The organism is Streptomyces endophyticus, assembly GCF_035798155.1.
Taxonomy (GTDB): Bacteria; Actinomycetota; Actinomycetes; order Streptomycetales; family Streptomycetaceae; genus Streptomyces; species Streptomyces endophyticus.
The window spans coordinates 1-52,706 of sequence record NZ_JAOZYC010000172.1 but is presented as its reverse complement, the minus strand read 5'-3'; the positions used below and the strand labels follow the sequence as shown (position 1 = coordinate 52,706).

The window sequence follows — 52,706 nt, the reverse complement described above, 5'->3', positions numbered from 1 at the left end:
CGACGGCGGCCAGTTCGGGCAGCACCGGGAGCCCCGGCTCGGGCAGCGGCGGGCCGTAGCGCACGGGCCCGCGGCCTTCGGGGGCCCGGGCCCGCGCGGCGCCGGGTCCTGAAGTCCTGGCCGTGGGTTCCGGTTGCCGCATGCTGCCTCCGTGCCGTCCGCTCGCCTGCCTCCAGCGTCACACCTCACCGGGTGTCCGCGCGCGGCGTGGCCCACGTGTCGCCCGCCTGCCCCTGTGCGTACCCGAGCGGGCAGCGGGGCAGGCGGGTCGGAGCGGGGCCGCTGGGCCGGCCGGGTGACCGGGCGGTGCGGACGGTCAGTCCGCCACGGTGCTGAACTCGCGCTCCAGGCCTCGTCCGCGCCGCTCGACGACGGCGGAGGCGACATCCGTCAGCTTGCGGTTCGTCGTCTGCGATATTCGGCGCAGCACGGTGAACGCGTCGTCCGGTGCGCACCCCAGTACATGCATGACGATGCCGCAGGCCTGGTCCACCACGGGCCGTGAGCGCAGCGCCGAGCCCAGCTGGTCGACCTCGGTGAGCGCCTCCTGGTAGGAGCGGTCGCGCACCAGACAGCTCGCGGCCAGATCGCCTAGCGCGCGGATCGGGCCGTGCGGCGCGGCCTCCAGGGAGCCGGCCCGGAAGCTGTACAGGCTGAGCGTGACCGTGAGATCGCCGCTGCGGAACGGAATGGTCATGCTGGAGCGCACCCCGGCGTCCAGGGCGAGCGCCCGGTAGTCGGGCCAGCGCCGGTCGTTCAGCAGGTCACTGGCGTCGACCGGGTCACCGCCCTCCTCGGCCGCCGGTATGGGCCCGATGCCGAAGCGGTCCTGCACGGAGACCAGCGCGGCGAGATCGGGGTGGGTCGCCGCGCTCGGCCGCTCGTCGGTGCCGTCGCTCGCCGTGGCGACGGCGCCGCAGCACTCCGCGGTGCACCGGAGCGCCCCCTCGGCGAGCTCGGAGAGCCGCCGGGCCGGAAGTCCCGATTCCGGTGCTCCCGTGGCGCGTTGGCCGAGCGCCGCCGGAATCCTTCCGACGTGGGCCGCGTCGTCGTCCTGATCGGCCTGGACGTTCTGTCGCATCGGGTTCAAGCCTCCTTGTCGGTCGGTTGCCCGTCCCGGACTCCCGAAAACGCGGGACGGGATACGTTCTCAGCATGTCGCAGGCGGAGGAATTCGATGAAGAGCTGGCGGACTTCGTGCGCCGTGTGGCGGAGCTGAAGACGGCACGCTCGGTGTCGACGGCGGAACTGCCCGCCGTCCTCGACGCGGCACTCTTCGAACTCGACCATGTAGCAGCGAAGTTGTGGAAGCAGCCGCAGCAGGGCGAGCCCACGGGCCCGAGCCGCAACGCGGTGGCCGAGCGGCACGAACAGCAGCTGCTGCGCGCCGTCTTCCAGCGCCTTCCGCTGCCGGTGGCGCTCGTGGACCGCGAGGCGGTGGTGCGCCGCCTCAACTTCGCGGCGACGACCTTCACGGGCGTACGCGCCGGATACGCGACGGGCCGCCCGATGACCGGGTTCCTGGCGCACGCCGACCGGGCCGCGTTCCGCTCGCAGGTCGCGGCGGTGGCCCGCGGCGAGGGGGACCGCGGCCTGACCGTGCATCTGCAGCAGAACCCGCACGCCGCCGTCCGCACGGTCCTCACGGGGCTGCGTCCGGGCACCGAGCGGCGCACCACGGTCCTCGCGATCCTGCAGCCCGCGGACGACGCCACCGTCGGGCCCGCGTCGGCCCGGCCCACCGCGCCGGTCCCCGACCTCGCGGAGACGACCCGGCACGCCGCGCTCACCGACCTGCTCGACGCGATGGCGCGGGAGCTGATCGGCGGCCCCGCGGGCGACCCCTCCGAACTCCTGCGGCGCGCCGCCCATGTGCTGCACGGCCGGTTCGCCGACTGGGTGGTGGCCGACAAGGGGGCCGCACACCTGGAGCGTACGGAGGTGCTCGGCGCGGACGACGATGCCGTTCGGGACATCGCCGCGCAGGACCCGGCGGCCAGCCCGCTCGTCGTCGAGGCCGCGCGCGGTGGCGCCCCGACGCTGCTCGTGCGCCCGGAGGACCTGCGGGCCCTGGGCGACGACGCGTCGGGGGCGCCGGTGCTCGTCCGTGCCGATGTCACCTCGCTGCTGTGCGTCCCGCTGATTCCCGCGCCCGGCGAACCGGTCCAGGGCGTGCTCACCCTGTTCCGGTCCGCCGGCCGCCTCGCCTTTTCGATGGCGGAGGCGAAGACGCTCGACATGATGGCCCGTCACATCGCGTTGGCGATGCGGAAATAGGGCCGGCCTGCGGCGCACGCCCTACGCGGCGTCCGAGAGCACCTGAGTGCGCAGACGGTCGCAGCAGCGGCTGATCAGCCGGGACACGTGCATCTGGGAGATGCCGAGCCGCTCGGCGATCCGGCTCTGCGTCATGTCGCCGAAGAACCGCATGTAGAGGATCTCCCGCTCGCGCTCCGGCAGTTCCGCTATCCGCGGCTTGACGGCCTCGCGGTCGACGACGACGTCGAGCGCGGGGTCGGCCTCGCCGAGCGCGTCGGACAGTGAGTAGCCGTCCTCACTGCCGGGCAGCTCCGCGTCGAGGGAGAGCGCGGTGAAGCTCTCCAGTGCCTCCAGACCGGAACGGGCCTCGTCCTCGGTCATGTTGGCGTGCTCGGCGATCTCCGCGAGGGTCGGGGCGCGCCCCGAGATGCTCGCGGAGAGTTCCTGCTGCGCGAACCGGACCCTGTTGCGCAGGTCCTGGACGCGGCGCGGCACGTGCAGTGTCCACATGTGGTCGCGGAAGTGCCGCTTGATCTCGCCGGTCACGGTGGGCACGGCGTAGCTCTCGAAGGCGTTGCCGCGCTCCGGGTCGTATCGGTCCACGGCCTTGACCAGGCCGAGAGCGGCTACCTGCCGCAGGTCTTCGTAGGCCTCGCCGCGGTTGCGGAAGCGTCCCGCGAGGCGGTCGGCCATCGGCAGCCAGGCCTCCACGACGCCCTGGCGCAGTTCCTGGCGCTCGGGCCCGTCGGGCATGTCGGACAGCTGGGCGAATGCCTCGGCGGTGTCGGGGGCGTCGTCGTGCGGGTGGCGTCCACCGGGCTTCACCGGGTTCTGGGGTGAGCTGGTACGCGTGCGCATCTGGATCGCAACTCCCTGAAGGGTGCCTTGGGTTCGGTGGTCACCGTGGGAGTCGCGCCCGCAAGACGATTCGGACACACCCGGGGCGATCCTGCGGATCCACCGGATACGACGCGGTCGTATCCCTCCCACGGACGTGCCTCCTGTCCGAAGCACTGTTATTCGCCTGCCCCTGGGGCATGGCCGCAAACACCGCGACCTCTCCAGCGTGCGCTCAACGGGCCGGACCCGCATGTTCGCCCGGGGGTGTCACCGCGTAGCGGTCGGGTACGCGAATAGCTCGGAGCCGGTCGGGTACCTGGGCCGGGATCACGCGCACCCGAGGATGCAGAAGGGCCGGATGGCGATGGCCGATGTGGTGAGGGAAGTCATGACGCCCGGCGTGGTCGCGGTACGCCCCGACGCCTCGCTGGTCGAGGCCGCCCAACTGATGCGGGCGCAGGACATCGGGGATGTACTGGTGGCGGACGAGGCGCAGGTCGTGGGCGTGCTCACGGACCGCGACATCGCGCTGCGGGCCGTGGCCGACGGGGCCGATCCGCTCACGGTGAGCGCCGAGGCGGTGTGCACTCCGCACCCGGTGGCGGTCGGCCCGGACGACGAGGTGTCCACCGCGGTGGCGCTGATGCGCGAGTACGCCGTGCGCCGCCTGCCGGTGGTGCAGGACGGGCACGCGGTCGGGATGGTCAGCCTCGGTGATCTGGCGCTGACCCAGGACCCGGCGTCCGCGCTCGCCGACATCAGCGGCGCCGGTCCGGACGGCCGGGCGGGCGGCACGCCGGCCTGACCCCGGCGCCCGAGAGCACTGGACAGCACTGAACAGCACTGCACAGCAAGGGAGTTGAGTCACGATGCGAATCGCGTTCCTGGTGGCGCCCGAGGGGACCGAGCAGATAGAGCTGACCGACCCCTGGCAGGCGGTGCGGGACGCGGGCGGCGAACCCGTGCTCGTATCGACGAAGCAGGGGGAGATCCAGGCCTTCGACCACCTCGACAGGGCCGACAAGTTCCCGGTCGACAAGACGGTGGCGTCCCTCGGATCGTCGGCCGACGGCTTCGACGCGCTGGTGCTGCCGGGCGGCGTGGCCAACCCGGACCAGTTGCGCACGGACCCCGAAGCGGTCGCGTTCGTACGGGACTTCTTCGACCGGGGCCTGCCCGTCGCGGCGATCTGCCACGCGGCGTGGACGCTGGTGGAGGCCGACGTGGTGCGTGACCGCACCCTGACCTCGTACCCGAGCCTGGCCACCGACATCCGCAACGCGGGCGGCACCTGGGTCGACGAGCAGGTGAACGTCTGCACGGCCGGACCGAACGTGCTGGTCACCAGCCGCCGCCCGGACGACCTCAAGGCCTTCGACGCGGCGCTCCTGAAGCAGGTCAGCGGCACGTGAGGTTACGGTCCCGGGGCTCCGCCCCGGACCCCGCTGCTCAATCGCCGCAGGGGCTTGATAGATCAAGCCCCTGCGGCGATTGAGCAGATCCAGCCCCGCCGGCGTTTGAGGCGCGGGGTCCGGGGCGGAGCCCCGTGGCCGCGACGCCGGGAGGCCGCGACGATTACCTCGCGCGCTCCACTCGCCGCTCGTCCCAGACCGGCTCCGACGTCTCCCGGACCTTTCCGTCCGAGCCGAAGACCAGGTAGCGGTCGAAGGCGCGGGCGAACCAGCGGTCGTGCGTCACCGCGAGGACCGTGCCGTCGAAGGACTCCAGGCCCTCCTGGAGGGCCTCCGCCGACTCCAGGTCGAGGTTGTCCGTGGGCTCGTCCAGCAGCAGCGCGGTCGCGCCCTCCAGCTCCAGCAGCAGGATCTGGAAGCGGGCCTGCTGGCCACCCGAAAGCCGCTCGAACTTCTGCTCCGCCTGCGCGGTCAGCTCGTAGCGCCGCAGCAGGGACATCGCCGCTCCCTTGTCCTTCGCGTGGTCGCGCCACAGGATGTCGAGGAGCGGCCGGCCCTGGAGCTCGGGGTGGGCGTGGGTCTGGGCGAAGTGCCCCGGCACCACGCGCGCGCCGAGCTTCCACGCGCCCGTGTGCCCCACGGACCCGTCACCCGCGAGCAGCCGCAGGAAGTGCGACTTCCCCGAGCCGTTCGAGCCGAGGACCGCGACGCGCTCGCCGTAGAAGACCTCCAGCGAGAAGGGCTTCATGAGTCCGGTCAGTTCAAGGTTCTCGCAGGTCACGGCCCGGATGCCGGTGCGGCCGCCCTTCAGGCGCATCGTGATGTCCTGCTCGCGCGGCGGCTCCGGCGGCGGGCCCGCCTCCTCGAACTTGCGCAGCCGCGTCTGCGCCGCGGCGTACCGGGACGCCATTTCATGGCTGACGGAGGCCGCCTGCCGCAGGTTGACCACGAGCTTCTTCAGCTGCGCGTGCTTCTCGTCCCAGCGGCGGCGCAGCTCCTCGAAGCGGGCGAAACGCTCACGGCGCGCGTCGTGGTACGTGGCGAAGCCGCCGCCGTGCACCCATGCGTCGGCCCCACCGGGGCTCGGTTCGACGCTGACGATCTTCTCCGCGGAGCGGGCGAGCAGCTCCCGGTCGTGGGAGACGAACAGGACCGTCTTGCGGGTCTCGCGGAGCTTCTCCTCCAGCCAGCGCTTGCCGGGGACGTCCAGGTAGTTGTCCGGCTCGTCGAGGAGGAGGACCTCGTCCGTGCCGCGCAGCAGCGCCTCCAGGACGAGGCGCTTCTGCTCGCCGCCTGAGAGGGTGCTCACCTCGCGGAACTGGGCCTTGTCGTACGGCATGCCCAGCGCCGCCGTCGTGCACATGTCCCAGAGGGTCTCCGCCTCGTAGCCCTGCGCCTCGGCCCAGTCGGAGAGGGCCTGCGCGTACGTCATCTGCGCGGCCTCGTCGTCGACGGTCATGATCAGGTGCTCGGCCTCGTCGACGGCTTTCGCCGCCTCCCGGATGCGCGGCGTGGACACCGATACGAGGAGGTCGCGGACGGTCGTCTCGTCACGGACCGACCCCACGAACTGGCGCATCACGCCGAGGCCGCCGCCGACGGTGACCGAGCCGCCGTGCGGCCGCAGCTCGCCGGAGATCAGTCGCAGGAGGGTCGTCTTGCCCGCTCCGTTCGGCCCGACGAGCGCGACGACCGCGCCCTCGCCGACCCGGAACGAGACATCGCCCAGCAGCACCCTCCCGTCGGGGAGGTAGTACTCAAGATGTGCCGCTTCCAGATGTCCCATGATCCCGCATTCTGGACGCCCGTGCGGGTGACGGGCAAACGAATTGGCCGGAGGGGGCCGGGTGCGGGCCCCTGACCGGGGTACCAGTCACCCATGTCGCCCCTGAAGTCGCTCAATTCGCTGAACTCGCTGAAGCCGTTCTCCTCGCGTCCGAACCTTGGTTCGACGCCGCCCGTGCCGCCTACGCTGCGCTCCCGACTCGCCGCGCTCGATCTGCGCGTCTTCGAGTTCGCCGCGGAGGCGCGCTGGCCGGGCGCCGAGCGGATCCTGCCGCGCCTGAGCCGGTCCGCGAACCACGGTGTGCTGTGGTTCGCCGTGGGCGGGGCGCTCGCCGTGACCGGATCACCGCGCGCCCGCCGCGCCGCCGTGCGCGGAGTGGCCTCCCTCGCGCTCGCCTCGGCCACCATCAACACCCTCGGGAAGCGCTCGGTGCGCCGGGCGCGGCCCACGCTCGACCCGGTGCCGCTGGTGCGCCGGCTGAAGCGGCAGCCGTTCACGACCTCGTTCCCCTCCGGGCACTCGGCCTCCGCCGCGGCCTTCGCGACGGGCGTCGCCCTGGAGTCCCGGGGCCTCGGCGCGCTCGTCGCCCCCGTGGCGTTCTCGGTGGCCGCCTCCCGCGTCTACACCGGCGCCCACTTCCCCGCCGACGTCCTCGCGGGCGCCGCCCTCGGCGCGGGCGCGGCCTTCGCGGTGCGCGGTCTGGTGCCGACCCGCGACCAGATGCCGGCGCCGGGCCGTCCCCTGGTGGACGACGTGCCGGCGCTGCCGGGCGGCGAGGGCCTGGTGATGATCGTGAACAACGGGGCGGGCACCCCGGAGCGGGCGCGGGCCCTGCGGGACGCGCTGCCCCACGCCGAGTTCATCGAGTGCGCCGGCGACGAACTCGAGCAGCAGCTGGACAAGGCGGCGCCGCGCGCCCGCGCGCTCGGCATCTCGGGCGGCGACGGCTCCGTGAACACGGCCGCGCGGGTGGCGCTCCGGCACGACCTGCCGCTCGCGGTGCTGCCCGGCGGCACCCTCAACCACTTCGCGTACGACCTCGGCATCGAGGACACCGGCGATCTGGTGAGCGCCGTCGAGGGCGGTCACGCGGTCGCCGTGGACGTGGGCCGCTTCTCGTCCGAGCAAGGATCCGGGATCTTCCTCAACACCCTCAGCCTGGGCGCCTATCCGGAGCTGGTGCGGGAGCGGCAGCGCTGGTCGGGGCGGGTCGGCGGGCGGCTCGCGGACGTCGTGGCCGCGCTGTACGTACTGCGCCGCGACCATCCGCTGAGCGTCCAACTGCACGGCAAGCAGCGGCCGTTGTGGCTGCTGTTCGCCGGGAACTGCACGTACCGGCGGATGGGCCTGACGGCGGGCCGGCGCGCGAACCTGGCCGACGGGCTGCTCGACGTGCGCACGGTGGACGGCGGCCGGCTGCCCGGCGTGCGGCTTCTCGCGGCGGCCCTCTCGGGGCCGCTGTCCCGCTCGCCGTTCCACGCGGCCACCCGCCTGACGCGGCTGCGCGTGGACGGCGTGGCCTCCGGCACACCGCTCGCCTTCGACGGCGAAGTCACCGAGTGCGGTGGGGAGTTGTGGGTGGACAAGGAGCACGAGGGACTGCGCGTCTACCGGCCGCACTCACTGCTCTGACCCGACCCCGATGTCCACCATTCAAGACGGGGATCTCACAATGCGGCTGGCGGGCGTACGGTGATCAAACCGTCGGGGGCAGGCGCCTCCGACGGTCCGCCGTACGCGAAGGGATCGAGTCATGCCGCAGGAGACCGCCGTTTACACCCACGGCCACCACGAGTCCGTGCTCCGCTCGCACACCTGGCGCACCGCCGCCAACTCGGCGGCCTACCTGCTCGATTCGCTCAAGCCGCACATGAAGATCCTGGACATCGGATGCGGCCCCGGCACCATCACCGCCGACCTGGCCGCACTGGTCCCCGACGGACACGTCACCGGCGCCGACCACGCCGAGGGCATCCTGGACCAGGCGCGCGCCACGGCCGCCGAACGGGGCCTGACCAACGTCGACTTCACGACGGCGGACGTGCACGCGCTCGACTGGCCGGACGACACGTTCTGCGTCGTACACGCGCATCAGGTGCTGCAGCACGTCGGCGACCCGGTGCAGGCGCTGCGCGAGATGCGCCGGGTCACGAAGCCGGGCGGGTTCATCGCCGTACGGGAGTCCGACTACGCGGCGTTCTCCTGGTTCCCGCGGCTGCCCGCCATGGACGACTGGCGGGACCTGTACGAGCGCGTCACCCGCGACAACGGCGGCGAGCCGGACGCCGGGCGCTTCCTCAAGTCATGGGCCCTGAAGGCCGGTTTCGCACGGGAGGACGTCACGTGCTCCGCCGGTACGTGGTGCTACTCGACGCCCGAGGAGATCGCCTGGTGGAGCGGGCTGTGGGCGGACCGCACGCTGGCCTCCGCGTACGCCGAGCGGGCGACGGGCGGCGGGCACGCGACACCCGAGCAGCTGACCGCCGTGTCGCAGGCGTGGCGGGAGTGGGGCACGCACGAGGACGCGTGGTTCGGCGTCATGCACGGGGAGATCCTCTGTCGCAAGCCCCGCTGACCGCACGGTGGTTCAGCCGCGGGGCAGCAGCGGGCCCAGCGGTCCGAGGTCGATGTTCAGGTCCTCGGGCCGCAGCCCGTAGCGTTCGCGCAGCTCCTCCATGCGGTCCTCCAGGAGCATCAGGGTGAGACCGACCCGCTCCTCCTGGTCCTCCGTCAGATCACCGGTGTCGAAGCGGCGGATCGCCTGCCGCTCCATGAGCTGGCGCAGCAGCTCGACGAGGGTGAGGACGAGCTTCATCAGGTCGCGCTCGACCGTGTCGGGTTCCAGTTCGATGCGGCGGCGTTCACTCATCGTTCGTCACCTCCGGCCAGGGCGAGGGCACTTGCTCGTTCACCGAGCTGATCAGGGCGTTGAGATCGATGCGCACCAGGTCGACATCGGCGATGCGCAGGGTGACATCGCCTGCGAGGACGACGCCGCCCGCGAGCAGCCGGTCGAGGAGGTCGACCAGGGCGATCTCGCGCCGTTCGACGACGGTCACGTCTCTCCCTCCTCGTCGTCGGCCGTGAACGAGTAGCCCGCCCACGGCCCGGTCAGCTCGACCCGCAGGTCCGGCTCGCGGTCCTTCGTCGCGTCGACCCGCTCCACGAACTCCTCGGCGCCCGAACGCTCCACGAGATAGGCCGCGTTGAGCACGTTCATGCCGCTGGCGCGGGAGAGTTCCGGGTTCTGCGGCGGGTGGACGCGGGTGTGCGCGGCGTGCCGGGACAGCTCGTCGTGCAGCTCCTGCGCGAAGCGTTCGGCGCGCCGCCAGGTGTCGTCGCGCGTGGTGCGCTCGGCGCGACGGCGGCGCAGGTAGTCACGGCCCGACGAGGGCGCGACGGCCGGCGCGGGGTCCCGCGCCGGGGTCTCGGGTTCCTCGACGTACACCTTCACGCCCCACTCCACGCGCCCCGCGAGGCGGTCGAGGCCGGCACGGAAGCGCCGCTCCTCCTGCTCCATCATGAGCCGTACGCCGCTGTCGTCACGGAAGACCGTGGCGAGGCGCAGCGGGAGCGGGCTGGTGACGGTGGTGAGCGCGGCGATCACGTTCTGGTGGGCGCGGGCCGTCTCGGTGAGCCAGTCCAGGTCCTCCAGGTGGGCGCGGAGCGACTCCTCCGCGAAGTCCCGTTCGGGCACGGAGCCGACGACCGCGACGAGGCCCCGGTGCTCCAGCTGCCGGGGCGGGGCGCCCGTCACGCCGGTGAGTTCGGCCTGGAGCGGGGCGCCGAGCGGGTGGCACACGGCGTACACATAGCGCAGCTCGCGCGGTTCGTCGGTGGTCAAGCCGACCCCTTCCGGTCTTCGGCCCGGTCTTCGGCCCGGCCTTCGGTCCGGTCTTCGGTCCGGCCTTCGGTGAGTTCGCCGAGTGCGGCGAGGCGCTCCTTCAACTCGGCGTTTTCCCTTGCGAGTTCCTTGCGGCGGGCGCCCGAGGAGAGGGCCGGGTCGTCCTCCCACCAGTCGATGCCCATCTCCTTGGCCTTGTCGACCGAGGCGACGATCAGGCGCAGTTTGATGGTGAGCAGTTCGATGTCGAGCAGGTTGATCCGGATGTCGCCCGCGATGACGATGCCCTTGTCGAGGACGCGCTCCAGGATGTCGGCGAGGTTGGCCCCGCCGTCACCCCGGTACGACTCCGGGAGGCGGCTCGCCGTCGTCATCGGCGGGCCCCGCTCCCGGCGTGCTCACGCTCCCGCGCGGGCTCCTCCTCGTCCGCCTCTTCGTCCACCTCTTCCTCGTCCGTCTCCTCTTCGGCGGGCTCGGAGTCCTCCTCGTCCTCGTACTCCTCGCCCTCCTCGTCCGGTTCCTCGTCGACCTCGCCCTCGTACTCCTCGGGCTCCTGCTCCTCGGGCTCCTGCTCCTCCTCGGCGAGCGCGTCCTCGTGCGTGCGCACGACCTCGCCCTCCTCGATCTCGCCGCGCCATCCCTCGGGCGACTCGCCGCGCAGCGTCACGTACCGCGCGAAGTGCTTGAGGTCGAGGCGGGCCCTGCGGCCCTGGGCGCGCCAGATGTTGCCGGTCTTCTCGAACAGACCCTTCGGGTAGTACTCGATGAGCAGCAGCACCCGGGTGAGCCGGTCGGCCAGCGGGTGGAAGGAGACGACGCCCTTCGTGGTGCCCTTGGCGCCCTCCGAGGTCCAGGCGATCCGGTCGTCCGGATGCTGGTCGGTGGTGTGTGCCTTCCAACTCCGGTTGGACCAGAAGACCTTGAGCTGCCAGTCGGAGGTGACGTCGTCGGCGCGGTTCGCGTTCTTGACGCCCTTCGCGAAGGTGCTGAAGTCCTGGTACTGCGTCCACTGGTCGTAGGCGGTGCGCAGGTCGACGCCGACATCGATGAACTCCATGATGACGGTGGGCTTCTTGCCCGCGCCGCCCTTGCGCTTGCCCTTGCCGCCGGCGAGGTTCTTGAACGCGCCGACGACGTTGTCCTTCAGGCGGCCCGCGCCGAGTTCGACGGCGCTGCGCACCGGGCCCTTGCCCTCGGCGAGCTTGCGGCCGCCGTCGAGCGCGAGCTTGGCGAAGCCGGGGCTGTTGCCCTCGGCGATGTCGTTCAGCTTCACGGTGGTCTCGCCGAGCCTGCGGCCGGCGCCCATGAGCAGCCGCTGGGCCTGGGCGGCGAGGTACTCCTGCAGTTCCGACTTGAGATGGTCGGCCGCCTCACTCTTGGCGAGGCCACCGAGCGCTTCGCTCGTACGGTCAGCCACGGCTCCGGCCTCCCTTCGCGGCGGTCTTCTTGGCGGCGGTCGTCTTCTTCGCCGCGGTCTTCCTGGGCCCCTGCGGCCTCGCGGGGCGCTTCTTCGCGGGCGCCTTCTTGGCGGCCGACTGCTTCGCGGCGCCGGCCTCGGCGGGGCGGCGGTCCTCGTCGGTCTCCTCCTGGGTCTCCTCCTCGCCCTCGGACTCCTGCGCGGCCTCGGCCTCGGCCTCGTCCTCGTAGCCGGCGTACTCCTCGTCCTCGTACTCCTCTTCGTCGCTCCCGCTGTCGCGGTCACGGCCACGGCCCGTCGCGACTCCGGTGACCCGCTCCCCCGCGTCCCGTACGTCGTCCACGTCCGGGGCGACGCCCTCGATCTGGTCGCGGACGCCCTGCGTACGGCTGTGCAGGCGCCCCGCGAGGCCCTCGATCTGGCGCTCCACGAGCGCGCCCGAGGCCGCCTTGCCCACGCCGCGCAGATCCTCGCGCAACTGGTCGCCGATCTCCTTGAACTGCGGATTGTTCGCCAACTGCGTGCTCACCATGTCGGCGAGCGCACGCGGGCTCAGGTTCAGTCGCTTGCCCGCGACCATCGTGCCGACGGCGATCGCCAGCTTCATCTTCTTCGTACGTCCGAGGACGTAACCGGCCCCTATCGCGAGGCCGAGCGCTGTTCGGTTCAAGGTCCCTCCAGACGGTCGAGGAGCTCGTCCTCGACGCGGTCGAACGTGTCCTGGTCGATCTCGCCCGAGACCAACTGCTCTTCCAGGCGAGCGAGTTCGGCACGTACGGCCGCCGGGTCGTAGTACTGCCGCTCAGCTTCGGTGAGCACCTGCTCCACCGCCCACAGGGACCCGCGGACCGGAGCGAGCGGCAGCAACAACAGCTCCGAGATCAGGCCCATGGGCTCACTCCGTCGTGACCGCGGGCTCCGAAGGGCCCGGCTCGACGAAGCTGTACGGGGGCAGCGGCCCGTGGACCGTGAGCTCAAGATGCGGGTGGCTGCGGCGCAGGTCCTCGACTGCGGCGAGGAAGTGCTCGGCCGCCTTCTTCTCGACGAGGAACGATTCGTTGGCCAGCCAGCCCGTGCTCTCGGGCCCCGACGCCACCGCGGAGGCCGCGGGTTCGAGCAGGTGCTGGAGCTCGATCGCGTCCTTGGACTCGCGGGCCTGCACGGCGGCCACGACCAGCTCACCGAGTCGCAGCCGGTCCTCGTAACTGCCGCCGCCCGTCCGCCTGTTGGCCTCGGTGAGGTTGCGGACCTCGGGGTTGTCGACCATCACCAGGTGCAGCACCGCTTCCTCGTCGTGCTGCGCCTTGACGTTGTACTCGACCTTGCCGTCGAGCTCCCGCAGCCGTTCCTGGTAGTGGTCCGCGCGTTCGGCGAGCACCGCCGAGACCGACGCGTCGTCGGGGGCGAGGGAACCGAACCGCATCGGCAGCACCGGTCCCCCGGCGCCCGCCTCGGAGAGCACGCTCTGGTGGGCGAGCAGATCGCGGCGCTTGGGCCGCAGGCCTTCGGGGGCCTCGCTGACGAGCGCCGCGAGGCTGCCCTCCTTGACGACGCGCACCTCGCGCGCCGGTTCGCCGATGCCACCCATGCCGGCGGGCAGGGCGGGGTGTTCCGAGCTCGCGATGGCGTAGATGTACGTACTGCTGCTCACTCCTGCTCCTCCTTACGGCGGCTCGTGGCGGGTTTGCGGCTGCCGGAACCCGAGCGCCTCGGTTCCGCCTGGCCCTCGTCGCGGGCCTGGTTGAAGGCGTCGGAGACGGTCTGCGCGGCGCCCGAGAGCGCACCCTTGGTCTTGCCGCGGGCGCCGGACTCGGTCATGTCGCCGACCAGGTCGGGCAGTCCGGGGTTGCGCTTGGGGCCCGCTTCGAGGTCGAGCCTGTTGCAGGCCTCGGCGAAGCGGAGGTAGGTGTCGACGCTGGCGACGACGACCCTGACGTCGATCTTCAGGATCTCGATGCCGACCAGCGAGACGCGGACGAACGCGTCGATGACGAGGCCACGGTCCAGGACGAGTTCGAGCACGTCGTACAGGCCGCTGGTGCCGCCACCGCCACCGCTCTGTTGTGCGGGGACAACGGTCATGGAGGCAGGTCCTCCCTGTCTGTGTGTAAGTGCGCGGTTCGAGGCGGGGTACGGCGACCTAGTGGCCGCCCGCCCGGTGTGCCGGCTCGGAGCGTCCGCGCTCGTAGCGGCGCAGGCGCCGGTAGCCGGTCAGGACGCCTTGCGGGTCCAGGCTCACCTGGTAGCTCGCCAGCAGGCTCATGGTGTCGGGGACCCGGGTCAGTTCAAGGACCTCGATCTCCAACTCCCAGCCGTCCTCCGTGCGTTCGAAGGACGAAACGGTCTCGGCCGCCATGCCGGTGAGCTCCGCCAGCTGGGCGCGCGCTTCGCGCAGCACCTCCATGGGGCCCGGTGCGCCGTCCGCCTCGGTGGTTTTGTCATCGTCGGGCTCGCGCTCCGACGACGCTTGCGTCTTCTTTGTGTTTGTCATGGCAGCCTCGGTCACCGAGTCTCCACAGATGCGGGACACAAACCTCAACTCCCTTGCTGGTGCCGGGACTTGTTGCGCGGCACCGGCGTTACGGCCTCGGGGCTCCGCCCCGGACCCCGCTGCTCAATCGCCGCAGGGGCTTGAGGCGGGGGGTCAGGGCGTCACGGCGTGCTCGACCAGTAGGCCGACCGCGGCCACGATCCCGGCCGCGTCGATCCCGGCCGCGGCCAACTGCTCGGACGGCGTCGCAGACCCCGGCACCGTACGGACACCCAACCGGGCCATCCGCGGAGCCGGTTCCGCGGTGGAGAAGGCCTCGGCCACCGCGTCCCCGATGCCACCCTGCTCCCGGTGGTCCTCCACCGTGAGCAGACACCCGGTGGCCCGCGCCGCGTCCCGCAGGGTGCGCCGGTCGACCGGCTTCACCGAGTACAGGTCGATCACCCGGACCGGGATTCCGGCCGCCGCCAGCTCGTCCGCCGCCTTCAGCGCCTCGTGGACCGTGACGCCCGCCGCGACGACCGTCACCCGGTCACCGTCCCCGGAGCGCAGCACCTTGCTGCCGCCCACCGGGAACTCCTCGTGCGGCGGATAGATCACCGGCGCCGCGCCGCGCGAGGTGCGCAGATAGCGGATGCCGGTCAAGTCGGCCGTCTGCGCGAGGAGTTGGGCGGTCTGGTTGGCGTCGCAGGGGTAGAGGACGGTGGTGTCGTGGATGGCGCGGAACATCGCCAGGTCCTCAAGGCCCATCTGGGACGGGCCGTCCTGCCCGATCGCGACGCCCGCGTGCGAGCCGACGAGGTTGATGTCGGCCCCGCTGATGGACGCCATGCGGATGAAGTCGTGGGCGCGGGTCAGGAACGCCGCGAAGGTCCCCGCGTACGGCAGCCACCCACGGGCGCTCAACCCCACCGCCGTGGCGACGAGTTGCTGTTCGGCGATGTAGCACTCGGCGTACCGCTCGGGGTGTTCCTTCGCGAACATCTCCGTGCGCGTGGAGTCGCCGACCTCGCCGTCGAGTGCGACGACGTCGCCGCGCGCGGAGCCGAGGGCGACGAGCGCCTGGCCGTAGGCGTCGCGGGTGGCGACCTCGTCGCCGACGTCGAAGCGGGGCAGGTCGAGGCGGCCGCTGCGCACCGCGTGCAGGACGCGCGCGGCGGGCGGCTCCTGCACCGAGACGCGGACGCCGCGGTCGCCGCCGAGCTCCTCGACGGCTGCCGCGGCGTCCGACAGCGGTTTGCCGTGCGCGCCCTCGCGGTCCTCCACGGCCAGGGCGCCCTTGCCTTTGAGGGTGCGGGCGAGGATCGCCGTGGGCCGGCCTACGGTCGACGCGGCCTCCGCGTACGCGCGGTCGATGTCCGCCACGTCGTGTCCGTCGACGACGATGGTGTGCCAGTCGAAGGCCTTGAAGCGGCGGGCGTAGGCGTCGAGGTCGTGGCCGTGCCGGGTGGGGCCGCGCTGGCCGAGCCGGTTGACGTCGACGATCGCGGTGAGGTTGTCGAGCTGCTCGTACCCGGCGTACTCGGCGGCCTCCCACACGGAGCCCTCCGCCATCTCGCTGTCGCCGCACAGGACGTACACCCGGTAGCCGACCCGGTCGAGCCGCTTGCCCGACCAGGCGATACCGGCCGCGACGGGGAGCCCCTGGCCGAGCGATCCGGTGGCCGTCTCGACCCAGGGCAGGCTCCGCGGCGTCGGATGGCCCTCCAGTCGGCTGCCGAGCTTTCGGAAGGTGAGCAGTTCGGCGTCGTCGATGGCGCCGGCCGCCTTGTACGCCGCGTAGAGGAGCGGCGACGCGTGGCCCTTGGAGAGGACGAAGCGGTCGCCCGCGGGGTGGGCGGGGCGGTCGAAGTCGTAGCGGAAGTGGCGGCCGAGGAGGACGGCCAGCAGGTCGGCGGCGGACATCGAGGAGGTGGGGTGCCCGGAGCCGGCTGCGTCGGCGGCGCGGACCGAGTCGACCCTCAACTGCTGTCCCAGGGCGCGGAGTTCGTCGTCGCTGTACGTGGTGGTCACGAGGTAGCTCCTTGATCCGGCCGACCTCCCTGGTCCGCCTTCTCCTTGTCGTGGCTGTCGTCGGGTACGTCATGGCTGTCGTCGGGTACGCGGGCCAGCTCAGGCGAGGCCGTGTCGAGCGGCACCGACCAGGAGCGGACTAGGCCCAACTGGACGGCCTGGCGCGGCAGTACGGAGTCGAGCAGCCAGTCGGCGGCGACCCGCACCCGGTTCCCGGGCATCGCGGCCAGGTGGTAGCCACGGGTGACGGCGCCCGCGAGCGGCCCGGACAGCGGGACGCCGAGCGGGTTCGCGGCGGCCTGTACGCCGCCGAGGTCGACGGTGAAGCCGAGGTCCTTGTGCCGGTAGTCGCGGCGCTCGCCCTTGCCGAGGGACGCGGCGACGTTCAGCCCCGCGACGCGCCCCTGCCGCCAGGCGTGCTGCGCGGTCATCGGCGTGTACTCACCCGGTTTCTCCAGGTCGGGCACCGCGGCCGCGTCACCGCACGCGAACACCTCGGGGTGTCCCGGCACGTTCAGATACGGGTCGACGAGCAGCCGCCCGCGTTCGAGGGGCGGCCCGAGTTCGGCGACGAGCGGATCCGGGCGGACGCCGACACACCACACGAGCGTACGGGTGTCGACGAACTCGCCGTCGTCCAGCAGGACTCCGTCCTTCGTGGCCTCCTTCACGGAGGCCTTGGTCCGTATCTCGACGCCGCGTCGGCGCAGCACGTTGTCGGCGGTCCGTGAGAGGTGCTGATCGAGTTCCGGCAGGACGCGCGGCGCGATGTCGAGCAGCATCCAGCGCGGGCGGATGCCGTGGGGCAGCCGCCGCTTCTTCACGAGCGCGTCGGTCAACAGCTGTCCCTGCGCGGCGACTTCGGTGCCGGTGTAGCCGGCGCCGACCACGACGAAGGTGCAGCGGGCCCGGCACTCCTGCGGAGTGTCCGAGGCCGCGGCGAGCTCGATCTGCCGGGTGACGTGGTCGCGCAGGTACAGCGCCTCGGGCATGCCGCGGAAGCCGTGCGCGTGCTCGGCGACGCCCGGCACCGGCAGCAGCTTGTTCACGCTGCCGACGGCCAGGACGAGGCGGTCGTACGCCAGGGTGCCGCGCCCGCCCTCCGGGTCGGTGTACGAGACGACGCGCTCGTCGAGGTCCACCCCGTCGGCCTCACCGAGCACGAGCCGCGCGTGCGGCAGCGTCCCCGACAGCGAAACGGTCACCCGTCGCGGCTCCAGCGCTCCCGCGGCCACCTGCGGCAACAGGGGAAGATAGAGAAAGTAGTCGGTGGGGTTGAGCAGGGTGACGTCGACGGTGTCGCGGGCCACCCGCGTCAGCATGCGGGCGGCCCGGTATCCGGCGAAGCCGGCACCGACGACGACGACTCGGGATCGGCTCACGGTGCTCACGCTCCAGGCGTCGGCGGTGCGGTCGGCATCGGCGGCGCGGTGGGCGCCGGGGGCCGTCCGGGTCGCGCGGCGCCCCGCAGCACGTACGCCGCGACGGCCAGCACCGCGGCGACCACCAGGGCCGCACCCCAGTCCGGCATGCCGAGCGCGAGGACGAGCCCGAGCGCGAGCGCCACGGCCGCCCCCGCGTACAGCGCGGCGGCGCCCGCTCCCGCGTACAGGGCGGCCCTGCGGCGCTGCGCCCGCACGGTCGCGGTGAGCTCCTCGCGCAGCGTTTCGCGCACGGCGTGCGTGACCCGTCCGGCCAGCTCGTCGGTCAGCTGATCGTTGATGTGTTCGCCCATGCGTTCCATGCGCGCCGGGTACCCGTGCCCCGCGCCGGGTAACGACGGCCGTCGCGCCCGCTTCCGTGAAACGATCACGCGCCCCCGGCTCGGCCAACTAGGCTTCTCCCCATGGAAATCCTGGGAACCACGCTGCGCGTCTGCGTCGAGGACCTGGAGTCCTCGGTCGCCTTTTACGAGTCTCTCACCGGCAGCGAAGCGCTCCGGTTCGAGCGCGGCGGGGTCTCGGTGGCCGCGGTCGGCTGCTTCCTCCTGATGAGCGGGCCGGCTGCGGAGATCGATGTGCTGCGCAAGGTCGCCGCGACGATCGCGGTCGCCGACGTCGAGCAGGCCGGCATGCTGCTCACCGCCTCCGGGGCCAAGGTCATCGCCGGCCCGGTGCCGAGCCCGGCGGGCCGCAACCTGATCGCGATGCACCCCGACGGCTCGGTCTTCGAGTACGTGGACCGTCAGGCGCAGCCCGAAGAACCCGCCGCACAGGCCTGACCGGCGGGGCGGCACGTATCCTCGCCCGGAGCACGACGGGCGAAGGACGGTGCACGTGGCGGGCAGCACGGCGGGGTCGGACGAGCGGCACCAGGGGAAGGCGCCCCTGAGCGCGCAGGCGCGGGAGGCGGTGCGGCAGCGCATCGTGGACCGCCGCTACCCGATGGGCGCGCGGCTCGTGGAGCGGGAGGTCGCCGAGGAGCTGCGGATGTCGCGGGTCCCGGTGCGGGAGGCCCTGCGCGCGCTCGTCGCGGAGGGGCTGCTTGAACTGCTGCCGCGCAGTGGTGTGCGGGTGCGCCGCCTGGAGCGGACCGACGTGCGGCATCTGTACGAGGTGTGGGAGCCGCTCGCCGTGCAGGCCTCGCGGCTCGCGGCGCGGGCGCTCACCGCGCAGGACCCGCCCTCGCTGGAGGCGTTGCGCGCCTGCCTCGACCGGGCCGAGAAGGCGGCCGCGGCCGACGAGGGCACGCGCGAGGTGGCCGCGCACACCGAGTTCCACGAGGAGATCGTGGCGCTCGGCGGGAACCCGCTGCTCGCCCGCACGATGGAGCAGCTGAGCTGGCAGCTGCAACTGCTGTTCGGGCTGCGCGAGGAGCCGGCGCACATGCGGGCGCAGCACGCGGACATCTTCCGGCACATCGCGGCGGGCGACGAGGAGCTGGCGGTGGCCAGCACGTTGCTGCACGTCAGGGACAGCCGGGCGGTCGCGCTGAGGTCGCTGTTCGGCGACGCCACTTTGTATACCGAAGGCAAGTGAAGCTTCGCGGCGCCCATCTGACTCCACCTCGCAATCGGGGCATTAACCGGCATATACATAGGCGGCCTTGTCGCGTGCTCCACCTTGGTATACAAAAAGGCGGGTCACTTCATCTCCGTAGACCCCGCCAGGAGCCCCCATGTGCGTCGAGCCCGCCGAGCCGCCGTCCAGCCGACTGACCCGACGCGGCGTCCTCGCCGCGTCCGCCGTCCTCGCGGGCACCGCGACCGCCCTCGGCTCCGGCGCCTCCACGGCATCCGCCGCCTCCACCACCCCGCGACGCCCGGCCGCCGCGCCCCGCGCCGGTGACCTGGTCGTCGACGGCGGCACCCTGCTCGACCCGGCCACCGGCGAGGTGACCGAGGACGCGGTCGTCGTGATCCGCGACGGCGTGGTGCGCGCGGCCGGCGCACGTGGCCGCGTGGACGTGCCCAAGGACGTGCCGCGCCTCGCCGCGCACGGCCGCTGGGTGCTGCCCGGACTCGTCGACGCGCACATCCACCTCAACACCGCGACCGAGGCCCTCGACGCGGTCCGCAAGGGCGCCACCAGCGCGCGCAGCGGCTCCACGAACTTCTACCAGGACATCGCCGTACGGGAGTTGGCCCGCCAGGCCCCCGAACTCGCGCCCCGCCTCAAGGCCGCAGGCATCTTCGTCACGCCCGACCTCGGCGACACCGTCCTCGGCGACCCCGACCTCACCCCGCTGGCCCGCCTCAAGGGCGGCGTGCGGTCCGCCGAGGCGCTGCGCCGCGTCGTCGAGGTGAACCTCAAGCGCGGCGCCGACGTCATCAAGACCCGGGTCAACCCGCGTGCGGGCCTTGCCGAGCAGGACCCGCTGGAGCAGGTCTACTCGCGCGAGCAGCTGTCCGAGATCGTCGCGGCCGCGGGGCGCGGCGGCAAGGGCGTGCTCTGCCACAGCTACAGCGAGAAGGGCTGCCACGACGCGGTGCTCGCGGGCATCCACTCCCTGGAGCACGGCGCGTTCGTCGGTGAGCGCACGCTGGCCGAGATGCGCCGCCGCGGCACGTTCTTCACCCCGACCCTCGGCGCGATCGCGGGCATGATCGGATCCGACGACCCGGTCCTCGACGAGCGCGGCCGCACCTACCTGCCGCTGCTCAAGAAGGCGGCCCTGGCCGCACACGAGATGGGTGTGCCACTGGCCGCGGGCACGGACTCCTCCGGCGGCACCGTCGACCCGATCGGCGGCGAGGTCGAGCTGATGCACTCGGCGGGCCTCAGCGCGCTCGACGCGATCCGTACGGCCACCACCGGCGCGGCGAAGCTGCTCGGCCTCGAAGGCACCGTGGGCCGCCTCGCCCGCGGCAGCGCGGGTGACGTGCTGCTGGTCGACGGCGACCCGCTGGACGACGTGTCGGTCCTCAAGAAGCCGGTGGGCGTGGTGCGTTCGGGCATCGCGATCTGACCGTCGTACACCTTCACCTTCACCTTTCTCTCGGATTCCCCCTCGAACTCGAACGAAGGAGAACGGCATGACTCCTCCCCTGTCCCGGCGCGGCGTCCTCGCGGGTGCGGCCTCGATCGGCGGTGCGGCCCTCGGGGCGACGGCGGCGACACAGGCACAGGCGCAACCCGCCGAGGCCGGCCGGCCCGCCAAGGCCGTGGTCTTCCGCGACGTCCGCCCCTTCGGCGCCCGTGAGTCCGTGGATCTGACCGTGGTGGACGGCAAGTTCACGGACGGACCCGCCCCCGCCCACGCGAAGATCGTCGACGGTGGCGGCCGGATCGCGCTGCCGTCCCTGGTGGACGCGCACATCCACCCCGACAAGACGACCTGGGGCAGCGACTGGATCTCGCGCAGGCCGGCGAACGGCATCGCCGACTACTGCGAGCAGGACGTCGAGGTGTTCCGTACGCAGAAGCGCCCGGTCGGCGAGCGGGCGTACGGCCTGATGGCGCACGCGGTGACCCGCGGCACCCGCGCGATGCGGGCGCACGCGGACGTGGCGCCGGCCTACGGCCTGGCAGGGGTCGAGGGCATCGCGCAGGCCAGGGACCGGCTCGGGGACGCGCTCGACGTGCAGATCGTGGCGTTCCCGCAGCACGGCGTGGTGCGTACGCCGGGCACCGCGGAGCTGTTGCGGGCCGCGGCGCGGGACGGGCTCGTCGACATGGTCGGCGGCATCGACCCGATCAGCTTCGACAACGCCATGGACGAGCAGCTCGACCTGGTCTTCGACCTCGCGGACCGGTACGGCGTCGGCGTCGACATCCACCTCCACGACCGCGACGAGAAGGGCACGAAGGTGCTGCGCGGCATCATCGAGCGCACGCGGTCGCTGTCGCTGCGGGGCAAGGTGACGGTGAGTCATGTCTTCTGCCTGCCGCTCCTGAAGGACGCCGAACTCGCCGCGATGGCAGAGGACTTGTCCGACCTGGACATCGCCCTGACCACGGTCGCGCCGAGCGCGGAACTGGTCCTGCCCATCGCCAAGTTGAAGGAGCACGGGGTGCGGGTCGGGCTCGGCTCGGACGGGGTGCGGGACTCCTGGAGCCCGTTCGGCAACGCGGACATGCTGCACCGTGCGCACCTGCTCGGCTGGGTCACCGACGTCCGCCTCGACGATGAGCTGGCCGCGTGTTATGCGGCGGGGGCGCATGGTGGTGCGGATGTCATGGGGCTGCCGCGGGTGGAGTTCGAGGCGGGTGACCCGGCGGACTTCGTGCTGTTGCGTGGCGAGTGCGTTCCGCAGGTCGTGGTGGACGTGCCGCAGCGGGACGTGGTCGTTCACGGGGGGCACGTGGTGGCGCGGAACGGGGAGTTGGTCTAGCCGCTAGCCACCCCGTGGCGTGGTGCCCACCCACTCCCACGCCACGGGGCTCCGCCCCGAACCCCGCGCCTCAAACGCCGGCGGGGCTGGATTTGCCCACCCGCCGCCGGGGCATGCGGGTGGCCGTCGCCGCCTTGGGCAATCTGCCGCCTTGGGCGGCAGGGTGGGCAAGGCGGCGCCACGGTGCCGCGTGCCCGGTTACTGGGGCGTCGACCCCGGTCGCATCCGGAAGTCGTAGCGGGGCGGCAGCGGAGTCCCCGGTGGAGCCGTCTTCGACCACACCTCGCCGAGCGTCTCCGCGCCCTCGCGCAGGTCCGGCACCTCGAATCCGGCGTCGAAGATGGCGCGGGCCGCGTCCAACTCGCCCTCCGCGCACAGGAGTTCCGCCTCGATCAGGCGGAAGCACCCCCGTTCCCGCGTGGCCGGATGGAGGCGGTCCCACACACCCCGGGCCACCGCCACCCGCCCCGCCGCGAGCAACGCCCCGATCGACTCCCGGCCGAGGGCCCCGCACGCCGCGCGCCACGGCTCCCCGTCGTCGCGGCGCTCCGCGCACAGGTCGTCGAAGGCCTCGGCGTAGCGGTCGGCGGCGCGCTCCGTGTGGCCGTCCGCCGCGTCGGCCACGGCGAGGCACCGCAGGAACGGCCAGAGCGAGGGCGCCAGTTCGAGCCCGCGCTCCCAGCTGCGTACGGCCTGCGCCCGATCGCCCGCGTGCCACTGCGCGATGCCCAGGTGGTACTCGGACTGCGGCCGGGCCGGCGCCGTCTCCAGCATGTCCCGCCAGGGCGGGGCGACCAGGGTGGGCCCGGGCGGGCCGACCCGGCGCTGCTCCGGGAAGGCACCCGACTCCAGCAACTCGCGCCACGGCGCCTGCGCCTCACCGAGCGTCGACTCGTCGAACGGCGTCCCGGTCAACTTCCAACCCGTGCGCAGCACTTCGAGCGCACCCCACCCGGAGCCGACCGCGAGCCGCTCCCCCGGCTCCGTGTCGGCGCAGACCCGCCACGCCTCGTACGCGGCGTCGACGTCGGCGCGCGGAAGCGCATCCTCCAGGCGCCGCTCCACCTCGTCGACCGCGCGGCTCCAGCCATCGGTGGCGTGCACGGCCCGCGCGTCCGTCGACAGCGGCCCGTACGCCTCGAGCCAACTGAACTCGCCCTCCGGTTCCAGGCGTACGTGCTCCAACTGCGTGCGCGCCAGCCCGGCCTGGATCTCGGAGTAGCCGCCCGTGCCGGGCTCGGTCAGCCACTCCTGCCAGCGCCGCCCGCCCGTCCCCGCGCCCCACACGAACAGTTTCCGGCCGCGCAGCAGATCGGTCGACGTCTGCACCAGGCCCCGCCCGGCGTCGTCGAGCGCGGCGATCCAGCGGCGCCGCCCGTCCTCGACCTCGTAGAAGTAGTCGGCGGGGAACTCACTGTTGAGCGGATACGTACGGTCGACCCCGCCGTGCTCCGGCACCGGTACGCGACTCAGCGTCCGCTCGTACGCGAAGTACCAGGCCTCGTCGGCGGGCGCGAGCACCCGGTGCTCCTCGGGCACCGCGATGTTGGACCACCAGTAGGTGGGCGCGGGCTTCTCGTGCGGATTGCGGACGCGTACCCCGACGTACAGGAAGTCGGATCCTTCGGGCAGCCACAGATCCACCTGGAACGGCAGGTCGCGCAGCCGCTCCCACTCCCACAGGCGCAGCATGTCCCCGCCGTCGGGGGCGGGCACGCGCGCGGCGTGCAGCGGGGCGCAGGACAGGGCGGTGTGCCCGGTCGCGCCGATGTTCCACTCGATGCCGCCGGAGAACCAGGCGCCGTTGAGCGCGAAGTCGGCGGGCTGGAACACCGGGTTGCGGTAGAGGAGTTCGCGTCCGGTCGGCTTGTGGAACAGGGACGCGACGCGACCGCCGAGGCCCGGAAGGACCGTCGCCCGCAGCCGGTCGTTCTCGATCACGATCGTGTCGAGGTCGACCGGCCGCCGGTCACGTCCGTACCCGTCGCGGATCCGCTCGGGCAGCACGCTGCGCAGCGGCCGGTAACCGACCTGCCGGGCCATGTCGAGCGGCATGTCCTCCTTGGCGCGCTCGTCGACCTCGTGCATCTCGTCGAGTGGTCGCAGCGGCGGCAGCGGATTGTCCGGGCCCAGGGGCACGCCCGGCAGGGTCAGTACCGCACGGCGGATCTCGGTCACGTCTGCCTCCCGTCGCCAGGGGCGCGGCCCGCCCCCGATGACCATGGAACATGCTCCTGCGGAAGCTGACCAGGGTGTCCTCCGGTCAGGATTGCGCAAAGCCGGACGGGGGGGCCTGGAGGAGGCTCCGTCGGGCGCCGCGATATTCCGTGGGCGTCCCGTCCTCCTCCACGTACGCTGACTGCTTCCGGCCTTCGCCGCGACAAGCAGGCACGCAGGCACGCAGTACGTACGCCCGAGGAGAACGCACCACCATGGCCGAGAGCCACACCTACCGAGTCATCGTCCGCGCCACCTTCGAGGACCTCACCGACGCGGCGCGGGAGCGGCTGCTCGCCGAGGTCGCCGACCACGAGGGCATCGCCGGCATGAAGTTCGGCCCGGAAGGCTCGCTCGCCTACGACCGGACGCTCAAGCACTTCTCCATGCGGTACGTCGTCGAGTCCGACCCGGACGACGGCGACGAGATGGCGGGGGCGCTCGCCGAGGAGAAGGCGGAGGCGTATCTGAAGGAGCGCGGCTACGGGCACGGGGAGCTGCGCTCGACGGTGACCGACATGGACACCATGAAGATCAACCGGAAGGCGCGCCGCTAGTCGGTGCCACCATCTCGGCCGTGAGCGCCCAGCGCTCGTGGTCGCGCCAGGCGCCGTCGATGAAGAGGAAGTCCGGCGAGAGGCCCTCCAGGCGGAAACCGGCCCGGCGGGCGAGCGCGATGGAGGCCGCGTTGCCGGGCTGCACGTTGATCTCCAGGCGGTGCAGCCCGAGCGGGCCGAACGCCTGTCGGACGACGAGGTCGAGCCCCTCGGACATCAGGCCGCGCCCGGCCGCGTGGGCGAAGGCGCCATAGCCGAGGGCGCCGCAGCGGAACGCGCCGAGCACCACGTTGTTGATGTTGATGAATCCGGCGAGGGCACCGCTCGCCCCGCCGTCCCGCTCGTACACCAGGAACCCGTGCCGGGTCGGGTCCTCGATGAGCCGCCCCGCGTACTGCGTGTAGGCCGTCGCGCCGGTCGGCGGGAACAGCCAGGGCCGGTGCAGTTCGACGCTCTCGCGCGCGCGTGCCGTGAACTCGGCGACGTCGGACGCGTCGAGGGAGTAGGGGCGGATGCCCACGCGGGCGCCCGTAGCGAGAAAGCCCGGAGCGGGAAAGCCGCGAGCAGGAGAGCCCGGAGCGGGAGTGCCCGGAGCGGGAAGGTCGGCCATCGGGTCAGCTTAGGAAGCGGTTGCTCGCCCGCACCTCCGGGGTCGGTGATCACCGACCCCGCTCATTTGCGTCTGCGCGACACGAAGTAGCCCCCGCAGATCGCGCCGATGACCGCCGTGATCAGCAGCGCCAGGTACAGCGGCACCGTGACCTCGGGGATCAGCAGCCGGATCTTCACGTGCCGGGTGTTCTCGAAGATGAAGACCAGGCCGAGGACGGCCAGGACGATCACACCGATCCTGGCCGGGGTGAACGCGCTGGAGCCGCCGCTCTTCGAGGAGTTCGAACCGCCCTTGGGGCTCATCGGTGGACCCTTCCGTCGTTCCCCCGGAGGCCGGTCGCCGCCTCCCCTCTGCCAAGGATGTCCGGGGAAGCGGCGCGAACGCACAGGTCAGGGGCCCGTACGGGTGACGGCCAGCAGGACACCGCTACGGCACGACGGGCAGCTGCACCGTCCCCGTGTCGTCCGGGGCGCTGGTGACGGTGACCGGCTTGATCCCCTTGTTGCCGCCGTACGCGTCGTCGCTCGCGGCGATCACGAACCGCATCCGGTGCCCCTTCTCGTAGCGGTGCACGACGCCGGGGAGGGAGACCGTGAAGGGGCGGGTGACGTCGGGGACGCGGACCGGGGCGACGAGCCGGTGCACCAGCGTTTTCGAGCCGTCGGGCGCGACGTCGTACAGCTTCGCGAAGAGCACCAGCTTGTCGGCCGCGTCCCCGGAGTTCTGCACGCGCTCCGTCTTCGGCGAGATCACCTTGAGCGTCGCCTTCGGGGCGCCGACGACGTCGGTGGCGGCGGTCAGCGGTTCGGTGGTCCAGTCGAGGTAGGTGCCCTTGGTGTCGTACGGGGCGGGGTCGGACAGGCCGATGAGGCCGGCGAGCGAGGACTCGGAGTGGCTGGTCGGGACGAGCCAGTTGCGGTACTCGCGGCTGCCGCGGGCCACCTTCTTGCGGTTGTCGACGAGCTTTCCGTCGCCGGAGAGGTACAGCGTGCGGTTCAGCGCGGGGACGCCGGGCGAGGTCGCGTACGTCCCGTTCGGGTCGGTGATCCAGTCGCGGTAGTAGGCGAACGCGGGCCCGGTGTCGGTGCCGTCCTTCTTGTGCAGGTACCGGTCGAACCAGGAGAGCACCCGCCGCCCGACGTAGCTGGTCTCCAGGTTTCCCTCGGAGAGGTTGAGTTCACCGGCGGCCGGGTCGGTGAGACCGCCGCTGTGGCCCCAGGACTGCCAGATCATCTTGGCGGGCGTGCCCTGGGCGGCGAGCGTGTCGTACGTCGCCCGGGCCTCGTTCAGGTTGAACAGCGAGTCGGCCTGCCCCTGCACGAGCAGCGTCGGCGCCTTCACCTGCTTCAGATACGACACCGGGGACACGCTGCGGGCGTAGGAGAGGAGCCGCTGGGTCTCGGCGGCCGGGTAGCGGCCGGAGTTGAGCGTGCGGATCGTGTCGCAGGCGTCGTCGACGAAGTGCAGACAGCTGAGCTTGTTGATCCGGGACGGGTCGAGGGACGGGGAGAGCAGTGGCTGCCCCTCGCCGATGAGATAGAACCCGTTGGTCCACTGCCATTTGAAGGCGCCGGGTACGTCGGCGGCCTCTGGGCCCTGCGCGTTCTGCGGGTCGAGGGAGTAGGCGAGGTTGTTCCAGGTGATCAGGGGGACGAGCGCGTCGACGCGGTGGTCGACGGCGGCCGTGGCCAGCTGGATGGCGCCGCCGTAGGAGCCGCCGATCATGCCGACGCGGGGGTCGCCCTTCTTGTCGGCGGTCACGTAGTCGATCCTCGTGCCGTCGTCGGCGGCGCGGGTTCCTGCGAGGAGGTCGACGAGGGCGGAGGCGGCCTTGCCGTCGATGCGCGGGTCGTCGAGCGAGACCAGGCAGCCGGACTTGCCGAAGCCGAGGCCCGAGTAGGCGAGCGCGACGTAGCCGCGCTGGGCGAAGGCCTTGGCGCTCGCGTCGGTGGAGCCGTCGGCCTTGCTGCCGCCGAAGCCGTTCGTGGTCAGCACGGCGGGGGCGGGGTGCGCGGCGTCGACGCCGGCGGGGCGGTAGAGGTCGGCGTCGACGGTGCAGGTCCGCTCCGCGGTGCGGACGGTGATCTTCAGGGGGGTCGTCGTGACGGGGGCGAGGGTGGGGGCGGGGGTGGTGTCTGCCCTGGCGGGTGCGGCCAGGGTGGCCGCGGCGGATACGGCGGTCAGGGCGGCGGCGAGCGTGATGCGGGATCTGAGCACGGCGACCTCCACGGTGTGCCTTACCGGCGGGTAACGGTAGGTGCGGAGCCATCGTGTGGCACGTGTCATCAGGGGGCAAGGACCGTGCCGGGTGAATCTCCGTCCAACGCCGGCGGAGCTGAAAGATCGGGGCTCCGCCCCGGACCCCGCTGCTCAATCGCCGCAGGGGCTTAAATGTGCCCACCCGCCTTGGGCGGCAGGGTGGGCAAGGTGGCGCCACGGCGCCATGGGTCAGGTCAGGGCCGGCACGTCGAGCGTCAATGTCCCGGCGCCTGCATCCAGTTGACCCGCCACCCCCAGCGGCAGCGTCAGCGACCCCTCGCAGTGGCCGAAGCCGAAGTCCTCCGCCACCGGCACCCCGAGCCCGCCCAACCGATCCGCGAGCAGCCCACGCAGCGGCTCGCACTCCGACCACGACCCGAGCACGATCCCGCTCACCCCGTCCAGCAGCCCCCCACGCAGGAGTTGGGTCAGGTAGCGGTCGATCCGGTACGCCTCCTCGCCCACGTCCTCCAGGCACAGCAGCCCACCCCGCGCCGAGGCCCGCGCCCCCGCCGTACCGAGGTCCGCCGCGAGCAGCGACAGGCAGCCGCCCAGGGTGACACCGCGCGCCGTGCCGGGCACCAGGACCCCGCGGCCTTCACCTGCGGAGATCACCCGCACCGTCTCGGGCTCGAACAGCGTCGCCCGCAGATGTTCCTGAGCCCGCGGGTTCTTGAGGAAGTCGGCCGTGGCGACCATCGGCCCGTGCAGCGTGCTCACCCCGAGCCGCACCGCGAACGCCTCGTGCAGCGCGGTGATGTCGCTGTAGCCGACGAACACCTTGGGCGGGGCCGCGCGCATCGCGTCCCAGTCGAGCAGGTCGACCATCCGCTGCGCGCCGTAGCCGCCGCGGGCACAGAGCACCGCGGCGATGTCCGGGTCGCACCAGGCCCTCTGGAGGTCCGCCGCGCGGTCGGCGTCCGCGCCCGCCAGGTAGTCGAACTCCCCGTGGACGTCGAGTACATGGGGAAGCACGACCGGTTCCAGGTCCCAGCCGCGCAGGATGTCCAGGCCGGTCTGGAGCGCGTCCTCGGGGACCGGTCCGCTGGGCGCGACGACGGCGACCCGCGCGCCCGGAGCCAGCCGCTCCGGGCGACGCAGTGGCCTCACTTGGTCAGCTCAAGGGCGGGGACGCCGCTCGGATGGAGCCCGAACACCTGGGCGTACAGGGAGAGTTCCGCCTCCAGGGCGCGGATCATCGTGTCCGCCCGGCGGAATCCGTGGCCCTCGCCCTCGAAGGCGATGTACGCGTGCGGCACCCGCCGTCCCTCGCTCTCCACCCGCTCCAGGAACCGCTCGCACTGGACGGGCGGGCAGATCACGTCGTCGAGGCCCTGGAGGAGCAGGAACGGCGCCGAGAGGCGGTCGGCGTGCTCGGCCGGCGAGCGCTCCGCGTAGCGTGCGGGCACCTCGGCCAGCGGGCCGACGAGCGACTCCAGGTACTGGGACTCGAAGTCGTGGGTCTCCCCCTCGGCCCAGCCGGTGAGATCGAGGATGGGGTAGATGATCGTGCCGCAGGCGTAGACGTCCGTGCTGGTCAGGGACGCCGCGCTGGTCCAGCCTCCGGCGCTGCCGCCGCGGATGGCGAGCCGCTCGCGGTCGGCGGTGCCCTCTTCCGCGAGGGCGAGCGCGACGGCCGCGCAGTCCTCGACGTCGACGACGCCCCACTGCTCGCGCAGCCGGTTGCGGTACTCCCGCCCGTAGCCGGTCGAGCCGCCGTAGTTGACCTCGGCGACGCCGATGCCGCGCGAGGTGAAGTAGGCGATCTCCAGGTCGAGTACGAGGGGCGCGTGGCCGGTGGGGCCGCCGTGCGCCCACACGACGTACGGCGGGAGCTCGCCGGCGGTGGCCACGTGGGTGGGGCTGTGCGGCGGGTAGATGTGGGCGTGGATGTCCCGCCCGTCGGGTCCGTCGAAGGTGCGGATCTGGGGTTCCGGGTAGTACGCGGGGTCGACCGGGTCGTCGTGCGCGGCGCCGATCACGCGCGTGTGCCCGGTGCCGATGTCGAGCTCGACGACCTCGGGGGCGGTGCGCGGGCTGGCGGCGACGCCGACGACGCGGCTGCCGCACACGTCGAGCGTGGACGACCACGCCGTCCAGGGCCCCGCCGCGTCGACGACCTCGCCGGTCTCCGGGTCGAGGACGCCGAGCGCGGTGGCGCCGACGCCGTGCACGACGGCGACGAGCCCGGCCTCCAGCGGCTTGAACCAGCTCAGGCCGAGCTTCCACATCGGCCCGCCGAACTCCTCGTCGCGGGCGCACAGCGGCCGGGCGGCGGCCGCGCCGAGGCCGGCGCCCCCGGACTGCCGCGCTTCCCACTCGCCGCGCACATCCAGCCGGTACAGGTTCCACCAGCCGCTGCGGTCGCTGGAGAACAGCAGTCCGCCGTCGGGGGCCCACTCGACCTGGCAGACGGACTCCTCGGCGCCGCCCGCGACGGTCCGCGCCGGGCCGAAGGTGCCGTCGTCGGCGACCTCCGCGAGCAGCAGCTCCGTGCCGTCCCACGGCATCCGGGGGTGGTCCCAGGCGATCCACGCGGCGCGCCGCCCGTCCGGCGAGAGCCGGGCGGTCGTGACGAACCGGTGGGTGTCGCCGGTCCGTTCGCGCACCGCGGCCCGGTCCTCGGCCGCCGAACCGTCGAGCGGCACGGCCGCGACGAGCCGCCGCAGGTCGCCGGGTCCCTCTCCGGTGAACTCCTCCAGGACGCACCACACTTCGCCGCGCTCGACGTGCAGCTGCGGGTCGACCCAGCGCAGTCCGCCGCCGATGTCCGAGACGGGGGTGAGCGGGCGCGGCTCGGCGCCGGGGACGTCGGGTTCGTACGCGTACAGGCGCTGGTCTGCGAAGTTCACGAAGACGACAAGGGGGCCTCGGGGGTCCTCGGGGCGCTCGGCCCCGGCCCAGGGGCGGCCGCCGTACTCGATGACGCGGCTGCGCACGTTCCACGGGGCGGGCAGTACCGACCGCTCCGTACCGTCGGCGAGGCGGCGCACCAGGGCGCGGCGGCCCGCTTCGGTCGGCCGAGGTTCGGTCCACCAGGCCTCGGTGCCGACGAAGCCGACGTACTCGGGCTGTCCGTCGTGCGCTGCCGCCAGTCCGGCGTCGATCGGCGACGTCCAGGATCCGTACTCTCGCGTGTGCAGCATGTCGTCCCCGCCCCGCATTTGTCCGGTGGCCCCCATATTCTTCGCGTCAGCCATCTTTTCCTAGTCCGTATCCCTGCGGGTGTTTCTACTGATTCGTGTACGGGCGACGGCTCAGGCCGTGCGCAGGAATCTGTCGAGCACCCGCACCCCGAAGTGCAGCGCCTCCACCGGAACCCGCTCGTCCACGCCGTGGAACAGTGCCTGGTAGTCGAAGCCCTCGGGCAGCTTGAGCGGGGCGAAGCCGTAGCCGGTGATGCCGAGCCGGGAGAACTGCTTGGCGTCGGTGCCGCCCGACATGCAGTACGGGACGACGTGGCCCTCGGGCGCGAACTCCTCGACGGCCGCCCGCATCCGCGCGTACGTGGGCGAGTCGACGGGCGCCTGGAGCGCGACCTCGCGGTGGTGGTACTCCCAGTCGACGTCGGGCCCGGTGAGCTTGTCGAGGGTGGCCTTGAACTCGTCCTCGCCGCCCGGCAGATACCGCCCGTCGACGTGCGCCGTGGCCTCTCCCGGAATCACGTTGATCTTGTAACCGGCGGACAGCATCGTCGGGTTGGCGCTGTTGCGGACGGTCGGCGCGACGAGGTCGGCGGCCGGGCCGAGCGCCGCGAGCAGCGCGTCCACGTCGAAGTCCGGCGCGTCCACGTCGGTCCGGATGCCGTACAGCGCGGCCATCTCCGTCAGCGCGGCGCGCACCGTCGGCGTGAGCCGCACCGGCCACTCGTGCTCGTCGATGCGGGCGACCGCGGCGGCGAGCCGTCCCACCGCGTTGGCCTTGTTGACCTTCGAGCCGTGGCCCGCCTTGCCGCGCGCGGTGAGCTTCAGCCAGCCGGTGCCGCGCTCGCCCGCCGCGATCGGGTACAGCTGTCTGCCGCTGCCGTCGTGGAAGGTGAAGGCGCCGGACTCGCTGATGCCTTCGGTGCAGCCCTCGAAGAGGCCGGGGTGCTGGTCGGCGAGGAAGCCCGAACCGTCCTCGGCGCTGGCCTCCTCGTCGGCGGTGAAGGCGATGACGATGTCGCGCCGGGGCCGGAACCCGACGCGCGCCCACTGGCGTACGGTCGCCAGGATCATCGCGTCCATGTTCTTCATGTCGACCGCGCCGCGGCCCCACACGACGCCGTCGCGCACCTCTCCGGAGAACGGGTCCACGCTCCAGTCGGCCGCCTCGGCGGGCACGACGTCCAGGTGGCCGTGGACGAGCAGGGCCTCGGCCGTGGGGTCGGTGCCCTCGATGCGGGCGACGACATTGCCGCGGCCCGCGGTGCGCTCCAGGATCGTCGGCTTCAGCCCGGCCTCGGACAGCTTCTCGGCCGCGTACTCGGCGGCGGGCCGCTCCTGGCAGTCGCCGCCGCCGCGGTTCGTGGTGTCGATGCGGATCAGCTCGGAGGTGAACGCGACGACCTCGTCGAGCGCCTGTTGGTCCACGGTCCCGAGGGATGCCGCCCTGTGGGCCTGCTCAGCCATACTGTTCCTCCACCGCGGCCGAGGCGATCGTGGTGACCGCCTTGAAGGTGCGGATGCCCTCGTACATGGTCTCGTGGGTGTACGCGATCTTCCGCTCGCCGACCCGGCGCACGCCCGGCACGACGGTCGACGCCATGGCGAGGTGCTCGGCGTCGAACTCCACCTGGATCGTGAACGGGCCCGCCTGCACCGGCTCGTGGCGCACCGCGATGGACGCGGCGTCCTTGGCGGCGGCCCGGATGTCGGCGGCGGTCCGCGCGGGGGTGCGGCACACGGCCGCGTACCGGGACACGTGGTCCTTGACGGCGACCTTGCGGGCCTCGGGCGCGTACCCGAGCGCGTCATCGCACGCGTGGTCGTCGCCGGTGACGAGGACGACGGGCACCCCGTACTCGGCGACCACGTGCGCGTTCAGCAGGCCCTCGCTCGCCCGTACGTCGTTGACCCAGACGCCCGTGATCTGGTTCGCCAGGTAGGTGTGCGCGAGCACACCCTCCATGCCGGCGCCCGTGTGGTAGCCGATGAACGCGATGGCGTCGACGTCGCCGTGCTGGACGCCCTCCACCATGGACAGCGACTTGTGCCGCCCGGTGAGCATTTCCACCCGCTCGTCGAGCCGTTCGAGCAGCAGGTTGCGCATCGTCCAGTGCGCCTCGTTGATCAGCACCTCGTCGGCGCCGCCGTCGAAGAAACCGAGCGCCGCCGCGTTCACGTCCGACGTGAACATGGACCGGCAGCGCTCCCACTGCGGTGTGCCGGGGAGGACGTCAGCGGGCCACGTGACGCCCGTGGCACCCTCCATGTCGGCGCTGATGAGGATCTTCATGGCCAGAACCGTACGCGGATCCGCACGAACCGCACCAGCCCTGTGGATAACTCCCAGTGGTGTAGACCAATTTCCCACCCGTTGAGAGGAGTTCCCGCTCGTCAGCGCGTTGCGTCGACGCCCGGCCTCACTTCGCCCGGCCCACCACCAGCCACGTCGACGGCAGCTCGATGCGACCGCCGTCGGCCGAGAAATCCGTCGTCACGAGGGGCAGCTCCCCCGCGGCGAGCACCGAGAGGCCCGCAGACGCCACGTACTCGGGCACCACCTCGTCCGAGACCTCGCCCGGCGCGATGCCGTGCGAGAAGACCTCGCCCAGCTTGGGCGGCGGTCCCGTGGGCGCCGCCGCGAGCTCCTCCAGGATCGGCCGCGCCCGCTCCGACAGCTCGACCACGAAACCGCGCCCGCGTTCGCCGACGAGCGCCGCGATCGCGTCGACGAGCAACTGCCGGTCGGTGGGCTCGCTCTGGTGCAGCACGCCGCGCATATAGACGTTGACGTCACCCAACTCCGCGTGCAGGACACTCATTTGGACGTTGTCGGTGGCGTCGAGCTCCCGATAGTCGGCCTGTCCCGCCGGATCGGCCCCGCGGGCCCGGCCGAGGGCCGCCGCCGACAGGTCGGCGCCGACGACCTTCGGGTAGCGGTCGGCGAGGAAGCGGGTCTGCGTGCCGTTGCCACAGCCGAGGTCGACCATGGGGAGGTCAGGGGCCGCCAACTCCGGCTCGAACAGGGCAAGATGGAGACCCGCCGTGAGAGCGGGCTCGGAGTCCCAGAACACGCCGCCCGGTTCGGGCGAGGCGTCCTCCCAGAAACTCTCCCACGCTTCCTTGTAGCGCTCACTCACGCTCATGGAGCCCTCCCCAGGGTGCGGCAGCCGAGATGTCAGATCGGTCTACCGCTCAGGGACACGCCCCACAAGCACGCCGTCCACACCTTCACCGGGACGACGCGGAAAGTTCGAACCACACCGTCTTGCCCGTCGCGGTGCGGCTCGTGCCCCACGCGCGCGAGAGCCGCGCCACCACGCGCAGGCCCCGCCCGAACTCGTCGCCGGGGCCCGCGCTGAGCAGCGTCGGCAGCGCGTGCTCGGTGTCCTCGACCTCGCACAGCAGCGTCCCGGAGCGCACCAGGCTCAGCCGCACGGGACCGCCGCTCGCATGGCAGACGGCATTGGTGACGAGTTCGCTCACGATCAGTTCCGCGGAGTCGCAGATCCCCGGCAGGCCCCACCGCTCAAGTTGCTCGCGTACGAGACCACGCGCGCGTGGCACCTCTGCGGGCTCCGGGGCGAAGGTCCAGTGGGCGACGTCGTCCGCCTCGAACCCGTTGAGCCGCGCGAGCAGCAGCGCCACGTCGTCCTTGCGGCCGCCCCGCGTGGCGAGCGAGCGGATGATGGTGTCGCAGGCGTCGTCCATGGACGCGGCCGGGTGGGCGGCGGACTCGCAGAGCGTCGCGAGCCCCACGCCGATGTCCTCGCCGCGCACCTCGACCAGGCCGTCCGTGCACATCACCAGGCGGTCGCCGGGCGCGACCGGGATCCGTACGGACTCGAAGGGCACGCCACCGACGCCGATCGGCGCACCCGTGGGCAGTTCGAGCAGTTCGCTGCCGCCGTCGGCGGCGCGCACGAGCACGGGCGGGATGTGCCCGGCGTTGGCGAGGTGCAGCTCGCCCGCGATGGGGTCGTAGACGGCGTACAGGCACGTCGCCAGGTAGTTGTCGCCGAGGCGCTGCGCCAGGTCGTCGAGATTGCGCAGGAGTTGGGCGGGCGGCAGGTCCAGCGCGCCCATGGTCTGCACGGCGGTCCGTAACTGGCCCATCATCGCGGCCGAGTTGAGCCCGTGCCCCATCACGTCACCCACGACCAGCGCGGTGCGCGCGCCCCGCAGCTTGATGGAGTCGAACCAGTCGCCGCCGACCCGCCCGAGCAGCGTGCCCGGCAGATAGCGGGTGGCGATGTCGCAGCCCGGCATGTGCGGCTCGATGTGCGGCAGCATGCTGTCCTGGAGCGTCTCGGCGACGGCCTCCTGGTAGGTGTACATGCGCGCGTTGTCGAGTACGAGGCCTGCCCGCGCCGCGAGTTCGGCGCCGGTCGCGCGGTCCATGTCGTTGAAGACGGGCCGCTCCTGGTGGCGCAGCAGGATCATGAAGCCCAGTACGACATTGCGCGCCTTCAGCGGCACCACCAGCATCGACCGGTGGTTGATCAGCGGCCGGATGTCCCGCTTCTCGAACTGCGACGCGATCGCGTTGCCCATCTCCTCCGAGATGTACGGCACGAGGACCGGGTCGCCGCTGGTCATGCACTGGAAGAACGGGGTGTGCACCGGGAACGGCATGGACTCACCGACCGGTACGACATCGTCCCAGCGGCCCGGTTCGTCGGTGTGCTCCACGGCGACGCGGTGCCACATCGTGGTGGCGTCGGGCGCGCCCTCGGGGAAGCCCTCGCCCGCGACGACCTGCTCACGCAGATACGTGCCCGCCACGTCGGTGAAACGCGGCACGACCGCGCGGCTGACCTCGACGATGGTGCGGGACAGGTCGAGGGACGAACCGATGCGCCCGCTCACCTCGTTGAGGAATTCGAGACGGTCGCGCACGGCCGCGTACTCGATGTCCTCGGCGTCCCCGGCGTCGTCGAGGGGCGCGCGCGGGGACGGCACGCCCAGCGCGGTGGCGCGGGCGGCCTCCGCGCGGCGCGCCTTGCGCTCGGTGCGCCTGGACACGCCCCAGTCCGCGGTGACGGGGACCCGGTCGTGCTGGCTGAACTCCAGGACCGGGTAGCCGAGTTCGAGTACCTGCGACACGATCCGCGCGCTCTCGGAGACGCTCATGCTCGGCAGTATCTCGGGCAGCTTGCGGGCGAGATCGTCGGCCGCGGGGAAGTCCGTGTGCAGCGCGAACGCGGGGGCTATGCGCTCGACCTCCGGCCCCTCGTCACCACCCAGCTTCTGGGCGTCGGCGGCCAGCACGAGCAGCCGCTCGGGGCCCGGGCCCACCAGGGGGTACGCCCACCACAGGACGTCGATGCGGTCGCGGGGCTCCGCGCTGGTGTCGAGGCGGGCCCGGCCGGCGGCCGGGTAGGACAACTGCCCGCCCAGCGACTCCTCCAAGTCGTGCGGCGCGGGGCCCTCCTGCGGGAGCGCGCCGGAGACCGGCAGCAGGTCGGCGGCGGGGCGGCCCACCGCGTCCTCCCTGGGCGGGCCGAAGAGGCGGCGGGCGCCGCTGCTCCAGTGCGAGACGCGGCCCGCGTCGTCGACCAGCACGACGGCGAGCGGGACGCGGCCCTGCGGGGCTTGACCGGTGCCGTCCATCGCCGCGTTCCTTCCCTCCGGCACGCCGGGGGTGCGTGCCGCCTCTTCCCACGGTAGGGCTCCGCCGGTTTGCGGGTGGCGGCTTGCGGAGAATTCCCGCACGCCCCTTGACTTCCCCGTTGCGGCTGTCCGTCCACCGCCCCCGGGGCTCCGCCCCGGACCCCGCTCCTCAATCGCCGGAGGGGCTGAAAATGCTCAGTCCTCGTGGCCCAGTTGGAGGTCGCGTTCGGTGCGGCCGCCGCCGGCTACCTGGAGGACCGTGGCCACCGGCGGGTAGCCCGCGGCGATCACCGTGTATTCGCCGGAGGCCAGGTCCACGAAGCGGAACGTGCCGTCCGGGCCCGTCGTCAGGGTGTCCACCACGTTGCCCGCGACGTCGAGCAGCGTCACCCTCGCGTCCTCCACCGGGCGGCCGCCACCCGCCCGCACCGTCCCCCGCAGCATCGCCCCTCCCGCGAGCTCCACGTCCTGGCGGGTCTCACGGGAGGCCATCACCGTCACCGGGAGCGCGGCGGGCCGGAACGCCGGGGCGCTGGCGGCGAGGGTGTACTCGCCGGCCACCAACTCCGTGATGACGTAGGTGCCTTCGCGGCCGGAGCGGGTCGTCGACACCACTTCACCGTGCACGTTCGTCAACGTGACGATCGCTTCGCGTACGGGGGTTCCGTCCGCCGTGAGGACCGAACCGGCGAGGCGACCGGCGCCGCCGAGGACCACGTCCAGGTCGACCGGGCGCTCGCCGACCGTGACCGTCACGGCCTGCGGCTGGTGGCCGCCCGCCGCCGCGATCAGGACGTACGAACCCGTGCCCGGCGTCGCGAGCGCGTAGCGGCCGTCGTCGCCGCTCGCGCCGCGGCCGATCTGGGAGCCGCTCACGTCGATGAGGGTGAGCGCGGCGCGCGGCACCGGGGTGCCGTCGGAGTGCCGTACGGTCCCGCAGACCGGGACCCCGGCGGCGTATGCGGTGGAACGCTCCTGCGCGGGAATGGCATGGGTCTCGGGGCCGGCTGAACTGGACAAGAGAGGTGTCTCCTTGAGGAAGAAGGCGAGGAGCAGGCCCAGGACGAGGACCGGCACCAAGTAGAGGAAGATCCGGGGCATCGCGTCGGCGTACGCCTCGATGTACGGGGTGCGCAGCGCGGCGGGCATCGCGTGCACGAGCTGCGGGGTGATGGACTCGGCGTCGGGCAGGCGGTCGCTGCTGGGGACCCGGTCGGCGAGGGAGTCGGCGAGCCGGTTCGCGAAGAGCGTGCCGAAGATCGCGGCGCCCACGCTGCCGCCGATCTGCCGGAAGTAGTTGTTGGCGCTGGTCGCGGTGCCGAGGTCCGAGGCGCGTACGGAGTTCTGCACGGCGAGCACGAGGACCGGCATGATCAGGCCGATGCCCGCGCCCAACACGGCCATGTAGACGCTGTATTCGAGGCGCGGGGTGTCCACTTCGAGGCGGGAGAGGAGGTACATGCCCGCCGTCGAGAGCGCGCCGCCCAGGATCGGGTACGGCTTGTAGCGGCCCGTGTGGCTGATGAGTTGGCCGGAGACGATGGAGGCGACGACCACCCCGCCCATCATGGGCAGCATCAGCAGGCCCGACTCGGTCGCCGACGCGCCGTCGACCATCTGGAGGAACGTCGGCAGATAGCTCGCCGCGCCGAACAGCGCGACGCCCACGACCATCCCGACGAGCCCGCTGACGTTGAACACCGAGTCACGGAACAGGCGTAGCGGGATGAGTGGTTCGGCGGCGAACTTCTCGGCGAGGAGGAAGAGCAGCGTCGAGGCGAGGGCTCCCGCGCCGAGCCCGATGATGACGCGATCGCCCCACTCGTACTCCGTTCCGCCCCAACTGGTCAGCAGGACCAGGCAGGTGGAGGCGGACGCCAGCAACAGGGCCCCGAGGACGTCGAGTCGGGGCTTCTTCGTGGGCTTGGGGAGCTTGAGGACGACTGCCGTCACCGCGAGGGTGAGCAGGCCGAACGGGACGTTGATGTAGAAGCACCAGCGCCAGGACAGATGGTCGGTGAAGTAGCCGCCGAGCAGCGGGCCCGCGACCGAGGCGAGGCCGAACGCGGCGCCGATCAGGCCCATGTAGCGGCCGCGTTCACGCGGCGGCACGATGTCACCGATGATCGCCTGTACGCCGATCATGAGTCCGCCCGCGCCGACGCCCTGGAGGGCGCGGAACGCGATGAGTTGGTCCATCGTCTGCGCGCGGCCCGCGAGCGCGGAGCCGATGATGAAGACGACGATCGCGAACTGGAAGACGCCCTTGCGGCCGAAGAGGTCGCCGAGCTTTCCGTAGATCGGCAGGCCGATGGTGGAGGTCAGCAGGTAGGCGGTGATCGCCCAGGACATCTTGTCCAGGCCGTGCAGTTCGCCGACGATCCGGGGCAGCGCCGTGGCGACGATCATCTGCTCGAGGGCGGCGAGCAGCAGCGCGAGCATCAGGCCGACGAAGACCATGCGCACGCGGCGCGGGCTGAGCCCGTGGCCGGGCAACTCGGCGGGTTCCGCGGGCCGTTGCGGCTCCGGCGGGAGGTCGGGCGGGGCCACCGGATCCCCGACCGGATCGGTCACCAGCGTCACCGTGCCCACCTGCAGCTCCCCTCGTCGCCCTTGCGCGGCCATTTCTCGCATTACGCGACAACTGGGGGCAAGCGCGACGAGTCGCTGTTCAGGTGGGCCGGAACGACGTATCCGCCGGTAGGAGCCCTACGGCGTACAACGGCGGCGAAACGAGAACCACTCGAAACGGTGAGCGGCAGATCAGTGCGCGGGGGTCACAACTGCCCGCGCGCGGGGGTCACTTCTCGACTTCGGTCGCGAGCCCCTCGAGCACGGCGTCGTAGATGCGGCCGAGGCCCTTGGGGGCGAAGGTCTTCTCGAAGAAGCCGCCGATGCCGCCCGCGCCGTTCCACACGCTCGTGATGACGACGCGGGACTGTCCGTCGCCGGCCGGCGTGACGCGCCACGTCGTGACCATCGAGGAGTTGCGGTCCTTCTCGACGAGCTCGCCCTCGGTCGGCTCGGTCACGTCGAGCAGGCAGTCGCGCACGCGCTTGCTGGTGGCCTGGAGCTTCCAGTGCACGACCGTGCCCTCGCCGTCGCCGCCCTCGCGCACCTCGTACTCGCTGAAGTGCTCGGGCAGCATCTTCGCGCGCGTGCCGCTGTAGTCGGCGAGGGCGTCGAAGACGTCGTCCGGCTTGGCGGCGACGACACGTTCCGTGGTGGCCTCGACCTGCGCCATGGCACTTCCTCCAGCAATTGGTTCTTCAGGGGCCGCCTGGACCGGCCCATGAGCGGTGTCAAGACAACCACTCCCCGTACCGGGCACCCAAATCGGGGCCCGCCCCGCATCGGACCGGGGCCGCGGGCCGTTCGCACGGGGTTCCACCGGGTTCGCACGATCAAGGGAACATGTGTTCTATTCTGTGGTCAGTGCTACCGAGGAGGCGTCATGCGCTGGGAGAACCTCACGGACGAGCCCGATCACGGGCGGACCCGGGACGCCGCGCTGTTCGGCGCGGACGCGGTGGTGAGCCGCACGTTCGACACCCCGGAGTTCCGCGGGGTGACGTTCCACGAGATCAGGGCCCGGTCGATCGTGAACCGGGTGCCGGGGGCGTCCCGGATGCCGTTCGAGTGGACCGTCAACCCGTATAGGGGCTGCACTCACGCGTGCGTCTACTGCTTCGCCCGCAACACCCACCGCTATCTGGACCTCGACACCGGGCTCGGCTTCGACAGCCAGATCGTGGTGAAGATGAACGCGCCGCAGCTGCTGCGCCACCACCTCGCCTCGCGCCGCTGGCACGGCGAGCACATCGCGATGGGCACGAACGTCGACTGCTACCAACGGGCCGAGGGCCGCTACCAGTTGATGCCCGGCATCATCGAGGCGCTGCGCGACTACGCGAACCCGTTCTCGATCCTGACGAAGGGCACGCTGATCCTGCGCGACCTGCCGCTCCTTCGCCAGGCGGCCGAGGTGACGGAGGTCGGGATCTCGGTCTCGGTCGGCTTCGTGGACCCGGAGCTGTGGCGCACCGTAGAGCCCGGCACGCCCGCGCCCGAGCGCCGTCTCGACGTCGTACGCGCCCTCGCCGAGGCGGGCATCGACTGCGGGGTCCTGATGGCGCCGGTGATCCCCTTCCTGGGCGACCACCCCGACCAGCTGCGGGCGACGGTCCGCGCCATCGCCCGGGCGGGCGCGACGTCCGTGACCCCGCTGGTCCTGCATCTGCGCCCCGGCGCCCGCGAGTGGTTCATGGGGTGGCTGGCGCAACACCACCCGCACCTGGTGCGCCGCTACGAACGGCTGTACGCGGAGGGCGCCTACGCCCCGAAGTGGTACCAGCGCCGCGTGACCCGCCAGGTCCACGAGCTGGCCGAGGAGTTCGGCATCGGCCCGTCCCGGGCGGCCACGCCCCGCCGCGCCCCCGCCCGCGAGGAGACCACGGCCCCCGAGAGCCCGACCCAACTCACCTTGCTGTGACCACCCCAGGGGCCGGGGCCGGTCGTCGGGCGTGGACCCGCCGCCTCACCCCGCAGCCTTCACCCCTGCGGCAGCCGCGCCAGCGCCGCCTCCGCCGCCATCGCGAGGCGCTGGTGCGTGGCCGCCTCCTTCAGTACGTCGCGGGCCCGCGGGTCGGCGAGGCTGCCCAGGCCCTCCACACAGGCCAGCGCCACCTTCCGGTACGGGTCGTGCGGGACGAGGCGGCGACGGAGCGTAGCGATGAGGGCCGGGGCCGACTCCGGGGCGCGGAGCTGGGTGAGGAGGCGGACGGGGTACAGGGCGTAGGCAACACGGAGCTCGTTCGTCGCGAGGGCCGCGGCCGCCCGCGCGGTGCGCGGGTCGCCGAGCGCGGCCAGCGCCTGCGCGGCCGCGGCGCAGCGCTGCGGGTCACGGTGGTTGAGCAGCAGGACGAGGGATTCGAAGGCGCGGCCGTCGCCCGCCATACCGAGCCGGTACGCCGCCAGTTCCCGCGCCCACAGCGGCTGCTGCGGCGCGGTGAGCACCGCCGCCAGCTCATCCCTGTCGTGGGAGGTGGCCAACTGCTCGAACGCGGGCGTTCCACCGGATTCCTTCCGGATGCGTTCCGTTACCGTTCGCGACTCTTCGTCCATGACGTCGAGGGTAGACGCGCACGGCCTGCGGCGACGTAGATCACAGCGACCTTTCAACGGCGAGGGCTGGCGCGCTCGTTACTCGCTGGTTAAGCTCAGGTGAGCGGGGCATACTTCCCGCAGCACTGCTCGCGACGGCCTGGTGACGCAGCCGTCGTGATTGTCAGTCGGTTCGGTACCCGTGTGTACCGCAGTACGGCTCGGCCCCGGGACAGGGCCGCCGGTTCGATTCAACTCCCGCACTACTCACGCCTGTTGGCGACCCGCGCGCAGTCCGCGCCTGTCGGCTCGCGTGCGTGCGGCGGATCAGTCGCAGCAGTCGTCACCCCTCATTCTCTGGAGTTCCCAGATGGACGCTCCCCTGTCCCGTATCTCAACTGTGGCCGTCGTCGGCCTCGGCACGATGGGCACCGGCATCGCCGAGGTCCTGGCCCGTGCCGGGCGCGAGGTCGTCGGCATCGACATCAGCGAGTCCGCCACCGCCCAGGCCGTGGCGTCCCTGGAGGCCTCGACGGCGCGTGCGGTGCGCCGCGAGCACCTCACCGAGCAGCAGCGCGTGGAGCTGCTCGCCCGCTTCCGTACGTTCACGGACCTGCAGGCCGCGGCCGAGGCCGACCTGGTGATCGAGGTCGTCCCGGAGTCGTACGAGATCAAGCAGCAGGTCTTCCGCGAGCTCGACGGCGTCGTGCGCCCCGACACCATCCTCGCGACGGGCACCAACGCACTCTCGGTGACCCGGCTCGCCGCCGATTCGGCACGGCCCGAGCGCGTCCTCGGCCTGCACTTCTTCAATCCGGCGCCGGCCATGAAGCTCGTCGAGGTGGTCTCCAGCGTGCTCACCGCGCCGGCCGCCGTCGCCACGGTCACCGATCTCGCCATCGAGCTGGGCAAGGACCCGGTGGCGGTCGGCGACCGGCCCGGCTTCGTGGCCGACGGCCTGCTCTTCGGCTACCTCAACCAGGCCGCCGCCATGTACGAGGCCAAGTACGCCTCGCGCGAGGACATCGACGCCGCGATGAAGCTGGGCTGCGGTCTTCCGATGGGCCCGCTGGCACTGCTCGACCTGATCGGCGTCGACACGGCCCGTACCGTCCTCGACGCCATGTACTCCGAGTCGCACGACCGGCTGCACGCCCCCGCCCCGATCCTCAAGCAGCTCAGCGAGGCGGGTCTGACCGGGCGCAAGTCCGGCCGCGGCTTCTACACGTACGAGGCGCCGGGCAGCTCCGTCGTGGTGCGCGACGCGCTGACGCCGCTCAGCGACGCGCTCACCGGCCCCTCCCGCACCGTCCGCTCCGTCGGCGTCGCGGGCTCGGGGACGATGGCCTCCGGGATCGCCGAGGTGTTCGCGAAGGCCGGGTACGGCGTGGTGCTCGCGGCCCGCAGCGAGGAGAAGGCGGAGAAGGCCAAGTCCCGTATCGCCAAGTCGCTTCGGCGCTCCGTCGACAAGGGCCGGATGACCGCGGAGAACGCCGAGGAGACGCTCGCGCGGATCTCCCTCGCCGGTTCCTACGACGCGTTCGCCGAGGTCGACCTGGCCCTGGAGGCCGTCGCCGAGGACCTCGACGTCAAGCGGCAGCTGTTCGCGACGTTCGACAAGGTCTGCAAGCCCGGCGCGATCCTCGCGACCACGACCTCCTCGCTGCCCGTCGTCGCCTGCGCCCGCGCCACCTCGCGCCCGCAGGACGTCATCGGCATGCACTTCTTCAACCCGGCGCCGGCCATGAAGCTGGTCGAGGTCGTGCGCACGGTGCTCACCTCCGACGAGGTGCACGCCACCGTCCGCGAGCTGACGCAGAAGATCCGCAAGCACCCGGTGGACTGCGGGGACCGGGCCGGGTTCATCGTGAACGCGCTGCTCTTCCCGTACCTGAACAACGCGATCAAGATGGTCCAGGAGCACTACGCCACCCTCGACGACATCGACGCCGCGATGAAGCTCGGCGGCGGCTACCCGATGGGCCCGTTCGAACTGCTCGACGTGGTCGGCCTGGACGTCTCGCTCGCCATCGAGCGCGTGCTGCACCGCGAATTCCGCGATCCGGGCCTCGCGCCCGCCCCGCTCCTGGAGCACCTGGTGGCCGCGGGCTGCCTCGGCCGCAAGACGGGCCGTGGTTTCCGCGAATATGCCAAGCGCTGATTCGACCGGGGAGGGCGAATCCGGTTGGGGCGGGCTGCTCGGGGAGCCGGGCGGCCCGCTGACCGGGGCACCGCCGGGCACGTACATGCAGTACGTTCGGGTCATGTCCAAGGCCGACCAGTCCTCTCGCACCTCCGTCACGCCCGACGCCCCGGAGAGCGCCGCGGGCAACCGCGCCGCCGCCCAGCGGCTCAAGATGCGCCGCGAGCTCGCGGCGGCGGCGATGGAACTCTTCGCCACGAAGGGGTACGAGGCGACGACGGTCGACGAGATCGCCGCGACCGCCGGGGTCGCCCGGCGCACGTTCTTCCGCCACTTCCGCTCCAAGGAAGAGGCGATCTTCCCGGACCACGACGACACCCTGGTGCGCGCGGAGGCCGTCCTGAACGCGGCGCCGCCCCTGGAGCACCCGCTGGACACGGTGTGCCGGGGCATCAAGGAAGTCATGAAGATGTACGCCGCGCAGCCCGCGGTGTCCGTGGAGCGCTACCGGCTCACGCGCAAGGTACCGACGCTGCGCGAGCGCGAGATCGCCTCGGTGGCCCGCTACGAGCGGCTGTTCACGCGCTATCTCCTGGGCCACTTCGACGAGCAGGCCCACCACGACGGCAACGACGACCCGTTGCTCGCCGAGGTGGCCGCCTCCGCCGTCGTCACGGCCCACAACCACGTGCTGCGCCGCTGGCTGCGGGCCGGCGGCCAGGGCGACGTCGAGACCCACCTCGACCACGCCTTCGCCATCGTGCGCCGCACGTTCGGCACCGGCATCGGCGCGGGCCGCACCCCGGCCGCGCCCTCGGCGCCCGCGCAGGTCTCGCGGAACGGCGAGGTCCTGGTGACGGTGGCCCGCACGGACGCGCCGCTTCCGGAGGTCATGCGCACGATCGAAGAGGCGCTCAGGAACCGGTAGCGGGACCGACCACCTCCAAGGCGCCCCACCTGGCACGCAGTGCCAGGTGGGGCGCCTTTTGCGTACCCCTTCCACACCGCCACCGGCCGGAGTGATCGATCATCGATCCCTTCAGCGCCCGGGAACCCGCCCCTGACCTCGCCTGATCGATCATCGCTCACTTGAACGGCAGAAAATTCACTTGAGCGAAATCAATGGCACGCAGTGCCTTGTGCGTTGTCACGCTGTGCCATACGTTGAAGGTGTCCGGGCGGCCGGCGCACAGAAAACTTCCGTGCGAAGGCTGTCCCCGCGAGGCACGTACGACCGTGATTCGCGCGCCCGGACGCCTGCGTCACAGGCAACCTTCCGCGCCACACCAAGCGCTGCCACAGCACCACCCCCGCCGAACCGACGGCACTTCTGAAAAAACCCAGCAGCCACATCCCGACTCAGCGTTCCCCTCAAACGCGAAACGCCGGAGGCACCACCGTGAAGGACATCCTGGACGCGATTCAGTCGCAGACCGCCACGTCTGCCGACTTCGCCGCCATGCCGCTCCCCGACTCGTACCGCGCGATCACCGTGCACAAGGACGAGGCGGAGATGTTCGCCGGGCTCGACACCCGCGAGAAGGACCCGCGCAAGTCCATCCACCTGGACGACGTGCCCGTGCCCGAACTCGGCCCGGGCGAGGCCCTGGTGGCCGTGATGGCCTCCTCGGTCAACTACAACTCCGTGTGGACCTCGATCTTCGAGCCGGTGTCCACCTTCAGCTTCCTGGAGCGGTACGGCCGGCTGAGCGAGCTCACCAAGCGCCACGACCTGCCGTACCACGTCATCGGCTCCGACCTCGCGGGCGTCGTGCTGCGCACCGGACCGGGCGTCAACGCCTGGCACCCGGGCGACGAGGTCGTCGCGCACTGCCTCTCCGTCGAGCTGGAGTCGAGCGACGGCCACAACGACACGATGCTCGACCCCGAGCAGCGCATCTGGGGCTTCGAGACCAACTTCGGCGGCCTGGCCGAGGTCGCACTGGTGAAGTCCAACCAGCTGATGCCGAAGCCGGACCACCTCAGCTGGGAGGAGGCCGCCGCACCCGGCCTCGTGAACTCCACCGCCTACCGGCAGCTGGTGTCCCGTAACGGCGCCGGCATGAAGCAGGGCGACAACGTCCTCATCTGGGGCGCCTCTGGCGGACTCGGCTCGTACGCCACGCAGTTCGCGCTGGCCGGCGGCGCCAACCCCATCTGTGTCGTCTCGTCCCCCGAGAAGGCGGACATCTGCCGGGCCATGGGCGCCGAGGCGGTCATCGACCGCAACGCCGAGGGCTACAAGTTCTGGAAGGACGAGCACAACCAGGACCCGCGCGAGTGGAAGCGGTTCGGCAAGCGGATCCGTGAACTCACCGGCGGCGAGGACGTCGACATCGTCTTCGAGCACCCCGGCCGCGAGACCTTCGGCGCCTCCGTCTACGTCACGCGCAAGGGCGGCACCATCGTCACCTGTGCCTCGACGTCGGGCTACAACCACGAGTACGACAACCGCTACCTGTGGATGTCGCTGAAGCGCATCATCGGCTCGCACTTCGCCAACTACCGCGAGGCGTGGGAGGCGAACCGCCTGATCTCCAAGGGCAAGATCCACCCGACGCTCTCGAAGGTCTACTCGCTCGAGGACACCGGGCAGGCCGCCTACGACGTGCACCGCAACCTCCACCAGGGCAAGGTCGGCGTCCTCGCGCTCGCTCCCGAGGAGGGCCTCGGCGTGCGCGACCACGAGAAGCGGGCGCAGCACATCGACGCCATCAACCGGTTCCGGAACGTCTGAACTCCCGTAGGAGAGCCAGCAGATGACTGAGCGCCAGAAGGACCGGCCGTGGCTGATGCGCACGTACGCCGGACACTCCACGGCCGAGGCGTCCAACGAGCTGTACCGGCGCAACCTCGCCAAGGGGCAGACGGGTCTGTCGGTCGCCTTCGACCTGCCGACCCAGACCGGGTACGACCCCGACCACATCCTCGCGCGGGGTGAGGTCGGCCGCGTCGGCGTCCCGGTGTCCCATCTCGGCGACATGCGGCGGCTGTTCCAGGACATCCCCCTGGAGCAGATGAACACCTCGATGACCATCAACGCCACCGCCATGTGGACCCTGGCGCTCTACCAGGTCGTCGCGGAGGAGCAGGGCGCGGATCTCGCCGCGCTCCAGGGCACGACGCAGAACGACATCGTCAAGGAGTACCTGTCGCGGGGCACCCACGTGTTCCCGCCGGGGCCCTCGCTCCGCCTGACCACCGACATGATCGCGTACACCGTGGCGAACATGCCCAAGTGGAACCCGATCAACATCTGCAGCTACCACCTCCAGGAGGCGGGGGCCACTCCGGTCCAGGAGATCGCCTACGCGATGTCCACCGCCATCGCTGTTCTCGATGCCGTACGCGACTCAGGGCAGGTCCCCGAGGAGAAGTTCGGGGACGTCGTGGCCCGCATCTCCTTCTTCGTGAACGCGGGAGTCCGGTTCATCGAGGAGATGTGCAAGATGCGGGCGTTCGGGCGGATCTGGGACCAGATCACGCGCGAGCGGTACGGCATCGAGAACGCGAAGCAGCGCCGCTTCCGGTACGGGGTGCAGGTCAACTCGCTCGGCCTGACCGAGGCCCAGCCCGAGAACAACGTCCAGCGGATCGTGCTCGAAATGCTGGCCGTGACGCTCAGCAAGGACGCCCGCGCCCGCGCCGTCCAACTCCCCGCCTGGAACGAGGCGTTGGGGCTCCCGCGCCCCTGGGACCAGCAGTGGTCCCTGCGCATCCAGCAGGTCCTCGCCCACGAGAGCGACCTGTTGGAGTACGAGGACATCTTCGCGGGCTCGCACGTCATCGAGAAGAAGGTCGACGAGCTCGTCACCGACTCCTTCGCCGAGATCGAGCGGATCCAGGAGATGGGCGGCGCGCTGGCCGCCGTCGAGTCGGGCTACCTCAAGTCCCAGCTCGTCTCCTCGCACGCGGAGCGCCGCGCGAAGATCGAGGCCGGCGAGGAGAAGATCGTCGGCGTGAACGTCTACGAATCGACCGAGCCGAACCCGCTCACCGCCGACCTGGACACCGCGATCATGACGGTGGACCACGACGTCGAGGCAAAGGTCGTCCGCGCCATCGGTGACTGGCGTACGACGCGTGAGGAGTCCTCCGACCGGCAGGGCATGGGCGATCCGTTCCACTACCCGACCACCGGGCAGGCGCTCGACCGCCTCAAGGAGGCCGCGGAGGGTACGGAGAACCTCATGGAGGCCACCCTCGAATGCGCCCGCGCCGGGGTCACGACCGGCGAGTGGGCGGCGGCCCTGCGCGAGGTGTTCGGCGAGTTCCGCGCCCCCACCGGCGTCTCGTCGGCGCCGGTCGCGGTCACCGCCGAGGAGGGCACGCCGCTCGCCGAGGTCCGCGAGAAGGTCCGCCGCACCGGTGACGAACTGGGCGGCAAGCTCCGCCTCCTGGTCGGCAAGCCGGGCCTGGACGGGCACTCCAACGGCGCCGAGCAGATCGCCGTACGGGCCCGCGACGCCGGGTTCGAGGTGGTCTACCAGGGCATCCGGCTCACGCCCGAACAGATCGTGTCCGCGGCTCTCGCCGAGGACGTGCACTGTGTCGGCCTGTCGATCCTGTCCGGATCGCACGCCGAGCTGGTGCCCGACGTGCTCGCCCGCCTGCGTGAGGCGGGCGCCACCGACATCCCCGTGATCGTCGGCGGCATCATCCCCAACGCCGACGCCGAGGACCTGAAGCGGGCGGGTGTGGCCGCCGTCTTCACCCCCAAGGACTTCGGCATCACGGAGATCATCGGCCGTATCGTCGACGAGATCCGCACAGCGAACCACCTCGACCCACTGGAGGTCCCCGCATGACCCAGGTCAACCGCCTTCGCCCGCGCCGCTCGTGTCTCGCCGTACCCGGCAGCAACCCGCGCTTCCTGGAGAAGGCCCAGGGCCTCGACGCCGACCAGGTCTTCCTCGACCTGGAGGACGCCTGCGCCCCGCTCGCCAAGCCCGAGGCGCGGCACACCATCGTCAAGTTCCTCAACGAGGGCGACTGGACGGGCAAGACGCGCGTCGTGCGGGTCAACGACTGGACGACCGAGTGGACGTACCGGGACGTCGTGACCGTCGTCGAGGGCGCGGGCCAGAACCTCGACTGCATCATGCTGCCGAAGGTGCAGAGCGCCGAGCAGGTCGTCGCGCTCGACCTGCTGCTCACGCAGATCGAGAAGACGATGGGCTTCGAGGTCGGCAAGATCGGCATCGAGGCGCAGATCGAGAACGCGCAGGGCCTCAACAACGTGAACGCGATCGCCGAGGCCTCGCCGCGCACCGAGACCATCATCTTCGGCCCGGCCGACTTCATGGCCTCCATCAACATGAAGTCCCTGGTCGTCGGCGAGCAGCCGCCCGGCTACGGCGCCGACGCGTACCACTACATCCTCATGAAGATCCTGATGGCGGCCCGCGCCAACGACCTCCAGGCGATCGACGGCCCGTACCTCCAGATCAAGAACGTCGACGGCTTCCGCGAGGTCGCGGGCCGCGCCGCGGCGCTCGGCTTCGACGGCAAGTGGGTCCTGCACCCCGGCCAGGTCGAGGCCGCCAACGAGGTCTTCTCGCCCTCCCAGGAGGACTACGACCACGCCGAGCTGATCCTGGACGCGTACGACTACTGCACGTCCGAGGCCGGCGGCAAGAAGGGCTCGGCGATGCTCGGCGACGAGATGATCGACGAGGCCAGCCGGAAGATGGCGCTCGTCATTTCCGGGAAGGGACGTGCGGCCGGCATGCGGCGCACGTCCAAGTTCGAGATCCCGGAGGCGTGACGACACCATGCAGTTCGGCCGCACTTACGAAGAGTTCACCGTCGGGGACGTCTACAAGCACTGGCCCGGAAAGACGGTCACCGAGTACGACGACCATCTCTTCTGTCTCCTGACAATGAACCACCACCCGCTCCACATGGACTCGAACTATGCGGAGAAGACGACGGACTTCGGCAAGAACGTCGTCGTCGGGAACTACATCTACTCGCTCCTCCTCGGGATGTCCGTGCCGGACGTGTCGGGCAAGGCGATCGCCAATCTGGAGATCGAGTCGCTCAAGCACGTGGCTCCGACCTTCCACGGCGACACCCTCTACGGCGAGACGACCGTCCTGGACAAGACTCCGTCCAAGTCGAAATCGGACCGGGGCATCGTCTATGTGGAGACCAAGGGCTACAAGCAGGACGGCACGCTCGTCTGCGTCTTCCGCCGCAAGGTGATGGTGCCCACCGAGACGTACATCAAGGAGCGCGGCGGCGAACAGCCCGGCCGCCCGGAACTTCGGGAGAGCAAGTAACCATGAGCCGACTCGCCCAGACCCACGGCCTGACCGATGTGCAGCGGGAAATCCTCTCCACGGTCAGGGACTTCGTCGACAAAGAGATCCTCCCGGTCGCGACCGAACTCGAACACCGCGACGAGTACCCGCAACAGATCGTCGACGGGCTCAAGGAGTTGGGCCTGTTCGGGCTGATGATTCCCGAGGAGTACGGGGGTCTGGGCGAGTCACTGCTCACCTATGCGCTGTGCGTGGAGGAGATAGCGCGCGGCTGGATGTCGGTCTCCGGCATCATCAACACCCACTTCATCGTCGCCTACATGCTCAAGCAGCACGGGACGCAGGAACAGAAGGATCACTTCCTGCCCCGCATGGCGCTCGGCGAGGTGCGCGGCGCATTCTCCATGTCCGAACCGGGACTTGGCTCCGACGTGTCGGCCATCACGTCAAAGGCGGTTAAGGACGGCGACAGTTACCTTCTGAACGGCCAGAAGATGTGGCTGACGAACGGCGGTTCGTCAACGCTTGTGGCTGTTCTCACGCGAAGTGATGAAGGTCACCCGGAGGGCTCCGCGCCGCACAAGTCGATGACGACGTTCCTCGTGGAGAAGGAACCCGGTTTCGGCGAGGTCCGTCCGGGCCTGACCATCCCCGGAAAGATCGACAAGATGGGTTACAAGGGCGTCGACACGACCGAACTCATCATGGATGACCTGCGCATTCCGGCCAATCGCGTACTGGGCGGGGAGACCGGCCGGGGCTTTTACCAGATGATGGACGGCGTGGAGGTCGGGCGCGTGAATGTCGCGGCGCGTGGCTGCGGCGTCGCACAGCGTGCATTTGAGCTGGGTGTCGATTACGCGCAGCAACGGCACACATTCGGAAAGCCCATCGCGCAGCACCAGGCGATCCAGTTCAAGTTGGCCGAGATGGCCACCAAGGTCGAGGCCGCTCATGCGATGATGGTCAATGCAGCACGCAAAAAGGACTCAGGGGAACGTAACGACCTCGAAGCAGGGATGGCCAAGTACCTGGCCTCCGAATACTGCAAAGAAGTCGTCGAGGACGCGTTCCGGATCCATGGCGGCTACGGCTTCTCCAAGGAGTACGAGATCGAGCGCCTCTACCGCGAGGCCCCGATGCTGTTGATCGGCGAAGGTACCGCCGAGATCCAGAAAATGATCATTGGTCGTCGACTCCTCGAGGAGTATCGATCCCAAGGCTGATCCTGGGCCAGATGTCCGTTTACGGGGTGTTTCTTCGCGAAGAAGATCACACCCCGTAGGCGTGCTCCGGGGGATGCCTGCCGTCCGATGTGGCTTCCTGGCTTGCCCAGTTGTGGCTCGCAACCGATAGCATCCCCGGAAAAGCCGCCGTCCCCCCGTAAACTGCGCGGCCTCATCCGCTACGAAGGTCATCCATGCCCCACAGCCAAATCTCTGCACCACGCGACGGCGTCCTCAAGGGACGTCTTGCGCGCGGAGCCTCGCCGTGGCTTCTCCCGACCGTCGCCACGGCTGCCCTCAGCCTGGCGCGCTCGCGTCGCTCCAAGAAGGCAGCAGCACTCGCCGTCCCGACCACCGCTCTGGCGGCCGGCATGCTGTGGTTCTTCCGCGACCCCGAGCGCGAGATCGCCGAGGGCCGGGTCATCTCCCCGGCCGACGGCGTGGTGCAGAGCATCATGCCGTGGAAGGACGGGCGCACCCGCGTCGCGATCTTCATGAGCCCGCTGAACGTGCACGTGAACCGCGCTCCCCTCGCGGGCACCGTGTCCTCCGTCGAGCACATCCCCGGCGGTTTCGTTCCGGCGTTCAACAAGGAGAGCGAGAACAACGAGCGCGTCGTCTGGCACTTCGACACCGAGCTCGGTGACATCGAGATGGTCCAGATCGCCGGCGCCGTCGCCCGCCGCATCGTGCCCTACATCCCCCAGGGCACGAAGGTCGAGCAGGGCGAGCGGATCGGCCTGATCCGCTTCGGTTCGCGTGTCGACATCTACCTCCCTGAGGGCGTCGAGGCCGACGTCGAGGTCGGCCAGAAGACGGTGGCTGGGGTGACCCGAATTGACCGTGACTGATCATGAGACTCCGGCCTGGGCCGATGACGACCTGGCGGACGACGCGGAAGAAATGCCGCTGTCGCTTCGCCTGTCGATAGCGGACACCCTCACGCTGGGCAACGCCACGTGCGGCTTCATGGCCGTCTACTTCACGACGACCGGGATCCTGATCCCGCACATCCAGGGCAGCTCGGACTCCGGCATGGCGCGGCACTCCGCCGCGACCGCCGTGATCCTGATGCTCGCCGCCGCGATCTTCGACCTGTTCGACGGTCTCGTGGCGCGCAAGCTGCGATCCTCGCCGATGGGCGCGGAGCTGGACAACCTGTCGGACCTGATCAGCTTCGGGCTTGCCCCGGCGTACTTCGTCCTCGTGTACGGGATGGTCGCCGACGACGCGCACCAGAGAGTCGCGGCGGTGGGCGCCATCGTGGTGTTGCTGGCGGTGGTGCTGCGGCTTGCGCGGTTCTCGTGCGTGACCGTGAAGGACGGCACGTTCCAGGGGATGCCGTCGCCGTTCGGCGCGCTGACCGTCGTCTCGATCGTGCTGCTCGAGCTGCCCTTCGTGGCGACGCTCCTCGCGATCATCGGTACGGCGTGGCTCATGGTCAGCCGTGTCGAGTACCCGAAGCCGCGGGGGCGGCTCGCCGTGGCGATGCTGGGGTGGATCGTGGCGAGCATGGGGCTCCTGGCGGCGTGGGCGTTCGACGCGCCCGGCGGGCAGCTGCTGCTCGCGACGGGCTGCACGCTGCAGGTCGTTCTCGGCGCCGTGATCCCGCTCTTCGCGACGGCCCGCCGCGTGAACAATTTCCGTGGTAATCGGCGTGAGGCGCGGGCAGCGCAGCTGCCGTAGCCCGGCGGAACGTGTGGGTGGTGGGCCCGAGCCTCTTGGCTCGGG

49 protein-coding genes are annotated in these 52,706 nt (G+C 71.3%); 20 read left to right on the top strand and 29 right to left on the bottom strand.

Annotation, left to right across the window (positions count from 1 at the left end; translation table 11 throughout):
• Positions 1-316: 316 nt before the first annotated feature.
• Positions 317-1,081, bottom strand: a complete 765-nt coding sequence (locus OKJ99_RS35665) for an ANTAR domain-containing response regulator (protein ID WP_326022428.1) — start codon at positions 1,079-1,081, stop codon at positions 317-319.
• Between the two features lie 74 nt (positions 1,082-1,155).
• Here OKJ99_RS35665 and OKJ99_RS35660 point away from each other — a divergent pair, with 74 nt between their 5' ends.
• On the top strand, positions 1,156-2,277 hold the full coding sequence (locus OKJ99_RS35660; RefSeq protein ID WP_326022427.1) for a PAS domain-containing protein: 1,122 nt from the start codon (positions 1,156-1,158) through the stop codon (positions 2,275-2,277).
• Between the two features lie 21 nt (positions 2,278-2,298).
• On the opposite strand, the gene OKJ99_RS35655 is transcribed toward OKJ99_RS35660, so the two are convergent.
• Positions 2,299-3,117, bottom strand: a complete 819-nt coding sequence (locus OKJ99_RS35655) for an RNA polymerase sigma factor SigF (protein WP_326022426.1) — start codon at positions 3,115-3,117, stop codon at positions 2,299-2,301.
• A 346-nt stretch (positions 3,118-3,463) separates the two neighbouring features.
• Between OKJ99_RS35655 and OKJ99_RS35650 the strand changes: the two genes are divergently transcribed.
• Both OKJ99_RS35650 and OKJ99_RS35645 read left to right on the top strand, forming a co-directional pair.
• Positions 3,464-3,904: a CBS domain-containing protein gene (locus OKJ99_RS35650; protein ID WP_326022430.1), complete on the top strand. Its 441-nt coding sequence runs from the start codon at positions 3,464-3,466 to the stop codon at positions 3,902-3,904.
• Positions 3,905-3,968: 64 nt separating this feature from the next.
• Entirely contained in the window at positions 3,969-4,511 is a 543-nt protein-coding gene (locus OKJ99_RS35645; protein ID WP_326022425.1) for a type 1 glutamine amidotransferase domain-containing protein, read from the top strand.
• A 163-nt stretch (positions 4,512-4,674) separates the two neighbouring features.
• Here OKJ99_RS35645 and OKJ99_RS35640 read toward each other — a convergent pair whose 3' ends face one another.
• Positions 4,675-6,297, bottom strand: a complete 1,623-nt coding sequence (locus OKJ99_RS35640) for an ABC-F family ATP-binding cassette domain-containing protein (RefSeq protein WP_326022423.1) — start codon at positions 6,295-6,297, stop codon at positions 4,675-4,677.
• A 93-nt stretch (positions 6,298-6,390) separates the two neighbouring features.
• Between OKJ99_RS35640 and OKJ99_RS35635 the strand changes: the two genes are divergently transcribed.
• Together OKJ99_RS35635 and OKJ99_RS35630 are read left to right on the top strand one after the other, a co-directional pair.
• Positions 6,391-7,929 carry a bifunctional phosphatase PAP2/diacylglycerol kinase family protein gene (locus OKJ99_RS35635; protein WP_326022421.1) on the top strand — a complete coding sequence of 513 codons (1,539 nt, stop codon included), beginning with the start codon at positions 6,391-6,393 and terminating at the stop codon, positions 7,927-7,929.
• 121 nt (positions 7,930-8,050) lie between these two features.
• On the top strand, positions 8,051-8,872 hold the full coding sequence (locus tag OKJ99_RS35630) for a class I SAM-dependent methyltransferase (RefSeq protein WP_326022420.1): 822 nt from the start codon (positions 8,051-8,053) through the stop codon (positions 8,870-8,872).
• Between the two features lie 12 nt (positions 8,873-8,884).
• On the opposite strand, the gene OKJ99_RS35625 is transcribed toward OKJ99_RS35630, so the two are convergent.
• The 13 genes from OKJ99_RS35625 to OKJ99_RS35565 form a co-directional block, all read right to left on the bottom strand.
• A complete protein-coding gene (locus OKJ99_RS35625; RefSeq protein WP_326022419.1) occupies positions 8,885-9,166 on the bottom strand; it encodes a gas vesicle protein K in 282 nt (93 codons plus the stop codon).
• Positions 9,159-9,356 carry a gas vesicle protein gene (locus tag OKJ99_RS35620; protein WP_326022418.1) on the bottom strand — a complete coding sequence of 66 codons (198 nt, stop codon included), beginning with the start codon at positions 9,354-9,356 and terminating at the stop codon, positions 9,159-9,161. Before OKJ99_RS35620 ends, OKJ99_RS35625 begins: the two co-directional genes overlap by 8 nt.
• Positions 9,353-10,141 carry a GvpL/GvpF family gas vesicle protein gene (locus OKJ99_RS35615; RefSeq protein WP_326022417.1) on the bottom strand — a complete coding sequence of 263 codons (789 nt, stop codon included), beginning with the start codon at positions 10,139-10,141 and terminating at the stop codon, positions 9,353-9,355. Before OKJ99_RS35615 ends, OKJ99_RS35620 begins: the two co-directional genes overlap by 4 nt.
• Positions 10,138-10,515, bottom strand: coding sequence for a gas vesicle protein (locus tag OKJ99_RS35610; protein ID WP_326022416.1), 378 nt, complete (start codon positions 10,513-10,515; stop codon positions 10,138-10,140). The genes OKJ99_RS35615 and OKJ99_RS35610 overlap by 4 nt, the downstream gene beginning before the upstream one ends.
• Positions 10,512-11,558: an SRPBCC family protein gene (locus OKJ99_RS35605; protein WP_326022415.1), complete on the bottom strand. Its 1,047-nt coding sequence runs from the start codon at positions 11,556-11,558 to the stop codon at positions 10,512-10,514. The genes OKJ99_RS35610 and OKJ99_RS35605 overlap by 4 nt, the downstream gene beginning before the upstream one ends.
• Positions 11,551-12,228, bottom strand: coding sequence for a DNA primase (locus OKJ99_RS35600; protein WP_326022414.1), 678 nt, complete (start codon positions 12,226-12,228; stop codon positions 11,551-11,553). Before OKJ99_RS35600 ends, OKJ99_RS35605 begins: the two co-directional genes overlap by 8 nt.
• Positions 12,225-12,449: a gas vesicle protein GvpG gene (locus OKJ99_RS35595; RefSeq protein ID WP_326022413.1), complete on the bottom strand. Its 225-nt coding sequence runs from the start codon at positions 12,447-12,449 to the stop codon at positions 12,225-12,227. The genes OKJ99_RS35600 and OKJ99_RS35595 overlap by 4 nt, the downstream gene beginning before the upstream one ends.
• 4 nt (positions 12,450-12,453) lie before the next feature.
• On the bottom strand, positions 12,454-13,209 hold the full coding sequence (locus OKJ99_RS35590) for a GvpL/GvpF family gas vesicle protein (protein WP_326022412.1): 756 nt from the start codon (positions 13,207-13,209) through the stop codon (positions 12,454-12,456).
• Positions 13,206-13,640, bottom strand: a complete 435-nt coding sequence (locus OKJ99_RS35585) for a gas vesicle structural protein GvpA (RefSeq protein WP_326022411.1) — start codon at positions 13,638-13,640, stop codon at positions 13,206-13,208. The genes OKJ99_RS35590 and OKJ99_RS35585 overlap by 4 nt, the downstream gene beginning before the upstream one ends.
• A 58-nt stretch (positions 13,641-13,698) precedes the next feature.
• Positions 13,699-14,049 (bottom strand): gas vesicle protein GvpO, encoded by a 351-nt coding sequence (locus tag OKJ99_RS35580; RefSeq protein ID WP_326022410.1) that lies wholly within the window; start codon positions 14,047-14,049, stop codon positions 13,699-13,701.
• Positions 14,050-14,202: 153 nt separating this feature from the next.
• Positions 14,203-16,062 carry a transketolase gene (locus OKJ99_RS35575; protein ID WP_326022409.1) on the bottom strand — a complete coding sequence of 620 codons (1,860 nt, stop codon included), beginning with the start codon at positions 16,060-16,062 and terminating at the stop codon, positions 14,203-14,205.
• Positions 16,059-17,444 (bottom strand): NAD(P)/FAD-dependent oxidoreductase, encoded by a 1,386-nt coding sequence (locus tag OKJ99_RS35570; protein WP_326022408.1) that lies wholly within the window; start codon positions 17,442-17,444, stop codon positions 16,059-16,061. Before OKJ99_RS35570 ends, OKJ99_RS35575 begins: the two co-directional genes overlap by 4 nt.
• A 5-nt stretch (positions 17,445-17,449) precedes the next feature.
• A complete protein-coding gene (locus OKJ99_RS35565) occupies positions 17,450-17,806 on the bottom strand; it encodes a phage holin family protein (protein WP_326022407.1) in 357 nt (118 codons plus the stop codon).
• Between the two features lie 102 nt (positions 17,807-17,908).
• Here OKJ99_RS35565 and OKJ99_RS35560 point away from each other — a divergent pair, with 102 nt between their 5' ends.
• From OKJ99_RS35560 to OKJ99_RS35545, 4 genes are all read left to right on the top strand, one after another.
• Positions 17,909-18,283 (top strand): VOC family protein, encoded by a 375-nt coding sequence (locus tag OKJ99_RS35560; RefSeq protein WP_326022406.1) that lies wholly within the window; start codon positions 17,909-17,911, stop codon positions 18,281-18,283.
• A gap of 55 nt (positions 18,284-18,338) precedes the next feature.
• The gene (locus OKJ99_RS35555) at positions 18,339-19,040 is read left to right on the top strand and encodes a GntR family transcriptional regulator (RefSeq protein WP_326022405.1); all 702 of its coding nucleotides are present in this window, start codon (positions 18,339-18,341) and stop codon (positions 19,038-19,040) included.
• Positions 19,041-19,179: 139 nt separating this feature from the next.
• The gene (locus OKJ99_RS35550) at positions 19,180-20,469 is read left to right on the top strand and encodes an amidohydrolase family protein (protein ID WP_326022404.1); all 1,290 of its coding nucleotides are present in this window, start codon (positions 19,180-19,182) and stop codon (positions 20,467-20,469) included.
• A gap of 67 nt (positions 20,470-20,536) precedes the next feature.
• A complete protein-coding gene (locus OKJ99_RS35545) occupies positions 20,537-21,835 on the top strand; it encodes an amidohydrolase (RefSeq protein ID WP_326022403.1) in 1,299 nt (432 codons plus the stop codon).
• 198 nt (positions 21,836-22,033) lie between these two features.
• Here OKJ99_RS35545 and OKJ99_RS35540 read toward each other — a convergent pair whose 3' ends face one another.
• Positions 22,034-24,013 carry a DUF5107 domain-containing protein gene (locus tag OKJ99_RS35540; protein ID WP_326022401.1) on the bottom strand — a complete coding sequence of 660 codons (1,980 nt, stop codon included), beginning with the start codon at positions 24,011-24,013 and terminating at the stop codon, positions 22,034-22,036.
• Positions 24,014-24,267: 254 nt separating this feature from the next.
• On the opposite strand from OKJ99_RS35540, the gene OKJ99_RS35535 reads away from it, so the two are divergent.
• Entirely contained in the window at positions 24,268-24,609 is a 342-nt protein-coding gene (locus OKJ99_RS35535) for a DUF6204 family protein (RefSeq protein WP_326022400.1), read from the top strand.
• On the opposite strand, the gene OKJ99_RS35530 is transcribed toward OKJ99_RS35535, so the two are convergent.
• The 11 genes from OKJ99_RS35530 to OKJ99_RS35480 all read right to left on the bottom strand — a co-directional run bounded on the left by OKJ99_RS35530 (position 24,587) and on the right by OKJ99_RS35480 (position 39,481).
• Positions 24,587-25,219, bottom strand: a complete 633-nt coding sequence (locus OKJ99_RS35530) for a GNAT family N-acetyltransferase (RefSeq protein WP_326022398.1) — start codon at positions 25,217-25,219, stop codon at positions 24,587-24,589. The two genes, OKJ99_RS35535 and OKJ99_RS35530, sit on opposite strands and share 23 nt — an antisense overlap.
• Positions 25,220-25,281: 62 nt before the next feature.
• Positions 25,282-25,524 carry a LapA family protein gene (locus tag OKJ99_RS35525; RefSeq protein ID WP_326022397.1) on the bottom strand — a complete coding sequence of 81 codons (243 nt, stop codon included), beginning with the start codon at positions 25,522-25,524 and terminating at the stop codon, positions 25,282-25,284.
• Between the two features lie 124 nt (positions 25,525-25,648).
• A complete protein-coding gene (locus tag OKJ99_RS35520) occupies positions 25,649-27,451 on the bottom strand; it encodes a CocE/NonD family hydrolase (RefSeq protein WP_407700826.1) in 1,803 nt (600 codons plus the stop codon).
• 219 nt (positions 27,452-27,670) lie between these two features.
• Complete coding sequence (locus OKJ99_RS35515) at positions 27,671-28,591, bottom strand: S66 peptidase family protein (RefSeq protein WP_326022395.1); 921 nt, start codon at positions 28,589-28,591, stop codon at positions 27,671-27,673.
• Positions 28,588-30,627 carry a prolyl oligopeptidase family serine peptidase gene (locus tag OKJ99_RS35510; protein WP_326022394.1) on the bottom strand — a complete coding sequence of 680 codons (2,040 nt, stop codon included), beginning with the start codon at positions 30,625-30,627 and terminating at the stop codon, positions 28,588-28,590. Before OKJ99_RS35510 ends, OKJ99_RS35515 begins: the two co-directional genes overlap by 4 nt.
• A gap of 111 nt (positions 30,628-30,738) precedes the next feature.
• Positions 30,739-32,091 (bottom strand): M20/M25/M40 family metallo-hydrolase, encoded by a 1,353-nt coding sequence (locus OKJ99_RS35505; protein ID WP_326022393.1) that lies wholly within the window; start codon positions 32,089-32,091, stop codon positions 30,739-30,741.
• Positions 32,084-32,917 carry a M55 family metallopeptidase gene (locus OKJ99_RS35500; protein ID WP_326022392.1) on the bottom strand — a complete coding sequence of 278 codons (834 nt, stop codon included), beginning with the start codon at positions 32,915-32,917 and terminating at the stop codon, positions 32,084-32,086. Before OKJ99_RS35500 ends, OKJ99_RS35505 begins: the two co-directional genes overlap by 8 nt.
• A gap of 127 nt (positions 32,918-33,044) precedes the next feature.
• On the bottom strand, positions 33,045-33,770 hold the full coding sequence (locus OKJ99_RS35495) for a class I SAM-dependent methyltransferase (protein WP_326022391.1): 726 nt from the start codon (positions 33,768-33,770) through the stop codon (positions 33,045-33,047).
• 85 nt (positions 33,771-33,855) lie between these two features.
• On the bottom strand, positions 33,856-36,237 hold the full coding sequence (locus tag OKJ99_RS35490) for an ATP-binding SpoIIE family protein phosphatase (RefSeq protein WP_326022390.1): 2,382 nt from the start codon (positions 36,235-36,237) through the stop codon (positions 33,856-33,858).
• 195 nt (positions 36,238-36,432) lie between these two features.
• A complete protein-coding gene (locus OKJ99_RS35485) occupies positions 36,433-38,829 on the bottom strand; it encodes an MFS transporter (RefSeq protein ID WP_326022389.1) in 2,397 nt (798 codons plus the stop codon).
• A 208-nt stretch (positions 38,830-39,037) separates the two neighbouring features.
• Positions 39,038-39,481, bottom strand: coding sequence for an SRPBCC family protein (locus tag OKJ99_RS35480; RefSeq protein WP_326022388.1), 444 nt, complete (start codon positions 39,479-39,481; stop codon positions 39,038-39,040).
• A 210-nt stretch (positions 39,482-39,691) separates the two neighbouring features.
• On the opposite strand from OKJ99_RS35480, the gene OKJ99_RS35475 reads away from it, so the two are divergent.
• Complete coding sequence (locus OKJ99_RS35475; protein WP_326022387.1) at positions 39,692-40,729, top strand: Rv2578c family radical SAM protein; 1,038 nt, start codon at positions 39,692-39,694, stop codon at positions 40,727-40,729.
• Between the two features lie 59 nt (positions 40,730-40,788).
• Here OKJ99_RS35475 and OKJ99_RS35470 read toward each other — a convergent pair whose 3' ends face one another.
• Entirely contained in the window at positions 40,789-41,361 is a 573-nt protein-coding gene (locus OKJ99_RS35470; protein ID WP_326022386.1) for a HEAT repeat domain-containing protein, read from the bottom strand.
• 349 nt (positions 41,362-41,710) lie between these two features.
• On the opposite strand from OKJ99_RS35470, the gene OKJ99_RS35465 reads away from it, so the two are divergent.
• The 9 genes from OKJ99_RS35465 to pssA all read left to right on the top strand — a co-directional run bounded on the left by OKJ99_RS35465 (position 41,711) and on the right by pssA (position 52,661).
• On the top strand, positions 41,711-43,501 hold the full coding sequence (locus OKJ99_RS35465) for a 3-hydroxyacyl-CoA dehydrogenase family protein (RefSeq protein WP_326022385.1): 1,791 nt from the start codon (positions 41,711-41,713) through the stop codon (positions 43,499-43,501).
• Positions 43,502-43,604: 103 nt separating this feature from the next.
• Positions 43,605-44,411 carry a TetR family transcriptional regulator gene (locus OKJ99_RS35460; RefSeq protein ID WP_326022383.1) on the top strand — a complete coding sequence of 269 codons (807 nt, stop codon included), beginning with the start codon at positions 43,605-43,607 and terminating at the stop codon, positions 44,409-44,411.
• 471 nt (positions 44,412-44,882) lie between these two features.
• A complete protein-coding gene (gene ccrA / locus OKJ99_RS35455) occupies positions 44,883-46,220 on the top strand; it encodes a crotonyl-CoA carboxylase/reductase (protein WP_326022382.1) in 1,338 nt (445 codons plus the stop codon).
• A gap of 22 nt (positions 46,221-46,242) precedes the next feature.
• The gene (locus tag OKJ99_RS35450; protein WP_326022381.1) at positions 46,243-48,291 is read left to right on the top strand and encodes a protein meaA; all 2,049 of its coding nucleotides are present in this window, start codon (positions 46,243-46,245) and stop codon (positions 48,289-48,291) included.
• Positions 48,288-49,250, top strand: a complete 963-nt coding sequence (locus OKJ99_RS35445) for an HpcH/HpaI aldolase/citrate lyase family protein (RefSeq protein WP_326022380.1) — start codon at positions 48,288-48,290, stop codon at positions 49,248-49,250. Before OKJ99_RS35450 ends, OKJ99_RS35445 begins: the two co-directional genes overlap by 4 nt.
• A gap of 7 nt (positions 49,251-49,257) precedes the next feature.
• Complete coding sequence (locus OKJ99_RS35440; RefSeq protein ID WP_326022379.1) at positions 49,258-49,767, top strand: MaoC family dehydratase; 510 nt, start codon at positions 49,258-49,260, stop codon at positions 49,765-49,767.
• Positions 49,768-49,769: 2 nt separating this feature from the next.
• Positions 49,770-50,975 carry an acyl-CoA dehydrogenase family protein gene (locus OKJ99_RS35435; protein ID WP_326022378.1) on the top strand — a complete coding sequence of 402 codons (1,206 nt, stop codon included), beginning with the start codon at positions 49,770-49,772 and terminating at the stop codon, positions 50,973-50,975.
• Between the two features lie 194 nt (positions 50,976-51,169).
• The gene (locus tag OKJ99_RS35430) at positions 51,170-51,826 is read left to right on the top strand and encodes a phosphatidylserine decarboxylase (protein ID WP_326022376.1); all 657 of its coding nucleotides are present in this window, start codon (positions 51,170-51,172) and stop codon (positions 51,824-51,826) included.
• A gap of 52 nt (positions 51,827-51,878) precedes the next feature.
• Entirely contained in the window at positions 51,879-52,661 is a 783-nt protein-coding gene (gene pssA, locus OKJ99_RS35425; protein ID WP_326022429.1) for a CDP-diacylglycerol--serine O-phosphatidyltransferase, read from the top strand.
• Positions 52,662-52,706: the final 45 nt, after the last annotated feature.

Bases quoted from the DNA above. Each gene is read 5' to 3' on its own strand.
- OKJ99_RS35665 (WP_326022428.1), bottom strand. From the start codon at position 1,081: ATGCGACAGAACGTCCAGGCCGATCAGGACGACGACGCGGCCCACGTC.
- OKJ99_RS35660 (WP_326022427.1), top strand. From the start codon at position 1,156: ATGTCGCAGGCGGAGGAATTCGATGAAGAGCTGGCGGACTTCGTGCGC.
- OKJ99_RS35655 (WP_326022426.1), bottom strand. From the start codon at position 3,117: ATGCGCACGCGTACCAGCTCACCCCAGAACCCGGTGAAGCCCGGTGGA.
- OKJ99_RS35650 (WP_326022430.1), top strand. From the start codon at position 3,464: ATGGCCGATGTGGTGAGGGAAGTCATGACGCCCGGCGTGGTCGCGGTA.
- OKJ99_RS35645 (WP_326022425.1), top strand. From the start codon at position 3,969: ATGCGAATCGCGTTCCTGGTGGCGCCCGAGGGGACCGAGCAGATAGAG.
- OKJ99_RS35640 (WP_326022423.1), bottom strand. From the start codon at position 6,297: ATGGGACATCTGGAAGCGGCACATCTTGAGTACTACCTCCCCGACGGG.
- OKJ99_RS35635 (WP_326022421.1), top strand. From the start codon at position 6,391: ATGTCGCCCCTGAAGTCGCTCAATTCGCTGAACTCGCTGAAGCCGTTC.
- OKJ99_RS35630 (WP_326022420.1), top strand. From the start codon at position 8,051: ATGCCGCAGGAGACCGCCGTTTACACCCACGGCCACCACGAGTCCGTG.
- OKJ99_RS35625 (WP_326022419.1), bottom strand. From the start codon at position 9,166: ATGAGTGAACGCCGCCGCATCGAACTGGAACCCGACACGGTCGAGCGC.
- OKJ99_RS35610 (WP_326022416.1), bottom strand. From the start codon at position 10,515: ATGACGACGGCGAGCCGCCTCCCGGAGTCGTACCGGGGTGACGGCGGG.
- OKJ99_RS35595 (WP_326022413.1), bottom strand. From the start codon at position 12,449: ATGGGCCTGATCTCGGAGCTGTTGTTGCTGCCGCTCGCTCCGGTCCGC.
- OKJ99_RS35585 (WP_326022411.1), bottom strand. From the start codon at position 13,640: ATGACCGTTGTCCCCGCACAACAGAGCGGTGGCGGTGGCGGCACCAGC.
- OKJ99_RS35580 (WP_326022410.1), bottom strand. From the start codon at position 14,049: ATGACAAACACAAAGAAGACGCAAGCGTCGTCGGAGCGCGAGCCCGAC.
- OKJ99_RS35565 (WP_326022407.1), bottom strand. From the start codon at position 17,806: ATGGAACGCATGGGCGAACACATCAACGATCAGCTGACCGACGAGCTG.
- OKJ99_RS35560 (WP_326022406.1), top strand. From the start codon at position 17,909: ATGGAAATCCTGGGAACCACGCTGCGCGTCTGCGTCGAGGACCTGGAG.
- OKJ99_RS35550 (WP_326022404.1), top strand. From the start codon at position 19,180: ATGTGCGTCGAGCCCGCCGAGCCGCCGTCCAGCCGACTGACCCGACGC.
- OKJ99_RS35545 (WP_326022403.1), top strand. From the start codon at position 20,537: ATGACTCCTCCCCTGTCCCGGCGCGGCGTCCTCGCGGGTGCGGCCTCG.
- OKJ99_RS35535 (WP_326022400.1), top strand. From the start codon at position 24,268: ATGGCCGAGAGCCACACCTACCGAGTCATCGTCCGCGCCACCTTCGAG.
- OKJ99_RS35530 (WP_326022398.1), bottom strand. From the start codon at position 25,219: ATGGCCGACCTTCCCGCTCCGGGCACTCCCGCTCCGGGCTCTCCTGCT.
- OKJ99_RS35525 (WP_326022397.1), bottom strand. From the start codon at position 25,524: ATGAGCCCCAAGGGCGGTTCGAACTCCTCGAAGAGCGGCGGCTCCAGC.
- OKJ99_RS35510 (WP_326022394.1), bottom strand. From the start codon at position 30,627: ATGCTGCACACGCGAGAGTACGGATCCTGGACGTCGCCGATCGACGCC.
- OKJ99_RS35505 (WP_326022393.1), bottom strand. From the start codon at position 32,091: ATGGCTGAGCAGGCCCACAGGGCGGCATCCCTCGGGACCGTGGACCAA.
- OKJ99_RS35500 (WP_326022392.1), bottom strand. From the start codon at position 32,917: ATGAAGATCCTCATCAGCGCCGACATGGAGGGTGCCACGGGCGTCACG.
- OKJ99_RS35495 (WP_326022391.1), bottom strand. From the start codon at position 33,770: ATGAGCGTGAGTGAGCGCTACAAGGAAGCGTGGGAGAGTTTCTGGGAG.
- OKJ99_RS35490 (WP_326022390.1), bottom strand. From the start codon at position 36,237: ATGGACGGCACCGGTCAAGCCCCGCAGGGCCGCGTCCCGCTCGCCGTC.
- OKJ99_RS35480 (WP_326022388.1), bottom strand. From the start codon at position 39,481: ATGGCGCAGGTCGAGGCCACCACGGAACGTGTCGTCGCCGCCAAGCCG.
- OKJ99_RS35475 (WP_326022387.1), top strand. From the start codon at position 39,692: ATGCGCTGGGAGAACCTCACGGACGAGCCCGATCACGGGCGGACCCGG.
- OKJ99_RS35470 (WP_326022386.1), bottom strand. From the start codon at position 41,361: ATGGACGAAGAGTCGCGAACGGTAACGGAACGCATCCGGAAGGAATCC.
- OKJ99_RS35465 (WP_326022385.1), top strand. From the start codon at position 41,711: ATGGACGCTCCCCTGTCCCGTATCTCAACTGTGGCCGTCGTCGGCCTC.
- OKJ99_RS35460 (WP_326022383.1), top strand. From the start codon at position 43,605: ATGTCCAAGGCCGACCAGTCCTCTCGCACCTCCGTCACGCCCGACGCC.
- OKJ99_RS35450 (WP_326022381.1), top strand. From the start codon at position 46,243: ATGACTGAGCGCCAGAAGGACCGGCCGTGGCTGATGCGCACGTACGCC.
- OKJ99_RS35445 (WP_326022380.1), top strand. From the start codon at position 48,288: ATGACCCAGGTCAACCGCCTTCGCCCGCGCCGCTCGTGTCTCGCCGTA.
- OKJ99_RS35440 (WP_326022379.1), top strand. From the start codon at position 49,258: ATGCAGTTCGGCCGCACTTACGAAGAGTTCACCGTCGGGGACGTCTAC.
- OKJ99_RS35435 (WP_326022378.1), top strand. From the start codon at position 49,770: ATGAGCCGACTCGCCCAGACCCACGGCCTGACCGATGTGCAGCGGGAA.
- OKJ99_RS35430 (WP_326022376.1), top strand. From the start codon at position 51,170: ATGCCCCACAGCCAAATCTCTGCACCACGCGACGGCGTCCTCAAGGGA.
- pssA (WP_326022429.1), top strand. From the start codon at position 51,879: ATGCCGCTGTCGCTTCGCCTGTCGATAGCGGACACCCTCACGCTGGGC.